The organism is Xanthobacter autotrophicus, assembly GCF_029991245.1.
Classification (GTDB): Bacteria; Pseudomonadota; Alphaproteobacteria; order Rhizobiales; family Xanthobacteraceae; genus Xanthobacter; species Xanthobacter autotrophicus_C.
In genome coordinates, this window is record NZ_JAIVFO010000013.1 from 1 (window position 1) to 49,114 (window position 49,114).

General features: G+C 68.1%; 38 protein-coding genes. 9 read left to right on the forward strand and 29 right to left on the reverse strand.

What is annotated here, in order from left to right:
* Positions 1-1,569 (reverse strand): GspE/PulE family protein (locus K9U41_RS04250; protein WP_282639614.1); only part of this gene is annotated, 1,569 nt, incomplete at its 3' end.
* Between the two features lie 447 nt (positions 1,570-2,016).
* Here K9U41_RS04250 and gspD point away from each other — a divergent pair.
* Genes gspD through K9U41_RS04265 form a run of 3 tightly spaced genes read left to right on the forward strand, consistent with a single transcriptional unit; the run spans position 2,017 to position 5,424 of the window.
* The gene (gene gspD / locus K9U41_RS04255; protein ID WP_282639615.1) at positions 2,017-4,269 is read left to right on the forward strand and encodes a type II secretion system secretin GspD; all 2,253 of its coding nucleotides are present in this window, start codon (positions 2,017-2,019) and stop codon (positions 4,267-4,269) included.
* Between the two features lie 13 nt (positions 4,270-4,282).
* Positions 4,283-4,870, forward strand: a complete 588-nt coding sequence (locus tag K9U41_RS04260; RefSeq protein WP_282639616.1) for an A24 family peptidase — start codon at positions 4,283-4,285, stop codon at positions 4,868-4,870.
* A gap of 20 nt (positions 4,871-4,890) precedes the next feature.
* A complete protein-coding gene (locus K9U41_RS04265) occupies positions 4,891-5,424 on the forward strand; it encodes a tetratricopeptide repeat protein (RefSeq protein ID WP_282639617.1) in 534 nt (177 codons plus the stop codon).
* A gap of 2 nt (positions 5,425-5,426) precedes the next feature.
* Here K9U41_RS04265 and K9U41_RS04270 read toward each other — a convergent pair whose 3' ends face one another.
* The 10 genes from K9U41_RS04270 to K9U41_RS04315 form a co-directional block, all read right to left on the reverse strand.
* Positions 5,427-6,314 carry an alpha/beta fold hydrolase gene (locus K9U41_RS04270; RefSeq protein WP_282639618.1) on the reverse strand — a complete coding sequence of 296 codons (888 nt, stop codon included), beginning with the start codon at positions 6,312-6,314 and terminating at the stop codon, positions 5,427-5,429.
* An 8-nt stretch (positions 6,315-6,322) separates the two neighbouring features.
* Positions 6,323-8,827, reverse strand: a complete 2,505-nt coding sequence (locus K9U41_RS04275; RefSeq protein WP_282639619.1) for an alpha/beta hydrolase — start codon at positions 8,825-8,827, stop codon at positions 6,323-6,325.
* A gap of 389 nt (positions 8,828-9,216) precedes the next feature.
* Positions 9,217-9,729: an NADH-quinone oxidoreductase subunit B family protein gene (locus tag K9U41_RS04280; protein WP_282639620.1), complete on the reverse strand. Its 513-nt coding sequence runs from the start codon at positions 9,727-9,729 to the stop codon at positions 9,217-9,219.
* An 8-nt stretch (positions 9,730-9,737) separates the two neighbouring features.
* Positions 9,738-11,243 (reverse strand): NADH-quinone oxidoreductase subunit C, encoded by a 1,506-nt coding sequence (locus K9U41_RS04285; protein ID WP_282639621.1) that lies wholly within the window; start codon positions 11,241-11,243, stop codon positions 9,738-9,740.
* A gap of 112 nt (positions 11,244-11,355) precedes the next feature.
* On the reverse strand, positions 11,356-12,813 hold the full coding sequence (locus K9U41_RS04290) for a hydrogenase 4 subunit F (protein WP_282639622.1): 1,458 nt from the start codon (positions 12,811-12,813) through the stop codon (positions 11,356-11,358).
* Positions 12,810-13,490: a hydrogenase-4 component E gene (locus K9U41_RS04295; RefSeq protein WP_282639623.1), complete on the reverse strand. Its 681-nt coding sequence runs from the start codon at positions 13,488-13,490 to the stop codon at positions 12,810-12,812. The genes K9U41_RS04290 and K9U41_RS04295 overlap by 4 nt, the downstream gene beginning before the upstream one ends.
* On the reverse strand, positions 13,490-14,443 hold the full coding sequence (locus K9U41_RS04300; RefSeq protein WP_282639624.1) for a respiratory chain complex I subunit 1 family protein: 954 nt from the start codon (positions 14,441-14,443) through the stop codon (positions 13,490-13,492). The genes K9U41_RS04295 and K9U41_RS04300 overlap by 1 nt, the downstream gene beginning before the upstream one ends.
* On the reverse strand, positions 14,434-16,479 hold the full coding sequence (gene hyfB / locus K9U41_RS04305; RefSeq protein WP_282639625.1) for a hydrogenase 4 subunit B: 2,046 nt from the start codon (positions 16,477-16,479) through the stop codon (positions 14,434-14,436). Before hyfB ends, K9U41_RS04300 begins: the two co-directional genes overlap by 10 nt.
* 4 nt (positions 16,480-16,483) lie before the next feature.
* Entirely contained in the window at positions 16,484-16,810 is a 327-nt protein-coding gene (locus K9U41_RS04310; protein ID WP_282639626.1) for a helix-turn-helix transcriptional regulator, read from the reverse strand.
* 191 nt (positions 16,811-17,001) lie between these two features.
* The gene (locus K9U41_RS04315) at positions 17,002-17,655 is read right to left on the reverse strand and encodes a PadR family transcriptional regulator (RefSeq protein ID WP_432715722.1); all 654 of its coding nucleotides are present in this window, start codon (positions 17,653-17,655) and stop codon (positions 17,002-17,004) included.
* Positions 17,656-17,812: 157 nt separating this feature from the next.
* On the opposite strand from K9U41_RS04315, the gene K9U41_RS04320 reads away from it, so the two are divergent.
* The 3 genes from K9U41_RS04320 to K9U41_RS04330 all read left to right on the forward strand — a co-directional run bounded on the left by K9U41_RS04320 (position 17,813) and on the right by K9U41_RS04330 (position 19,689).
* Positions 17,813-18,799 carry a tyrosine recombinase XerC gene (locus K9U41_RS04320; RefSeq protein ID WP_282639649.1) on the forward strand — a complete coding sequence of 329 codons (987 nt, stop codon included), beginning with the start codon at positions 17,813-17,815 and terminating at the stop codon, positions 18,797-18,799.
* A gap of 31 nt (positions 18,800-18,830) precedes the next feature.
* Positions 18,831-19,265 (forward strand): VOC family protein, encoded by a 435-nt coding sequence (locus K9U41_RS04325; RefSeq protein ID WP_282639627.1) that lies wholly within the window; start codon positions 18,831-18,833, stop codon positions 19,263-19,265.
* 262 nt (positions 19,266-19,527) lie between these two features.
* Positions 19,528-19,689, forward strand: coding sequence for a hypothetical protein (locus K9U41_RS04330; protein ID WP_282639628.1), 162 nt, complete (start codon positions 19,528-19,530; stop codon positions 19,687-19,689).
* A gap of 116 nt (positions 19,690-19,805) precedes the next feature.
* Here the strand turns inward: K9U41_RS04330 and lpdA are convergent, their stop codons facing one another.
* The 16 genes from lpdA to K9U41_RS04410 form a co-directional block, all read right to left on the reverse strand.
* The gene (gene lpdA, locus K9U41_RS04335; RefSeq protein ID WP_282639629.1) at positions 19,806-21,209 is read right to left on the reverse strand and encodes a dihydrolipoyl dehydrogenase; all 1,404 of its coding nucleotides are present in this window, start codon (positions 21,207-21,209) and stop codon (positions 19,806-19,808) included.
* A gap of 21 nt (positions 21,210-21,230) precedes the next feature.
* The gene (locus tag K9U41_RS04340; protein ID WP_282639630.1) at positions 21,231-21,521 is read right to left on the reverse strand and encodes a DUF2442 domain-containing protein; all 291 of its coding nucleotides are present in this window, start codon (positions 21,519-21,521) and stop codon (positions 21,231-21,233) included.
* A gap of 213 nt (positions 21,522-21,734) precedes the next feature.
* Positions 21,735-22,970 carry a 2-oxoglutarate dehydrogenase complex dihydrolipoyllysine-residue succinyltransferase gene (odhB, locus tag K9U41_RS04345; RefSeq protein ID WP_282639631.1) on the reverse strand — a complete coding sequence of 412 codons (1,236 nt, stop codon included), beginning with the start codon at positions 22,968-22,970 and terminating at the stop codon, positions 21,735-21,737.
* A 27-nt stretch (positions 22,971-22,997) separates the two neighbouring features.
* Complete coding sequence (locus tag K9U41_RS04350; protein WP_282639632.1) at positions 22,998-23,339, reverse strand: YciI family protein; 342 nt, start codon at positions 23,337-23,339, stop codon at positions 22,998-23,000.
* A gap of 9 nt (positions 23,340-23,348) precedes the next feature.
* Positions 23,349-26,303, reverse strand: a complete 2,955-nt coding sequence (locus K9U41_RS04355; protein ID WP_282639633.1) for a 2-oxoglutarate dehydrogenase E1 component — start codon at positions 26,301-26,303, stop codon at positions 23,349-23,351.
* A 368-nt stretch (positions 26,304-26,671) separates the two neighbouring features.
* Positions 26,672-27,556, reverse strand: coding sequence for a succinate--CoA ligase subunit alpha (gene sucD, locus K9U41_RS04360; RefSeq protein ID WP_282639634.1), 885 nt, complete (start codon positions 27,554-27,556; stop codon positions 26,672-26,674).
* A complete protein-coding gene (gene sucC, locus K9U41_RS04365; protein WP_282639635.1) occupies positions 27,556-28,758 on the reverse strand; it encodes an ADP-forming succinate--CoA ligase subunit beta in 1,203 nt (400 codons plus the stop codon). The genes sucD and sucC overlap by 1 nt, the downstream gene beginning before the upstream one ends.
* A 493-nt stretch (positions 28,759-29,251) precedes the next feature.
* On the reverse strand, positions 29,252-30,505 hold the full coding sequence (gene frc, locus K9U41_RS04370; protein WP_282639636.1) for a formyl-CoA transferase: 1,254 nt from the start codon (positions 30,503-30,505) through the stop codon (positions 29,252-29,254).
* 227 nt (positions 30,506-30,732) lie between these two features.
* Positions 30,733-31,194 (reverse strand): PAS domain-containing protein, encoded by a 462-nt coding sequence (locus K9U41_RS04375; RefSeq protein ID WP_282639637.1) that lies wholly within the window; start codon positions 31,192-31,194, stop codon positions 30,733-30,735.
* Positions 31,195-31,286: 92 nt separating this feature from the next.
* Positions 31,287-32,564 (reverse strand): formyl-CoA transferase, encoded by a 1,278-nt coding sequence (gene frc / locus K9U41_RS04380; protein WP_282639638.1) that lies wholly within the window; start codon positions 32,562-32,564, stop codon positions 31,287-31,289.
* 137 nt (positions 32,565-32,701) lie between these two features.
* The gene (gene oxc, locus K9U41_RS04385; RefSeq protein WP_282639639.1) at positions 32,702-34,456 is read right to left on the reverse strand and encodes an oxalyl-CoA decarboxylase; all 1,755 of its coding nucleotides are present in this window, start codon (positions 34,454-34,456) and stop codon (positions 32,702-32,704) included.
* Between the two features lie 46 nt (positions 34,457-34,502).
* Positions 34,503-35,138: a GntR family transcriptional regulator gene (locus K9U41_RS04390; RefSeq protein ID WP_282639650.1), complete on the reverse strand. Its 636-nt coding sequence runs from the start codon at positions 35,136-35,138 to the stop codon at positions 34,503-34,505.
* 344 nt (positions 35,139-35,482) lie between these two features.
* Entirely contained in the window at positions 35,483-36,949 is a 1,467-nt protein-coding gene (locus K9U41_RS04395) for a tripartite tricarboxylate transporter permease (protein WP_432715724.1), read from the reverse strand.
* Between the two features lie 499 nt (positions 36,950-37,448).
* The gene (locus K9U41_RS04400; protein WP_282639641.1) at positions 37,449-37,964 is read right to left on the reverse strand and encodes a tripartite tricarboxylate transporter TctB family protein; all 516 of its coding nucleotides are present in this window, start codon (positions 37,962-37,964) and stop codon (positions 37,449-37,451) included.
* 78 nt (positions 37,965-38,042) lie between these two features.
* Positions 38,043-39,056 (reverse strand): Bug family tripartite tricarboxylate transporter substrate binding protein, encoded by a 1,014-nt coding sequence (locus K9U41_RS04405; protein WP_282639642.1) that lies wholly within the window; start codon positions 39,054-39,056, stop codon positions 38,043-38,045.
* Positions 39,057-39,421: 365 nt separating this feature from the next.
* Positions 39,422-40,276, reverse strand: coding sequence for an IclR family transcriptional regulator (locus K9U41_RS04410; RefSeq protein ID WP_282639643.1), 855 nt, complete (start codon positions 40,274-40,276; stop codon positions 39,422-39,424).
* Between the two features lie 204 nt (positions 40,277-40,480).
* Between K9U41_RS04410 and K9U41_RS04415 the strand changes: the two genes are divergently transcribed.
* Positions 40,481-41,521 (forward strand): 2-dehydropantoate 2-reductase, encoded by a 1,041-nt coding sequence (locus K9U41_RS04415; protein ID WP_282639644.1) that lies wholly within the window; start codon positions 40,481-40,483, stop codon positions 41,519-41,521.
* 178 nt (positions 41,522-41,699) lie between these two features.
* On the opposite strand, the gene K9U41_RS04420 is transcribed toward K9U41_RS04415, so the two are convergent.
* On the reverse strand, positions 41,700-41,825 hold the full coding sequence (locus K9U41_RS04420; protein ID WP_269149852.1) for a hypothetical protein: 126 nt from the start codon (positions 41,823-41,825) through the stop codon (positions 41,700-41,702).
* Positions 41,826-42,268: 443 nt separating this feature from the next.
* Here K9U41_RS04420 and K9U41_RS04425 point away from each other — a divergent pair, with 443 nt between their 5' ends.
* Positions 42,269-42,850: a YqaA family protein gene (locus K9U41_RS04425; protein WP_282639645.1), complete on the forward strand. Its 582-nt coding sequence runs from the start codon at positions 42,269-42,271 to the stop codon at positions 42,848-42,850.
* Positions 42,851-42,914: 64 nt separating this feature from the next.
* Here the strand turns inward: K9U41_RS04425 and K9U41_RS04430 are convergent, their stop codons facing one another.
* Complete coding sequence (locus tag K9U41_RS04430) at positions 42,915-43,634, reverse strand: hypothetical protein (RefSeq protein WP_282639646.1); 720 nt, start codon at positions 43,632-43,634, stop codon at positions 42,915-42,917.
* 653 nt (positions 43,635-44,287) lie between these two features.
* Between K9U41_RS04430 and gltB the strand changes: the two genes are divergently transcribed.
* Complete coding sequence (gltB, locus tag K9U41_RS04435) at positions 44,288-48,991, forward strand: glutamate synthase large subunit (RefSeq protein WP_282639647.1); 4,704 nt, start codon at positions 44,288-44,290, stop codon at positions 48,989-48,991.
* Positions 48,992-49,114: the final 123 nt, after the last annotated feature.

The window sequence follows — 49,114 nt, forward strand, 5'->3', positions numbered from 1 at the left end:
GGTCAGGATCTCGAACACCCCCACCCGCCCGCGATAGCCCGCCCCGCCGCAGCGCTCGCAGCCCTTGGGCTCGTAGACGGTCTCCCCGGCCGCAAAGCCCAGCGCCGAGAAGCGCGGGTCATCGGCCACGTCCATCGCCGTGAGGGTGCGCGGGCGCTTGCAGCGGTCGCAGAGCTGGCGCACCAGCCGCTGGGCGATCACCGCCCGCAAGGTGGATTTCAGCAGGAAGCCCTCCACCCCCAGGTCCAGCAGGCGCGGCACCGAGGCCGCCGCCGTGTCGGTGTGGAGGGTGGTGAGCACCAGATGGCCGGTGAGCGCCGCATGAACCGCGATGTGCGCCGTCTCCGGATCGCGCACCTCGCCCACCATGATCACGTCCGGGTCGTGGCGCAGGAACGAGCGCAGGGCAGCGGCGAAGGTGAGGCCGATGGAGGGCTTCACCTGCGACTGGTAGACGCCCTTGATCTCGTATTCCACCGGGTCCTCGATGGTGAGGATCTTGCGCGTCGGCTCGTTCAGGATGGAGAGGATGGTGGCGAGCGTGGTGGTCTTGCCCGATCCCGTGGGGCCGGTGACCACCACCATGCCGTGGGGCAGCGCCAGCAGCCGCTTGAGGATTTCCGCATCGCCCGGCGACAGGCCGAGCTTGTCCATGTTCAACAGGCCCCGGTCGCGCGGCAAGAGGCGGATCACCGCCGCCTCGCCGTGCTGGGTGGGCATGAGTGCCACGCGCACGTCGATCTCCGAGCGCCCGAGCTTGAGGCGCGCCGCACCGTCCTGCGGCAGGCGGCGCTCGGCGATGTCGAGGCCGGCGAGGATCTTGATGCGCGAGATCACCGCCTGCGGCAGCACGTCGGCGGGCGCGGGCACCACCCGCAGCAGGCCGTCGATGCGCATGCGCACCTCGATGGTGCCCCGGAACGGGCCGATATGGATGTCGCTGGCGCGCAGCTCCATGGCCTTTTCCAGCAGGTCGTTGACCGCGCGCACCACCGGCGCGCCGCTGGCGAGATCGCGCAGGCTGTCGATATCGTCGTCGGCCCGCGCGCTGCCGGCCTCCGTGATCCCCGCCGCCGGCGCCTCATCCCCACCGAGCCGCTCGGTGAGCACGGTGGCGATGTCCTCGAAGGAGGCGACCACAAGCGCCACCTTTTCGCCCAAGGCGATCTCGGCGGCGCGGCGCACCGCTCCGTCGGTGGGATCGCCCACGGCGAGGCGGGCTGCGCCATCGGCGCCGCGATAGGGCAGCGCCGTCATCTCGCGCAGGAACCGCGGCGAGAAGTGCGACACCAGCGCAGATGCCGCCATCAACTCGGGCAGGCTTACCCGCGGCAGGTGATAGAAGGCGGCCACCGCATCGGCGAAATCGCCGGCCGCTAGCTCGGTGGATTCCCATAGCTTGCGCAGGGCCTTTGTGCCCTCCGACCCGGCCTGCGCGGGAGAGTGCGCGCTGGCGGGGGCCACCTCATCCAGACGCACCGGCACGGCGTCGCCCGGCCGCAGCAGCCCGCATCGCGCCAGATAGCCCATGAAATCGCCGACGAATTCGCCCGCGCCGTCGGCCGTCATCCCCGTCCCCGTCGCCCGAACGGCGCGCCGCCCCGTCTTGGCTCGCCCTGGCTCACCCGTCGCGCCTCACCTTGATTCATGCCGCCGGGCAGGGCTTGACCAAAGCCCGCGCGGGTGTCCCTCGGTGGACCCCGGTCGAACGCGGCGCAGCCCTGCCGCCCGATCGCGCTCTCGCCGGCGGGCGCATCATCGTGTCGCCCCATGAAGGTTTCGCGGCAACTTCGTGACAGTCCCGCAACAGTCCCGTCCCGCACCCCGTGCAAGGCCAGTCGTTCCGCAACTTCGGGTGCCCCTAATATTTCTGTCATACGGCATCGATACTAGGTGTCGTTCGTCCGGAGATCGGGGCCGTCCACCTCGAACGGCAGCTTGGTTCTATCGAGGCATCGGGTGGAAGTGCGGAAAGATCGGCCAAACCGGTTCGGCTCCCGACCGGGCACTCTGCTGTTGACGTGCGCGATCCTCATCGCCACGGCACTGGCCGCGTGCTCGCTGGTGCCCGACGACGTCAAGCCGCCGAGCGTGATGGACCAGGTCCGCGCCATCGACCTCCTGCCGCGCGAGACCAGGCCCGTCCCCGGCCCGCAGGATATTCCCGACGACCGCAAGGCCATCGAATATTTCGGCTCAAGCACCGCAGCGCCGGTCTCCGACCGCTCCGAGGTGGGGGTGGCCGGGCGGGGCGGCGTGAGCGGCGGCGCCGACGGCTATGACCTCAACTTCGACAACACCCCGGTCACCAGCGTCGCCAAGGTGGTGCTGGGCGACATCCTCGGCGTGGGCTACGTCATCGACCCGCGGGTGCAGGGCACGGTCACCCTCGCATCGGCCCGGCCGGTGCCGAAGACCGAGCTGCTCTACGTGCTCGAAACCGCGCTGAAGACCAACAACGTGGCCATGGTGCGCGAGGCCTCCGGCTATCGCCTCGTGCCCCTCACCGAGGCGGCGGGCGGCGGCAATGCCGACGTGGGCACCTCGCGGCCGGAGCCGGGCTACGGCCTCTCCGTGGTACCGCTGCGCTATGTCTCGGCCGAGGCGCTGATGCCGCTGCTCGACAGCTTCGCCACCAGGGCCGGCGCGGTGCGCGCCGATCCCGGCCGCAACCTGCTCATCATCCAGGGCACCGGGGCGGAGCGGCAATCGGCCATCAACACCGTGCTCTCGTTCGACGCCGACTGGATGCGCGGCCAGTCGGTGGGCATCTATCCGGTCCGCAACAGCGCGCCCGAGCCGCTGATCGCCGAGCTGGAAAGCGTGATGGACGCGGGCGACAGCGGGCTCAGCCACAAGATGGTGAAGTTCCAGGCCATCACCCGGCTCAACGCCATCATGGTGGTGGCGAAAAAGCCGGAGCTGCTGCAGACCGCCGCCACCTGGATCGGCCGCCTCGACCGCTCCGACACCACGGCGGGGGTGCGCGTCTATCGCCTGCGCTATGGCGATGCCAAGCAGATGGCGAAGGTGCTCAACGACCTGTTCTCGGGCGGATCGTCCAGCGGCCTCGATCAGGCCGCGAGCCAGATCGCGCCCGGCTCCGGCGCCTCGGTCTCGTCCGGCGGCGGGTCGGACGGCAATGGATCGGGGTCCGGATCGGGTCTCACGGTGCAGCAGCGGCTGGGCCAGTCCCCGCCCAAGCAGGACACCGGCGGGACGAGCGGCAAGGCCGCCGCCGTCGACAGCGAGGGCGCGCCGCTGGGCGGCTCCGGCGGGAGCGGCGGTGGAGGCGGCGCACTGCTGCCCGGCATCCGCATCACCGCGGACGCCGTCAACAACTCGCTGCTGATCTTCGCCAGCCAGGAGAATTACCGCATCATCGAGCGCACCCTGATGCAGCTCGACCAGCCGCAATTGCAGGTGGCCATCGAGGCCACCGTGGCCGAGGTGACGCTGAACGACACGCTGGCCTACGGCGTGCAATTCTATCTCACCAGCAAGGACCTCGGCCTCGGCCGCAACAACGGCTCGGTGCTGAACACCCTATCCGGCGAGATCACCGACCAGGCCATCAACCGCGTGCTGCCGGGCTTCAACCTCCTCATCGGCAAGGAAAACCAGCCCCGCGCCATCCTCGACGCCCTGCACACGGTCACCGACGTGAAGGTGCTCTCCAATCCCTCCGTGGTGGTGGTGGACAACCAGAAGGCGACGCTGCAGGTGGGTGACGAGGTGCCGGTCTCCACCGGCAGCGCCACCGTGCTGTCGTCGTCCAACACCGTGGTCAACACCATCGAGTACAAGAACACCGGCATCATCCTGCATGTGGTGCCGCGGGTGAACGTGAACGGGCAGGTGCGCCTGGAGATCGAGCAGGAGATCAGCAACGTCACCCAGTCGGAGACCACCTCCGGCGGGACCAGCAGCAACTCCACCGGCCTCACGCCCACCGTGTCCCAGCGCAAGGTGAAGAGCGTCATCGCGGTGACGAGCGGGCAGACGGTGCTGCTCGCCGGCCTCATCAGCGAGCGCCACAACGGCGTGCGCCAGGGCGTGCCCATCCTCGACCAGATCCCCGGCGTGGGCGACGCCTTCGCCCATACCACCGGCACGGTGAAGCGCACCGAGCTGATCATCTTCATCCGCCCCCAGATCATCCGCGACAATGTGGATGCCCACACGGTGGCGGAGGAGCTGCGCGCCAAGCTGCGCGGCACCGTCACCACCCTGCCCGGCGGCCCGCAGGCCCCGCTGGGCGCGCGGTGAGGCGGCCATGGTGATGTCCTCTCCAGCCGGTCAGCTTTCAGCCTCCGGCCCCGCCGGCAAGGCTGCCCTCGCGGCGGTGGTGGTGGCCGCCATGGCGGCAAGCCTTGCCGTCGAGCCGTCCATCGGCGGCCTGCTGGCGGCAGCGCTGGTGCCGGTCCTTGCCGCCATCGCCGTCATCGATGCACGGCACTTCATCATTCCCGATTCATTGAACGCGCTGGGAGCGCTGCTCGGCCTTGCGCATGCCGCTGCCACGGCACCGGAGCCGGCGGAGGGCCTCGTCGCGGCCATCCTCGGCGGGGCGGGGCTGGCCCTCGTCTTCCTGGCCATCCGCGTCGGCTATGGCGCGCTGCGCGGCCGCGACGGGCTGGGGCTGGGCGACGTGAAGCTCGCGGCCGTGGCGGGGGTCTGGCTCAGCGTCACCGCCATGCCGGTGGTGGTGGAGATCGCGGCGCTTGCGGGGCTCCTCGCCTATGGCATCACGCGGCTCGCCGGCCGCCGCGCCCCGCGCGTGCGGGACCGGCTGCCGTTCGGACTGTTCTTCGCGCCGGCCATCTGGATCGGCTGGCTCTTCGACCGCTGGGCGGTCGGGCTGACGTGAGGGAGGATCGGGAGGCGCCAATGAAGCTGACGGGTCCCTCTGCCCCGTGCCGGATGCTGGCCGCGCTCCTCGTCGCCGCCGTCCTCGGCCTGCCCGCGATGCCCGCCGGCGCGGGCGCGCCCTCCACCGGCCACGCCTTCGCGCTCTACGCCCGCGGCGACTACGAGGCCGCCGCCGCCGAGCTGACGCCGCTGGCGTGGGCCGGAGACTCCCGCGCCCAGGGCCTGCTCGGCTTCCTCTACGAATACGGCAAGGGCGTGCCGCAGAATTATGTGGCAGCGGCCAGCTGGTACGCTTGCGCGGCCGAGCAGGGCGAGGCCACGGCGCAATATCTGCTGGGCCTGCTCTACGACAAGGGCCACGGCGTGCCGCGCGATGTGGTGCTGTCGCAGAAGTGGCTCATCCTCGCCACCGCCCGGGCCTCCAAACGCGAGCGGGATGTCTACACCCGGCTGCGCAATGCGGTGGCCACCAAGATGAGTCCCGCCCAGCTCGCGGTGGCCCAGCGCCTCGCCATCGAATGGGCGCCGGCGCCGCGCCTGCCGGTGCCATAGGCTCAGCCCGCCAGCCCGCCGAACCACGCGCCGAAATAGCCGGCATAAAGCTCCGGCGCCTCCAGGTTCAGCGAATGGCCGATGCCGGGCACCGCGATGAGGCGGCAGTCGGGCATCACAGCCGCCATCTCCTTCAGGTCGCGCTCGGGGATCACGCCGTCATACAGGCCCCAGACCACCAGGTGGGGATGGGTGATGGCGCCCATGCGCGCCTTCAGCTCGCCGCTGTTGGCTTCCTTGGTCAGCGTGTCCGGCGTGCCGAACCAGATGCCGTCGGAGACCGCCATGGTCTGGTCCACGATGCGCTCGAACAGGCCGGCGCGTGGCCCCGCACCCGGCTTGAAGCGGGCCGGTCCCTGGGCAAGGCTTTCCGGCTCGAACAGGCTCATGGCGGTGGCCGCCAGGATCTGCCGCGTCAATTCCTTGCTCGCCTTCATCTGGCCGAAGAAGGCGGCCTGCTCGGGGCGGAAGGCAAGGCCCTGCGGCCCCACCGGGGAGAGCGAGAACACCCGGCCGAAGCGCTCCGGCTGCTTCAGGATCATCCGGGTGGAGATGATGCCGCCCGTGGAGTGGGTGGCCAGGTGGCAGAAGGAGACACCGAGCGCGTCCAACGCCGCCAGCATGTCGTCGGCATGCTGGGCGATGGAATAATTGGAGAAGTCGGCCAGCGGGGCCGGCTTGTCGCTGTCGCCGCAGCCGCGCCAGTCGATGGCGATGGTGCGTACCCCGCGCGGGAAGTGGGGCGCGGCCAGCTCGATCCACTCCTTGCTCGCGAGGTTGCCATGGATGAAGAGGACGACGGTGTCGCCCTCCCCCCATTCGCGCCAGGCGAGGTTTACCTCGCCCGCTTGAACCTTGCGGGTGACCTCGCCTGCTTTCAACATGGGCATGGCGGGTCCTATTTGTTGAGGCCGGTGGGCGCGGCGGCGGTGGCGGCCTGCGGCGCGGCATCCGCGGGCGCGCCGTGGACCAGCCGGTCGATGCTCGCCGGCGAGGCCGTGGGCACGCGGCCAGTCTCGATGAAGTCCACCACATCCTGCGCGAATGCCACCGGCTCGTCGGTGTGGATGAAGTGGGCGGTGCCCGGATAGACCTTCACCCGCACATCCCCGCCCGCCGCATCCATGCGCCGCACGAAGGGCAGGATGAGCTGGCGCGAAAGGTCGTTCAGCCCGTTGAAGGCATAGCCGGGGATGAACGGCTCCTTGTCGCCGAAGGCGAGGAAGATGGGGATCTTGATGTCCGTGAGCCTTTTGTAGAGGCTCGCCGGGTCCTTCTCCTGAAGTTCAGCCACCATGGCATAGATGTCGAAGATGAAGACATCCACCCATTGCTGCAATTCGCGCGGATCACCCTTGATCATGCCGATGCGCTGGGCGGTGTGCAGGCGGGCATATGCGCTGTCGCGCAGGAAATAGCCCGAGCGCTGCGGCTTCACCGCGCCGGTCACCGGATCGCGGCTGCGGAAGTGGAAGAAATCGTCGATCTGCTGGGCGGTGAGGTTCTTCTCCCGCTCGCGCAGGCCGGTCTTGTCCCAGGTGGCCTTCCACTTGTCGAAGTCGTGGGCATAGGCGGGATCGAACAGGTCCAGCTTCAGGCCCGGCGCCACCGTCACCTCGCGGGGATATTCCTCAAGCCCGGCGGGGGCTTCCAGGATCAGCTTGGTCACCGCGTCGGGCCAGGTGAGGGCATAGCCGAGCACGATCTGCCCGCCCATGGAATGGCCGAGATAGGCAGCCTTTGGCACCTTGAGCTGGTTCACCACCACCTCGTGCACCACCTCCCGCATCTCCTGCATGGTGCGGGCGGGGCTCTTGTCCAGGTTGCCGGGGCCGGACATGCCGTAGTGCGGCAGGTCCACGGCGATCACCCGCAGGCCGCGCTCCAGCGCGATGCGCATGATGTTGCCGTAGTGGCCGCTGAACGCGCCCTTGCCGTGGATGATCACCAGCACGTCCGGGTTGGGCGCGGTGCCGGCATATTCATCCATGTAGCCGACGTCCCACGCGATCCCGCGTGAGTCCTTGGCCGTGGTCTTCTTCACCGGGAAAGGATAGGTGACGAAAGTGTTCCAGAACGACTTGTCCGGCGTGATGTTCGCGGCCACCGAGGGGGTGCGGTAGGTCTTCGCCACCAGGTCGCGGTCGCGGGTGAGGCGCGAGACATCACTGAGGAAGCCGGCGACGGTGGGGTCGAATTCCCGGTTCTTCAGGATGGAGAACACGCCATAGTGCGCCACCGGGCTCTTCTCATGGACGAAGTCCGCCCCGGGCACGAGGTCCACCGTGCGCTTGGCCCGGTCGAAGGTGAGCCACTGGTCGTTGTCGATGTGCATCACCAGCGTGCGCGCGGTGATGCGCTTGAGCTGGTCATTGATATTGTATTGCTCGCCGGCGCGGTTGCGCCACAGCAGGTCCACCGCATCGAACAGCAGGGCGCGCTTGTTCACGCTGGCGCCGGCCTGGGGCGTGGGCGGGTTCCAGTAGAACACGTCCGGCTGCACCTTGGCCCAGTCCTGCTGGGAGCGGAACTGGAAGTCGAAGCCGGTGAGCAGCAGCACCGACCAGCCGAAGGCGACGCCCTGGTTGGGGTGCTTGTCCCTGGGCAGGTCATAGTAATTGCCGCCGGTGGCCCGCCATTGCGGATCGCTCTCGATGGCCGCCGACATGAGCTGGAAGGTCCAGTTGCCCACCGGGTCTGCGCCATCCGACTGGCTGGTGCCGCCGATGGGCATGAGGCCGTTCATGAAATCGGGATGCATGACGCCCCAGACATAGGTCTGCGTCGCCCCCATGGAGGCGCCGGTGACCAGTGCCGCGCGGGCGACCTTCAGGTGGTCGCGCAGCATGCGGTAATTGGCCTGCACCATGTCCTGGTAGCTGTATTGGGGAAACTTCTGCCCCAGCCCCTCCGACGGCTTGGAGGTGCCCCACAGGCCCAGCGCATCGAGGATGACCACATAATACTGGTTGGTGTCGATGGCCCGGCCCGGCCCGATCACCGATCCCCCCGACAGGGCGGTGCCCTCCACCCATTGGGCGTACATGTCGGTGGCGTCGCCCGAATAGAAGGAATTGATGACCACCGCATTGGTGATCTCCCCCGCCGCGTTGCGGATCGGGGTGCCCAGCGCGATGTAGGCGGTCTTCAGCGGACCGGCGCCCAGCGATTCGAGGGTGGTGCCGCCCTCCCCGCCATTGGCCCATTTTTCAGGGCTGGCGAGGTCGTAGGTGCCGCCGATCCTGAAGTTGCCGATGTCGTAGAAGGTCTTGAGATGGCAGAGCCGCTCCTGCGAGCAGGTGGGCGTGATCTTGCGCGGCTCCATCGCGGCCTGGGCCGAAGGGACCTGTGCCAGAGGGACCTGCGCCAGGAGCGCGAGGCCAAGGGCAAGGACGTATCTCATGGTGTCTCCCAGTGCCGGTCTTCGGTCGCCGGCTGGCGAGAGAACACCACGGCCGGGGGCACAAGGGAAGCGCCATCAACGCGAGGAAGCGTCGGCAGAGCATGGGGCCAGAGCTGCCGATCGCGGCTCATCTGCCGTCCTCCCGGCATCAACCACTGCGATCCACGAATACTTGGCCCACTTCAATCATTTCGGCCTGATCGAGTGGCGCTCGCACAACGCACCGGTGTTCAACGGCAACACCGCAGCATTCGCCACCGAAATCTTCGAGAACAGGGAGGTCTTCGAACCGCGCTCGGCCCACCGCGCCCCGCCCTGCTGCGCTCCTTCGACGCCGCCCGGCGCCGATGCCGAGGCGAAGGACGCCCAATGCTCCGGCCAGACGGCCCTCAGCCGCGGCCGGCCCGCAGCAGCGCGAGCAGGCCGGTCAGCAGCGCCACCGGCGTCGGCGGGCAGCCGGGAATGCGAAGGTCCACCGGAACGATGGCCTCCACGCCCCCGGCGCAGGCATAGCCGCCGGCGAAGACGCCGCCGTTGATGGCGCAGTCTCCCGCCGCCACCACCCATTTGGGCGCGGGCGTGGCGTCATAGGTGCGTTTCAGCGCCTCGGCCATGGTCTTGGCCACCGGCCCGGTCACCAGCAGCACGTCCGCATGGCGCGGCGAGGCGACCACATGCAGGCCGAAGCGCTCCAGATCATAGAAGGCGTTGCCCAGCGCATGGATTTCCAGCTCGCAGCCATTGCACGAGCCGGCATCCACCTCGCGGATGGAGAGGCTGCGCCCCAGCCGCGCGCGCGCCGCCGCATTCAGCTCGGCGGCGAGCTTGTCCACCGCCACATCTTCCGGGGCCGGCTCCGTGAGGGGGGCTTTCAACAGCCCTTGGAGGAGAAGCTTGCGCATGGCGGCTCCTAGAGATCCACGCCCGAATAGGAGCAGTTGAAGGATTTGTTGCAGAGGGGGAAGTCGGCGACGATGTTGCCCTCGATGGCGGTTTCCAGAAGCGGCCACTGGAACCAGGACGGGTCGCGCAGGTGCGCCCGCCGCACACGCCCGTCCGCCTCCAGCGCCACGAAGGCGAGCACGTCGCCGCGGAAGCCCTCCACCACCGCGAGGCCCTCCCCGGGACCCGGCGGGACTTCGGTCGCGACCGGCCCGGCCGGCAGGGTGTCGAGCAGCCGCACAATGAGGCCCAGGCTCTCCTCCACCTCGCGGATGCGCACCCACACCCGCGCATTCACGTCGCCCTCGGTCCGCACCACCACCTCGAACGGCAGGCGGTCATAGGGCGGATAGGCAAGGACCCGCCGCGCGTCGAAAGGACGGCCGGAGGCGCGGCCCACGAAGCCGCCGGCACCGAACTGGCGGACATAATCCGGCCGGGTGAAGCCGGTGCCCACGGTGCGGTCCTGCAACGAGGCGGTGTTGTCGTAAAGCTCCACCAGCGCCGGGAAGGCCGCGCGCACCTCGGACACCAGCACGCGGATAGACGAGACGCCCTCCCGCGCCAGATCCCCCGCCACCCCGCCGGGGATGACGCCATCCATCATCAGGCGATGGCCGAAGGCGCGGGCACAGACCCGCAGCACCTTCTCGCGCAGCACGCCGCAATGGGCCAGCATCAGCGCGAAGGCGGCGTCGTTGCAGATGGCGCCGATGTCGCCGAGATGGTTGGCGAGGCGCTCCAGCTCCGCCATCACCCCGCGCAGGGCATGGGCCCGCGCCGGCACGCTCACCCCCCGCGCCGCCTCCACCGCGCGGCAGAAGGCCAGCGCATAGGCCACCGTGCTGTCGCCGGACTGGCGCCCGGCAAGCCGCGCCGCCTGCGCCACGTCGGCGCCGGCCATGAGGCCCTCGATGCCCTTGTGGACGTAGCCGAGCCGCGCCTCCAGCCGCACCACTGTCTCGCCGTAGCAGGAGAAGCGGAAATGGCCGGGCTCGATGATGCCGGCATGGACCGGACCCACCGGGATCTGGTGCAGCCCCTCCCCTTCCGCCGCGAGGAAGGGATAAGCGTCGCCCTCAGGTTCCGCCGGCAGGTTCGCCCCCAGCGGATGGCGCACGCCCCAGCGGCCGTGATCGAGCCAGGGGCGATCGTCGGGCGCGCCCTCGGGCACGAGGCCGTAGAGGTCGCGCACCGTGCGCTCCAGCCGCGCCGCCGGCGGGTGATGGCGCGCCACCGAGGGGAAGGCACCGCCGACGCTGGCACAGGTGGCCACGGCCAGCCGGCCGGACGCCTCGTCCAGCAGCGCCATGTGCACCGCGCCCGCATCGCCCCACAGGCCCATGAGCACCAGGTCGCCCGCCGCCAGATGTTCGGCGAGGGTGGTCCACTGTTCCGCGCTCACCTGCGCGCGCGGAAAGGGCCGGCAGGGGCCGGCGCGGCCACTTTCCAGAAGCTGTGCGAAGGCTTGCATGGTGCGCCCCTAGAGCAATTTCAGCAAAAGCGGGAAACGGCTTTGCGTCCAAAATTGCGTTAAAACAACAAGCTAGAGCATATTTCGCAAACTTCAGTTCGCGAAATATGCTCTAGCCCAGAAGCCCGGCCACGTGCCGGAACCACGCCACCAGAGGCGGCGGCAGATAGAGCCCGGCCACCAGCACCAGGGCGAGATGCACTGTCATGGGCAGATGGCTCGCCTTCACCTTGTCGGTGCCGGGGCTGGGCGCGCCGAAGGCGATGCCGGAAAGCTTCACCATCAACGCGCCGAAGGCGAGGAGCAGTCCGGCCACCAGCGGCAGCGCGAGCCACGGCCGGTGCGCGAAGGCGGAGGTCACCAGCAGGAACTCGCTCATGAACACGCCGGCCGGCGGCAGGCCGGCGATGGCCGCCACCGCCACCACGAGGCCCCAGCCCAGCGCCGGATGGGAGGTGGTGAGCCCACGGATGTCGGCGAGCTTCTGCGTGCCCTTCACCTGGCACACATGGCCCACCGCGAAGAAGATGGCCGATTTGGTGAGGCTGTGCATGGTCATGTGCAGCAGCCCGGCGAAATTGGCCACAGGCCCGCCGAGCCCGAAGGCGAAGGCGATGAGGCCCATGTGCTCGATGGAGGAATAGGCGAACAGCCGCTTGATGTCCCGCCGCCGGTACAGCATGAAGCCGGCGAGCAGCAGCGAGGCGAGGCCCATGGCCATCATCAGCGGCCCCGGCGCCAGCGTGCCGGGATGGGCCGCCATCAAGAGCTTGAAGCGCAGCACCGCATAGAGCGCCACGTTGAGCAGCAGCCCCGAGAGAACCGCCGAGATGGGGGTGGGGCCTTCCGAATGGGCGTCGGGCAGCCAGGCATGGAGCGGGGCAAGGCCCACCTTGGTGCCGTAGCCCAGCAGCAGGAACACGAAGGCGACATTGAGCAGCGCCGGGTCGAAATTGCGCGCGTGCTGCATCAGCACGCTCCAGACCATGGCGTCCGGCCCCTCGCCCACCACCGGCTGGGCCACCATGTAGACCAGGATGGTGCCGAACAAGGCGAGCGCGATGCCCACCGAGCCCAGCATGAAATATTTCCACGCCGCCTCGATGGCCGCCTCGGTTCGATAAAGCCCCACCATCAGCACCGTGGTCAGTGTCGCCACCTCGATGGCCACCCACATGACGCCGAGATTGTTGGAGACGAGCGCCAGGGTCATGGCCGCCAGCAGTACCTGGTACATGGCGTGGTAGAAGCGCAAATGCAGCGGCGTGAGGCGCCCGGTCTCCAGTTCGTGGGCGATGTAGCTTGCCGAGAAGACGCTGGTGGTGAAGGCCACGAAGGTGTTCAGCACCACGAACACGATATTGAGGTCGTCCACGATGAGGAACGGCCCGGCGACGCGCGGCGCCACCAGCAGGGACAGGGCCGTGAGGAACGTGAGGGCGCAGGCGCCCACATTGAGCGCGGCCGAGACGCGATAGGACGGGATCAGCGCCAGCAGCACCGCCGCGACCGCCGGAATGGCGAGGATGACCGGCGCGGGATTGAACGGCAGCGTCGCGAGGACGGTCATGCGCGCCCTCCCCGGAAGCGGTCGAGGGCGTCCACGTCCACGGTGTCGAACCGCTCGCGGATGCGGAACAGGAAGATGCCGATGACGATGAAGGCGATGAGCACCGAGAAGGCCACCGAGATTTCCACCACCAGCGGCATGCCCTTGGCCCCCGTGGCGGCGAGGATCAGGCCGTTCTCCAGCGACATGAAGCCCACCACCTGGCTCACCGCGTTGCGGCGCGTGACCATCATCAGGAGGCCCAGCAGCACCACCGAGAGGGCGAAGGCGAGGTCCTCCCGCGCCAGCGCGTCGGCGGCGGGGGTGGCCTTGAGCATCACCACCATGGAGAGGGCGACGAGGGCGATGCCGGCCAGCATGGTGGGGCCGATGGACACCGCCGTCTCCACCTGCCGGTGGATGCCGAGCCGCGCCACCATGCGATGCAGCGCCACCGGGATCACCAGCGCCTTGAATACGAGGGCGATGCCCGCCGTCACGTACAGGTGCGGCGCATCCTGGGCATAGGCCTGCCACGCCACCGCGAGCGCCAGCGCCACCGCCTGCAGGGCGAAGACGTTCAGCAGCGCATAGAGCCGGTCCTGGTAGAGCATCAGGAAGGAGATGAGCACCAGCGCGCCCGCGAACATGTGGGCCACGTCGAAGACGAGGTTGGGGGTGATGGCGTGCTCGATCATCACAGGATCCCCGACACGAAGAGCAGCAGCGTGCCCAGCAGCCCGAGCATGAGCGCCGCGCCGAGGAAGTCCGGCACGCGGAACACCCGCATCTTGGCGATGGAGGTCTCGAACACGGCGACGAGCAGCGCGCCCACGGCGAGCTTGCCCCCATAGCTCACGAGGCCCAGCGCCATCCCGGGGACACCCGCCCCCACCGGGGCGAGGCCCCACGGCACGAACACGCAAGCGACCAGGGAGAGGAACAGCAGCAGCTTCAGCTGCGCCGCCAATTCGATCAACGCCAGATGGCGGCCGGAATATTCCAGCACCATGGCCTCGTGCACCATGGTCAGCTCCAGGTGGGTGGAGGGATTGTCCACCGGGATGCGGCCGTTTTCCGCCACCGCCACCATCAGCAGCGCCACCAGAGCCAGCGCCAGCGAGACCCGCAGGCCCACCCCCGCCAGCATCACCGAGGCGATGGTGGAGAGCTGGGTGGAATGGGCGACCAGGGCGAGGGCGAACACGATCATGATCATGGCCGGCTCGGCCAGCGAGGAGATCATCACCTCCCGGCTCGATCCGAGGCCGCCGAAGCTGGTGCCCACATCCATGCCGGCCAGCGCCAGGAAGAAGCGGGCCGAGCCGATCAGGGCGGTGATGGCGATGAGGTCCGCCGTCCAGGAGAAGATCAGCCCGGTGGCAAAGGTGGGCACCAGCGCCGCCGCCACCCAGGTGGCCGCGAACACCAGATAGGGCACCACCCGGAACAGCCAGGAGGCGTTCTGCGCCAGCACCACCTCCTTGCGCAGCAGCCGGACGAGGTCGCGATAGGGCTGGAGCACGCTGGCGCCCCGCCGGCGCTGGAGGCGCGCCTTGGCCTTGCGCACCAGCCCGGTGAGCAGCGGGGCGAGGGCGAGCACAAGCAGCATCTGCGTGCCCTGCACCAGGATGTGCGCCATCAGGTCCATAGGGCGAGCACCAGAAGCAGCAGCACCAGGGCCGAGAAGACGAGGCCCAGATACTGGCGGATGGTGAGGTATTGCAGCGTGTTCGCCCGCTCGGCCACATATCCCACCGCCGCCGTCAGCGGCAGGAACAGGAAGGCCCAGGCCGGGTCGCGCGCGCTGGAGGAGAAGCGGGCCGGGGTGAGCGCGCCGGGGGGCGGCATCTCCACCTTCTCGCGCGCCGCGAACAGGCCGCGGGCGAACACCCGGCGGATGGGCTGGGCGAACGAGGCGGCGGAATATTGCGCCAGCGGGCTGGCATTGGGGAAGCCGCAATCCCACGGCGGCGCCCGCCGCACCGCCCGCGAGGCGAAGCGGTGGATGGCGACCGCGGCCAGCAGCGCCGACAGCGCCGTGAAGGCAAACACCAGCAGCCCGTTATAGGAGCTGCGGCTCTCCGCCACCGGGATGATGGAGAGCCACGCCACGGAGCCCTGCGCCGGCATGGTCTCGCCCACGAGACCCCCCACCGCCGGCTGCAGCGCATCGATGACGAAGCCGGGCAGCAGGCCGGCGAGCACGCACGTTGCCGCAAGCGCGATCATGGCGGCGCGGGAGAAGGCGTCCACCTCTTGGGCCCCGGCGGCCATGGGGCTGCGCGGCCGGCCGAGGAAGGCGACGCCGTAGAGCCGCACGAAGCAGGCGGCGGCGAGCGCTGCGGCCAGCGCCATCAGCGCGCCCACGGCCGGCACCATCAGCTTCAGACCCCAGGCCGGCAGGTCCGGGCTCAGCAGCACCGCCTGGAACACCAGCCATTCGGAGGCGAAGCCGTTGAGCGGCGGCAGGGCCGAGATGGCGGCGCAGCCGATCAGCATCACCACGGCGGTAGCAGGCATGCGGTGGATGAGGCCGCCCAGTTCGTCCATCTGCCGGGTTCCGGTGGCGGTGAGCACCGCGCCTGCGCCGAAGAACAAGAGGCTCTTCATGGCCGCATGGTTGAGCACATGGAACAGGGCGGCGGTGAGCGCCAGCGCGGCGGCGGCGGGAAAGCCGTTGGCCGAGAAGGCGAGCGCCAGCCCGAGGCCAATGAAGATGAGGCCGATATTCTCGATAGTCGAGTAGGCCAGCACCCGCTTGGTATCTCCCTGCAACAGCGCCTGCAGCACGCCGATGACAGCCGCAATGCCTCCCGCCGCCAGCACCGGAATACCCCACCACCAGTCCGGCGGGCCGGACAGATCGAACACGATGCGGATGAAGCCGTAGACCGCCACCTTGGTCATCACCCCGCTCATGAGGGCGGAGACGTGGCTGGGCGCGGCGGGATGGGCCAAAGGCAGCCAGACATGCAGCGGCACGAGGCCCGCCTTGGAGCCGGCGCCCAGCATGGCAAGGGTCAGAACCAGCGCGGCGAAGGCCCCCACGGGGGGCGCCTCGCGCATGGCATCGAAGGCATAGCCGCCCCCGGAGCCGGCGGCGAGCAGGCCGAAGGCCAGCATCAGCGCCAGCGTGCCGAAGGACGCCATGAGGATATAGACGAGGCCGGCGCGCACATTGCCCGCCTCCTTGTCGTGGGCCACCACCAGCGCCCAGGACGCCAGCGACATGAATTCCCACGACAGGAGGAAGCTGTAGGCGTCGTCCGCCAGCAGCACCATGTTCATGCCGGCGAGGAAGGCCGGGAAGAACGGCAGCACCCGTTCCGGCGCATGATCGTGCCGGCCGTAGCCGAGGCCATAGAGGCTGGCCGCCGCGCCGCCGAGATTGATGACGGCGAGGAAGACCGCCGACAGCGCATCGAGCCGCAGGTGCGTGCCGATCCAGGGAATGCCCAAGGGCAGCACCATACCGGCAGCCGGCGCCGCAATGGCGGTGAGGGCCGAGAGGCCGGCCACCAGCGTCACCGCCAGCGCGCCGCCATAGATCAGGGGCCGGCCCGCAGGGCGGTGAGCGCTCGCCACACCGAGCGCGGCGAGGGCCAGCAGCGCCGCCACCGCGCCGAGGGCAACGAGGAGGTGTCCGCTCGGGGGAAGCTGCGCGGCGAAGGCGGCCTCGGGCATGGCCCTACTCCTCCCCCGGCAAGGGCCGGCTGGCAAGGGGCCCGGGAGAGGGTGCCGGAGAAGAGGGCGCCGGAGAAGAGGGCACTTGTGCCCGCAGCCGCACGCCCCGCCCTCCGGCCTCGCTGACGGCCCCTTCGCCGATAAGCTCGATGCCCGCCGCCTCCAGCCCGCCCACGAGCTTCATGAGCGAATCCACGTTGCCGCGGATGACGCCGTCGCTGGCTTCCATGCGCTGGATGGTGGGCAGGGACAGGCCGCTCAGGGCCGCGAGGGCGCGCTGATCGAGGCCGAGAATGGCACGGGCGGCGCGAAGCTGGGCGGCTGTGATCATGACGGCCAGGGTGGACGCGTGTGACAGGGTCTTTCCTGCTTACGCCTCCCACATTCACCGTTCAAGCATCATTTATGATGTGTGAAACATCATAAAGTCGAAGCCTCAGCCCCAGCGATGCGGGGGCCGCAGGCCCGGATGGCGCGGGCATGTTCGCGGCTCAACCCACCGCGAACATGCGGTCGCGGGGATCACGCCTCGCGGATGTCGTTGGCCACGCGGGCGAGGATCTCGACGATGCGTGTCTCGGCACCGCGATTGGCCTCCAGCTTCTGCTGGGCCACGTCCCGCAGGTTTTCGAGGGCGGCCTCCACCAGGCGGGGAAGTTCGGCGCCCTGGCTCGGGCCGTTCTCGCTCCAGCCCATCCACTTGCGCACCCGCCCCATCTTGAGGCCGATCTCCGACAGGCGCCCGATGATGGCATCGGCGAAGTCGCGGTTCTCGGCGAGATAGGCGCGGCCTTCCTCGGTGATGGCGTAGCGCTTCTTCGCCCCGTCGGGCTCGGAGGTCACGTAGCCCGCCTCTTCCAGGAAGGTGAGGGTGGGATAGACCACGCCGGGGCTCGGCGAATACCAGCCGGCGGTCTTCTCCTCGATCACCTTGATGATCTCGTAGCCGTGCCGCGGCTGCTCGGCGATGAGCGACAGGGCCAGCAGCTTCAGGTCGCCCTGCGCCAGCATCCGGCCGATGCGGAACATGTCGCCGCCGCCCCGTCCGCCACGCCCGCCACCGCGATGGCCGCCGAATTCGCCGCCGCGGCCGGGTCCAACCGCTTGGCGCACCTCTTCCCAGTCACCCCGGTTGCGATCGCCGCCATGGTGTCCGTCACGTTTGCATCCAAACATGATGCGTCTCCTAAGTTATGTCGTAAGATATAACGACACGACGTATATCGTTCGATATATCTGAAACGCAAGGGGCGCAACGGCGGTTCCGTTCAGGGTTTTTGAAGGCGGCACGTCCATAGAGGGAGGCACCGTCTTCCGGAGTGCTCCCATGGCCATGAGCGATGAGCAGAAAGCCGCCCGCGCCGCCCACGGCCTGCTTTCCGCCGTGACGCCGGACGTGGGCGCGGCCATCGAGGCCTGGCTCGCGCGCCTTGCCCACGAGCGGCGCCTGTCGCCCAAGACGCTGGAAGCCTATGCCCGTGACCTCTCTGTGGTGCTGATGCGCCTCACCGACCATCTCGGCGCACGCCCGGGCATCTCCGATCTCGCGGCGCTCACTCCCGCCGACGTGCGCGCGGTGCTCGCCGCCCGCCGGGCCGACGGGGTGGCGCCGCGCACGCTGGTGCGCCTGCTCGCCGCCGCGCGTTCCTTCGGCCGGCATCTGGAGCGCGAGGGGCTGGGCAAGGTGGGGGCGCTCACCGCCGTGCGCGCGCCCAAGGTGCCGCGCAGCCTGCCGAAGCCGGTCACAATCGCCGCCGCCCGCGCCTTGTCCGATCCTGCCACCCGCGCGGGGGAGGATCGCGAGCCCTGGGTGCTGGCGCGCGACGCGGCGGTCATCGCTTTGCTCTACGGGGCGGGGCTGCGCATCTCCGAGGCTCTCGGCCTCACCCCCCGCGACGTGCCGCCGGACGCCGAATCCATCACCGTCACCGGCAAGGGGCGCAAGACGCGCATGGTGCCGCTCATCGCGCCGGTGCGCCGGTCCATCGCCGAATACCGGGCCGTCTGCCCCCATGCCCTCGGGCCGGACGGGCCGCTGTTTCGTGGCACCCGGGGCGGTCCGCTGTCTCCGCGCATCGTGCAACTGGCGGTGGAGCGCATGCGCGGCGCCCTCGGCCTGCCGCAGAGCGCCACGCCCCACGCCCTGCGCCACGCCTTCGCCACGCACCTTTTGTCCCGGGGCGGGGAAATCCGCGCCATCCAGGAATTGCTGGGGCACGCCTCGCTCTCCACCACGCAGATCTATACGGAGGTGGACGCCACCGCGCTCATGGCTGCCTGGCGCGCCGCCCACCCGCGCTCCGGCGCGTCGGATACGTGATGCAGAGATGAGCCGCCTGAAAGGAGACCCCATGAGCTTCCCGCCCGTCCGCCCGGTCATCGAGCATCTGTCCATCACCACGGTGGACCTGCCGCGCGCGGTGCGCTTCTACGATGCGGTGCTGGCGCCGCTGGGTCTGGTGCGGGTGGCCGATTATGACGAGCCGGAGGGTGCCTCCGCCTGCTGGGGGCCGCCGGGCACAATCCCCGCCCCAGAAGGCGCCATCGGCGCCGCGCCGTTCTGGGTGCAGTTGCGTGACGGGCCGGTTTCCCCGCCGCCGGGCACCCACATCGCCTTTTGCGCGCCGGATGAGGCCGCCGTCGCCGCCTTCCATGCGGCGGGTCTTGCCGCCGGCGGGACGGACCACGGCGCACCGGGCCTGCGGCCCCACTACGGGCCGGGCTATTACGCCGCCTTCCTGAAGGACCCGGACGGCTGGCGCATCGAGGCGGTGACGTTCATCTGAGGGCTGCGCTCCTCAACGCGGAAGCGGCGCGGCGGCGTGGCGCGCCGGCATGGCGCACCGACGTGGCGCGTCGTCGTGGCGCGTCGTCGTGGCGCGCGTGACCGAAGGCGCGTTTCCAGCGCGTGCGAGCAGCGGCCCGGACAATAGCGACGCTCAAGGGTGCGCGAAATCGTGATCGGACCTCGGCCGACGAAGGGTTCGCGTGAAGGCCGCAGCGTGGCTTAATCGGAGCGTACCCCCCGACCGAGGCCAGGAGAAGAAGATGAAGCGGATTGCTTTCACCTTATGCGCCCTGACCGTTCTTGCCGGAACCGCGCCCGCTTTCGCCGGCGGCGCGGGATGTGCCGGCATGACCAACGCGTCGTCGCAAACCGGCGCACCGACCACGACGGCGAGCACGTCCACCGCCCAAAAGGGCGGCTGACGCGCTCGACAGATCTTCAAGGGACCTCCATTGCCCTCCGGCCCCAGGCCGGAGGGCTTTTTTCTGGAAGAGGCCGATGCGTCCAGCACACCGGCCAACTCACCGGCCTCGGCGCATCACATGTGGATGGCGCGCTTCTCCACGGCCATGGCCGCTTCCTTCACCGCTTCCGAGCGGGTGGGATGGGCGTGGCAGGTGCGGGCGAGGTCTTCCGACGAGCCGCCGAACTCCATGAGCACGGCGCATTCGTGGATCATCTCGCCGGCCTCGGGGCCGATGATGTGGGCGCCCAGCACCTTGTCGGTGGCGGCATCGGCGATGATCTTCACGAAGCCGTCCGTGGTGTTGTTCACCTTGGTGCGGCCGTTGGCGGTGAAGGGGAACTTGCCCACCTTGTAGGCCACGCCCGCCGCCTTCAGGTCGTCCTCGGACTTGCCGACCGACGCCACCTCCGGGAAGGTGTAGACCACGCCGGGGATCACGTCATAGTTCACGTGCCCGGCCTTGCCCGCCAGCAGCTCCGCCAGTGCCACGCCTTCATCCTCGGCCTTGTGGGCGAGCATGGGGCCGACGATCACGTCGCCGATGGCATAGATGCCCGGCACGTTGGTGGCGAAGTGGTGGTCGGTCACCACGCGGCCGCGTGCATCCTTGGCGACGCCCGCCTCGTCCAGGCCGAGGCCCGCGGTGTAGGGAATGCGGCCGATGGCCACCAGCACCACGTCCGCCTCGATCACCTCGGCCGCGCCGCCGGCCGCCGGCTCCACCGACACCTTCAGGGTCTTGCCCGAGGTATCGACGCCGGTGACCTTGGTGCCGAGCTTGAAGGCGAAGCCCTGCTTGTCGAGGATACGCTGGAAGCTCCTGGCCACGTCGCTGTCCATGCCGGGCAGGATGCGGTCGAGGAACTCCACCACGGTCACCTGCGCGCCGAGACGGCGCCACACCGAGCCCAACTCCAGGCCGATGACGCCGGCGCCCACCACCAGCAGCTTGCCCGGCACCTTGGGCAGCGACAGCGCGCCGGTGGAGGAGACGATGCGCTGCTCGTCGATGGTCACGCCCGGCAGGGGCGCCACGTCCGAGCCGGTGGCGATGACGATGTTCTTGGTCTCCAGGACCTCGACCTTGCCGTCGGCGTTCAGCGTCACCTCGACCTTGCCGGTGCCGAGGATCTTCCCGGCGCCCATGTAGACGTCGACCTTGTTCTTCTTCAGCAGGAACTCGACGCCCTTGACGTTGCCGTCCACGCCCTTGTCCTTGAAGGCGAGCATGGTCTTCAGGTCGAGCTTGGGGGCGGGGACGCCGATGCCCATCTCGCCGAACTTGTGGCCGGCTTCCTCAAACAGTTCGGAGGCGTAGAGCAGCGCCTTGGAGGGGATGCAGCCCACATTGAGGCAGGTGCCGCCATGGGTGCCGCGCTTCTCCACCACGGCCACCTTGAGGCCGAGCTGGGCCGCGCGAATGGCACACACATAGCCGCCGGGGCCGGTACCGATGATGGTGAGATCGTAGGACATGCGGATGTTGTGCTCCGTTGATCAGCTGGCCGCGAGCAGATGAAGCTGCGCCTGCTTCTCGCAGTCCTTGCGCAGCTGGTCGGCACCGAAATCGATCTCGTAGCCGTTCTCGTCGACCCAGAAAATGTGATGGCCGTATTCGTCCAGCTGCAGGCGGGCGAAATGCTCGGGCGTCTGCAGGTAAGTGAAGATCTGGCCGCGCGCTATGATCGGCCGCAAATCGACCACGCCTTCATAGCCGCCGGTGAAGACGAGCTTCACCACGCCGGGAATGACCGGTTCCGCGAGAGTGATGCGCAGCGCAGGCGTCATGGGATCCTCGTCGTGGGAAGGCCGGAGGTGGCGTTGGTCCACTGGAGAAATTCGTCATCGCCCCATCCGCCCCGATGGATCGCCTGCTGATCGAAAGGCCCGCCGTACCACCCGCTGAGCGCCGCGCAGACCATGCCCGCACAGGCGATCGGCCCGCACGGGCGATCAGAAGGATGGCCAGGCGTTCCAGTGCCTGGCCATCCCCTCAAATTCTCACAGATCCAGCACGAGCCGCGCGGGATCCTCCAGGGTCTCCTTGACGCGCACCAGGAAGGTCACGGCCTCGCGGCCGTCGACGATGCGGTGGTCGTAGGAGAGAGCGAGATACATCATGGGGCGGATCACCACCTGGCCCTTGATGGCCACCGGGCGCTCCTCGATGCGGTGCATGCCGAGGATGCCCGACTGCGGCGCATTCAGGATCGGGGTGGACATCAGCGAGCCGTAGATGCCGCCGTTGGTGATGGTGAAGGTGCCGCCCTGCATGTCCTCGATGCCGAGCTTGCCGTCACGCGCCTTGCGTCCATAGCCGGCGATGGCCTTCTCGATCTCCGCCACGGAGAGCAGGTCGGCGTCGCGCACCACCGGCACCACGAGGCCCTTCTCGGTGCCCACCGCGATACCGATGTTGTAGTAGTTCTTGTAGACGAGGTCCTGGCCGTCGATCTCGGCGTTCACCGCCGGCAGGTCCTTCAGGGCGGCGATGACCGCCTTGGTGAAGAAGCCCATGAAGCCGAGCTTGGTGCCGTGCTTCTTCTCGAACGCATCCTTGAACTGGGAGCGCAGGCTCATCACGGCGCTCATGTCCACGTCGTTGAACGTGGTGAGCATGGCCGCGGTGTTCTGCGCGTCCTTCAGGCGCCGCGCGATGGTCTGGCGCAGCTTGGTCATCTTGACCCGCTCCTCGCGCACCGCATCGGTGGGCGCCGAGGGGGCGCGGACCGCGACCGGGGCGGCGGCGGGAGCCGCAGCGGCGCCGGCGGCGATGGCGGCCAGCATGTCACCCTTGGTGACGCGGCCATCCTTGCCGGAGCCGGCGACGCCGGACGGATCCACACCGCTCTCGGCGGCGATGCGGCCCACGGCCGGGCCGTTGGCGCCGGACGCGGCAGCGGCGGCAGGCGCCGCAGCGGGAGCGGGAGCGGGAGCCGGCGCCGCGGCGGCGGGCGCCGGAGCGGCGGCAGCGGGAGCAGCCGCGGCGGCAGCGCCGGAACCGGCGCCGATGGAGCCGAGCAGGGCGCCGACGCCCACCGTGTCACCGTCCTTGGCGACGATCTCGGCCAGCACGCCGGCGGCGGGCGCAGGCACTTCGACCGTGACCTTGTCGGTCTCCAGTTCCACCAGCGGCTCGTCGGCGGCGACGGTATCACCGGGCTTCTTGAACCACTTGCCGATGGTCGCCTCGGTAACGGACTCGCCCAGGGTCGGTACGCGGATCTCGGTGGTCATTGCGTTCGCCCCAGTGCGGGGCCTCCCTCAACTATCGGCAGGTGAAGATGGGACAGGCACCGGGCCAGCCACCCGGCGCTGTATGAGCGACAGGATGGGCATCACCTCATAGGCGAAGCCCAGCCCTGCCGCGATGACGGGGTCCTGCGCGGCGAGAGCGTCCGCCGCGTCCTGATCTTGCGCTTCCACCAGCGCCATGCCCCAGATGCCCGAGGGGTCCGCCACCGGCCCGACGGCGAGGGCGACGCCGTGATCGGCCTCGCGCTGCCAGAAGGCGCCGTGGGCGGCCATGGCATCCATCTCCGCCGCAGTCGCGTCCGCCGGGAAGGCGGGACGCGGCGGGGAGAGGCGCAGGAGGAAGTGGGCCATGTCGCCGGCTCAGCCCAGGGCTTCGTCGAGGAAGGCCTTGAGCTGGGCCAGATGCTTGGACATGAGGCCCGTGGCGGTCGCCGCCGAGGCGGGACGACCGGCATAGCGCGGACGCTTCGCGGCGCCGCCCACCTGCTCCAGCACCCATTCGAGATAGGGCTGCACGAACGCCCAGGAGCCCTGGTTCTTGGGCTCTTCCTGGCACCAGGACACCTCGGCGTTCTTGAAGCGCGAGAGTTCCTGCACCAGGGTCTTGAGCGGGAACGGGTAGAGCTGCTCCACGCGCATCAGGTAGACATCCGACACGCCGCGCTTCTCGCGCTCCTCGAGCAGGTCGTAATAGACCTTGCCCGTGCACAGCACGACGCGACGGATCTTGTCGTCCGGCACCAGCTTGATGGCGTTCTCCTCCGGATGGGACTGGGCATCGTCCCAGAGCACCCGGTGGAAGGAGGTGCCGGTCACCATGTCGCTCAGCGAGGACACCGCCCGCTTGTGGCGCAGCAGCGACTTCGGCGTCATCAGGATCAGCGGCTTGCGGAACTCGCGCTTCATCTGGCGGCGCAGGATGTGGAAGTAGTTGGCCGGGGTGGAGCAGTTCGCCACCTGCATGTTGTCCTCGGCGCAGAGCTGCAGGTAGCGCTCGAGGCGGGCGGAGGAGTGCTCCGGACCCTGGCCCTCATAGCCATGCGGCAGCAGGCAGACGAGGCCGGACATGCGCAGCCACTTGCGCTCGCCCGAGGAGATGAACTGGTCGAACACCACCTGCGCGCCGTTGGCGAAGTCGCCGAACTGCGCTTCCCAGAGCACCAGGGTGTTGGGCTCGGAGAGGGTGTAGCCATACTCGAAGCCGAGCACCGCCTCTTCCGAGAGCATCGAGTTGATGACCTCGTACTTGGCCTGGGTCTCGGAGAGATGGTTGAAGGGCTTGAAGCGGGCCTCGGTCTCCTGGTCGGTCAGCACCGAATGGCGCTGGGAGAAGGTGCCACGCTCCACGTCCTGGCCGGAGAAGCGCACGGGATGGCCTTCCAGGAGCAGGGACGAGAGGGCCAGCGCCTCGCCCGTGGCCCAGTCGATGCCCTTGCCGTCCTCGATGGACTTGCGCCGGTTGTCCAGGAAGCGCTGGATGGTGCGGTGGAGCTGGAAGCCCTCCGGCACCCTGGTGATCTTCTCGCCGATGGCCTTCAGCGTATCCTCGGCGACGCCGGTGTTGCCGCGCCGCGGATCGTCGTCCTCATGGGTCGCCTTGAAGCCGGCCCAGCGGCCGTCGAGCCAGTCGGCCTTGTTGGGCTTGTAGGCCTGGCCGGCCTCGTGCTCGGCCTCCAGGCGCTCGCGCCACGCCGCGCGCATGGTGTCCACCTCGCCGGCAGTCACCACGCCCTCGGCTTCGAGCTTCTTGGTGTACAGCTCCAGCACGCTCGGATGCTGGCGGATCACCTTGTACATCTTCGGCTGGGTGAACGCCGGCTCGTCGCCCTCATTGTGGCCGAAGCGGCGGTAGCAGAACATGTCGATGACGACGGGCTTGTGGAAGCGCTGGCGGAATTCGGTCGCCACCTTGGCGCAGAACACCACCGATTCCGGATCGTCACCGTTGCAGTGGAAGATCGGCGCCTCGATCATCTTCGCCACGTCCGAGGGATAGGGCGAGGAGCGCGAATAGCGCGGATTGGTGGTGAAGCCGATCTGGTTGTTGATGATGACGTGGATCGACCCGCCGGTGCGGTGGCCCTTCAGACCAGAGAGGCCGAGGCACTCGGCCACCACGCCCTGGCCGGCGAAGGCGGCATCGCCGTGCAGCAGCAGCGGCAGCACCTGCACCCGCTCGGTGTCCTGCATCTGGTCCTGCTTGGCGCGGGCCTTGCCGAGCACCACCGGGTCCACGATCTCGAGATGCGACGGGTTGGCCGTCAGCGACAGGTGGACCTTGTTGTTGTCGAACTCGCGGTCGGACGAGGCACCGAGGTGGTACTTCACGTCGCCCGAGCCTTCCACGTCGTCGGGGGCCCAGGAGCCGCCCTTGAACTCGTGGAACAGGGCGCGGTGGGGCTTGCCCATCACCTGGGTGAGCACGTTCAGGCGGCCGCGATGGGCCATGCCGAACACGATGTCCTTCACGCCCAGGTTGCCGCCGCGCTTGATGATCTGTTCCAGCGCCGGGATCAGGCTCTCGCCGCCGTCGAGGCCGAAGCGCTTGGTGCCGGTGAACTTCACGTCGAGGAACTTCTCGAAGCCCTCGGCTTCCACCAGCTTGTTGAGGATGGCGCGCTTGCCCTCGCGGGTGAAGGTCACCTCCTTGTCGGGACCCTCGATGCGCTCCTGGATCCACGCCTTCTCCTCGGGCGAGGAGATGTGCATGAACTCGACGCCGATGCTGGCGCAATAGGTGCGGCGCAGGATCGTGACCATCTGCCGGACCGAGGCGAACTCGAGGCCCAGCACGTGGTCAATGAAGATCTTGCGGTCGAGATCGGCCTCATAGAAGCCGTAGGAGGCGGGATCCAGCTCCGGCGCCTCGCGCGGCGGGGTCAGGCCGAGCGGGTCGAGATTGGCATGCAGGTGGCCGCGCATGCGATAGGCGCGGATCATCATCAGCGCCTTGACGCTGTCGCGGGTGGCCTGCTGCACCTCGGTGGCGGAGAATTCGACGCCCACCTTCTGCGCCTTGGCCTTCACCTTGTCCGAGATGGCCTTTTCCACCTCGATCCACTGGCCGTCCAGGGCCGAGACCAGCTCGCCATTGGCGTGCACCGGCCAGTGCGGCTTCTTCCAGGATGCACCGCGGGCGTTCTGGATCACCGCGTTCGGATCGTCCTTCAGCGCCGCAAAGAAGCTCTGCCAGTCGGGGCTGACCGAATTCGGGTCGGCTTCGTAGCGGGCGTAGAGATCCTCGATCCAGGCGGCGTTGGCGCCATCAAGGAAGGAGGTGGAGAGGAAAACGTCGTTCTGTTCCGCGCGCGACATGGGCTTGTTCCCGGATGATCGAAGGCGCCTCGCATTGCTTCAGCGCATTTTGCGCTGAAAATGAAGCCCCAAAGACCGCTCGTCTGCCACAAATCCGGCGTCCGGCTCTCGCCGGGCGCCCTTTCACCCCTGCGAGGCTCGTGGCGGCCTTCAGCAGAGGTGCTCGACAACCTTTAGATGGGATGCGCCGCGACCGGCCGAAAGACCGTCGCGGCGCATCCCCCAAACCGCGCTCGCCAGTCGCCGAACTTCATGGCGATTGCGCGGCGTATCCGGCTTCACGGCGGCTGCCCCCTCCCTTTACGGAAGAGGGCGCCGGATCGCTCAGCCCAAGACACAGCCCAAGACACAACCCAAGAGAAGGTCGCTCAGCCCTTGAGCACTTCGACGAGGGTCTTGCCGAGACGGGCCGGGGACGGCGACACGCGGATGCCCGCCGCCTCCATGGCCGCGATCTTGTCCTCGGCGCCGCCCTTGCCGCCGGAGATGATGGCGCCCGCATGGCCCATGCGGCGACCGGGAGGCGCCGTGCGGCCGGCGATGAAGCCCACCATCGGCTTCTTGCGGCCCTTCTTCGCCTCGTCGGCGATGAACTGCGCCGCCTCTTCCTCCGCCGAGCCGCCGATCTCGCCGATCATGATGATCGACGTGGTCTTCGGATCGGCGAGGAACATCTCCAGCACGTCGATGAACTCGGTGCCCTTCACCGGGTCGCCGCCGATGCCCACCGCCGAGGTCTGGCCCAGGCCCTCCTGCGAGGTCTGGAACACCGCCTCATAGGTCAGCGTGCCCGAGCGCGACACCACGCCCACCGAGCCGGTCTTGAAGATGTTGGCCGGCATGATGCCGATCTTCGACTCGCCCGCCGTCACGATGCCGGGGCAGTTGGGGCCGATGAGCCGGGACTTCGAGCCCGACAGCGCCCGCTTCACCTTCACCATGTCCAGCACCGGGATGCCTTCGGTGATGCAGACGATGAGGGGGATCTCGGCGTCGATGGCCTCCAGGATCGCATCGGCGGCACCGGGCGGCGGCACGTAGATCACCGAGGCGTCGGCCCCGGTCTTCTCCTTCGCCTCGATCACGGTGTCGAACACCGGCAGGTTCAGGTGGGTGGTGCCGCCCTTGCCCGGCGAGGTGCCGCCGACCATCTTGGTGCCGTAGGCAATGGCCTGCTGGGCGTGGAAGGTGCCGTTCTTGCCGGTGAAGCCCTGGGTGATGACCTTGGTGTTGGCGTCGATAAGCACGGACATCACGCAGCTTCCTTCTTCACGGCCGCGACGATCTTCTGCGCCGCGTCATCGAGATCGTCCGCCGGGATCACGTTCAGACCCGACTCGCGGATGATCTTCTTCCCCTCTTCCACGTTGGTGCCGGCGAGGCGCACCACGAGGGGCACGTTCAGACCCATCTGGCGCACGGCGGCGATGACGCCCTCCGCGATCACGTCGCAGCGCATGATGCCGCCGAAGATGTTCACCAATATTCCCTCGACATTGGGATCCGCGGTGATGATCTTGAAGGCCGCCGTCACCTTCTCCTTGGTGGCGCCGCCGCCCACGTCGAGGAAGTTCGCCGGCTCGCGGCCGTAGAGCTTGATGATATCCATGGTGGCCATGGCGAGGCCCGCGCCATTGACCATGCAGCCGATGGTGCCGTCGAGGGCGATATAGGACAAATCGTAGCGCGAGGCCTCGATCTCCTTGAAGTCCTCCTCGCTCTCGTCGCGCAGCTGCACCACCTCGGGATGGCGGAACAGGGCATTGGCATCAAAGCCCACCTTGGCGTCGAGGCAGACGAGGCGATCGTCCCGCGTCAGCACCAGGGGGTTGATCTCCAGCAGGCTCATGTCCTTGTCGGTGAAGGCGCGATAGAGGTTTTCCGTCAGCGCCACCGCCTGCCTGGCGAGGTCGCCGGACAGCCCCAGCGCCTGCGCCACCTTGCGGCCGTGCAGGGGCTGCACGCCGGTGGCCGGGTCCACGGAGAAGGTGACGATGCGCTCGGGGGTGGAGTGGGCCACCTCCTCGATATCCATGCCGCCCTCGGTGGAGACCACGAAAGCGACGCGCGCGGTGGCGCGGTCCACCAGCATGGACAGGTAGAGTTCCTTGTCGATGGAGGCGCCTTCCTCAATATAGAGGCGGTTCACCTGCTTGCCGTCCGGGCCCGTCTGCGCGGTGACGAGGGTATTGCCAAGCATCTCGACGGCGTTCGCCTTCACGTCGGCGGGGGTCCTCACCACCCGCACGCCGCCCTTGGCGCCCTCGGGCAGTTCCTTGAAACGGCCCTTGCCGCGCCCGCCCGCATGAATCTGCGCCTTCACTACGAAGGCGATGCCGCCCAGCTTCGCGGCGGCCGCCTCCGCTTCCTCCGGCGTGAAAGCGGCGATGCCGCGCGACACCGGCACGCCGAATTCCTTGAGAAGGGCCTTGGCCTGATACTCGTGAATGTTCATGGGTTCCTCCCTCGTCGAGGGCCGCGCATGCGGCGACCTCGGGCGCGGCTCTTCCGGCTGCGTCCTGCATCCTCGGTCTTGCGACCAAAGTCGGAGTGTGCACGCATTCCGGGCCGCGCACCAATGCGACACGACGCCAGTTCTCGACGCCAAACGGGGCCGCAGGCGTGACGCGCTCGGCGGGGTTCCAGAGTGATTTGTGCGGCCCCTCAGGGGCGTGGCGGGACCGGCTGGAGCTCGCGTTGTCCAATCAGATTGAGCCAATCTGTTTGGATCGCGCTCTCAGGCGCTCAGCGCCGCAGGGTCCGGACGGGGCTTGGCAAACAATCGAACAAGATGTCATGCCCCGGCGTGTCCGGGGCATGATGGTGCGGAGACGTGCGGCGGCGGAGCGTTTCGGACCGCAGCCGTCGGGTGCCCCAACGCCTTTTCGTCGCGCGAACTTGCGTTCAGGTCGCTCGAAAACGCGTCGGACGCACAGGCCTGCGGTCGATCAGACCACGCGGCTCTCGTGCATGGACTTGATCTGGTCCGCCGAGTACCCAAGCTCGGAGAGGACCTCGTCAGTGTGCTCGCCGAGCAGCGGGGAGCCGGTGACTTCCACGCTCAGGTCGGAGAACTTGATGGGGCTGCCCACGGTGAGGTACTTGCCCCGCTCCTTGTGATCCACCTCGACGATGGTGCCGCTCTTGCGCAGCGACTCGTCCTCGGCGATCTCCTTCATGGTCAGCACCGGCGCGCAGGGGATGTCGAACTTGCGCAGGATGTCCACCGCCTCGAACTTGGTCTTGTCGGCGAGCCATTCCTCGATGGTGGCGAAGATGTCGAAGATCTTGTCCTGGCGGGCGCGGGCGGTGGAATAGGCCGGGTCGTTGATCCATTCCGGCTTGCCGATGGCCTCCGCCACCTTGCCCCAGGCCTGCTCCTGCACGGTGAAGTAGATGTAGGCGTTGGGATCGGTCTCCCAGCCCTTGCACTTCAGCACCCAGCCCGGCTGGCCGCCGCCGCCCGCATTGCCGCCGCGCGGCACCACGTCGGAGAAGGTGCCGTTGGGATACTGCGGGTATTCCTCAAGATAACCCACGCGGTCGAGGCGCTGCTGGTCGCGCAGCTTCACGCGGCACAGGTTGATCACGGCGTCCTGCATGGACACGGCCACCTTCTGGCCCTTGCCGGTCTTGTTGCGGGCGTGCAGCGCGGTGAGGATGCCGATGGCAAGGTGCATGCCGGTGTTCGAATCGCCGAGGGCGGCGGCCGACACGGTGGGCGGGCCATCCCAGAAGCCGGTGGTGGAGGCCGCGCCGCCGGCGCACTGGGCGACGTTCTCGTACACCTTCAGGTCTTCATAGTGGTGGCCGTCGGAGAAGCCCTTCACCGAGGCGACGATCAGGCCCGGGTTCAGCTCGTTGATGTGCTCCCAGGTGAAGCCCATGCGGTCGAGCGCGCCGGGTCCGAAATTCTCCACCAGCACGTCGCTCTCCTTGATGAGCTTCGTGAGCACTTCCTTGCCCGCGGGGGTCTTGGTGTCGAGGGTCAAGGAGCGCTTGTTGGAATTCAGCATGGTGAAGTAGAGCGCGTCGGCATTGGAGATGTCGCGCAGCTGGTTGCGCGTCACGTCGCCGGAGCCGGGGCGCTCCACCTTGATCACGTCCGCGCCGAACCAGGCGAGGAGCTGCGTGCAGGCGGGACCGGCCTGGACGTGCGTGAAGTCGATGATCTTGATGCCTTCCAATGGCTTGGTCGTCATGGTCGCGTTCCCTTGTCAAGCGTTGCCTTAAGACCGGGAGGAGAGCGGCAGTGGCGCCCCCTCGCCCCGAGAACCCTCCGGCCGCGGCGGCCGGGGGCCGCCATCGAACCGATCCGTGCCGGTTGACCCGGCTATTGTGCGAGAGCACGCGCCGATCAGCTTGTCCTGCAAGCTGATCGGTGAGCGCGTTCTCTTCTATGAGTTCAGAGACGGATTCACCGATCAGGTCATGACCTGATCGGATCCGGCTCTGGTTCCGTTGCCTTCAGCTTCGCCTCAAGCTCGGCGACGCGCTTCTGAAGGTTGCGTTCTTCTTTCCACCGCTCCGTCTCGTCGCGGATGACCGCGGCGACGTGCGTCGGCTTTCCATCGGCCGAGAGGACGAGGGCGACGGTGAAGGCGATGGACAGGGCGTGGCCGTCCTTGTGGACGGCCGGGACGCGCAGCAGGCTCGTCCCGTAGCGGGTGACGCCCGTACGCATGGTCACGTCGTAGCCGTCCCAGTGCCGCTTGCGCTGGCGCTCCGGGATGATGATGTCGAGCGACTGGCCCAGGGCCTCGGTGGGCGCAAAGCCGAACATGCGCTCGGCGCCCGTGTTCCAGAGCGTGATGGCGCCGGCCTGGTCGCAGACGACGATGGCGTCTCCGACGGCATCTAGCAGCTGAGCAAGATCTAGGGCCGCAGTCATGAATCCTTATCCTCTTCCTGCCCTTTGCTCCCCGCCGGCGCGGGGCCGGCGGCAAGGGGCGGCCCCTCAGGGTGCCGCCCGGAGGCGATGCCCTATTCCGCCGCCATCCGCCGCGGCGCGCCGAGCGCGCCCGACTGGCGCAGGTCGTCGATGCGGTCGGGCGTGAGGCCCAGCACCTGGGAGAGCACCTCGTCCGTGTGCTCCCCGAGCAGCGGCGAGCGCTCCACGTCCACCTGGTTGTCCGAAAGCTTGATGGGGTTGCCCACGGTCAGGTAGGTGCCGCGCACCGGGTGCTCCACCTCCACCAGCGTGCCGGTGGCGTAGAGCGAGCGGTCCTCGGCGATCTCCTTCATGGACAGGATCGGCCCGCAGGGAATGTCGTACTGGTTGAGGATCTCCATGGCCTCGAACTTGGTGTGGGCCATGGTCCACGCCTCGATGCGGGTGAAGATCTCGTTGAGGTGCGGCAGGCGGGCGGCCGGGCTCGCATAGTCCGGCTTGGTCTTCCATTCCGGCTCGCCGATGACGTCGCAGATCTTCGCCCACACCGGACCCTGGGTGATGAAGTAGATGTAGGCGTTGGGGTCCTGCTCCCAGCCCTTGCAGCGCAGGATGCGCCCAGGCTGGCCGCCGCCGGAATCGTTGCCGGCGCGCGGCACGGTCTCGCCGAAGGGCACGCCCTCGCCATACTGGCTGTATTCCCTGAGCGGGCCCGAGGCGAGGCGCTGCTGGTCGCGCAGCTTCACCCGGCACAGGTTCAGCACCGCGTCCTGCATGGCGCACAGCACCTTCTGGCCGCGGCCGGTATGCTCGCGCTGGAACAGCGCCGTGACGATGCCCAGCGCCAGATGCAGGCCGGTGCCGCTGTCGCCGATCTGGGCCGCGCTCACCACGGGCGGGCCGTCGCGGAAGCCGGTGGTGGAGGCGGCGCCGCCCGCGCACTGGGCCACATTCTCATAGACCTTGCAGTCCTCGAACGGGCCGGGGCCGAAGCCCTTCACCGAGGCGAGGATGAGGCGCGGGTTGATGGAGGACAGGCGCTCCCACGTCAGCCCCATGCGATCCAGCGCGCCGGGAGCGAAATTCTCCACCAGCACGTCGCAGCGCCGCACCAAGTCCTCGAGCACGGCCTTGCCGTCGGCGGTCTTGGTGTCCAGGGTGATGGAGCGCTTGTTGGAGTTGAGCATGGTGAAGTAGAGGCTGTCCGCGTCGCCGACATCGCGCAGCTGGCCGCGCGTCACGTCGCCTTCGCCCGGCCGCTCCACCTTGATCACGTCGGCGCCGAACCACGCGAGCAGCTGGGTGCAGCTCGGTCCGGATTGAACGTGGGTGAAGTCCAGGATGCGGACCCCCTCTAGTGCCTTGCCCATCTTGTCCTCGCTCCGGCTGGTCTTGCGACGCTGCGCCGCTTTCGTGTCTCGTTCCCGGATGACTGCTTATTGTTTTTGGTCTTCGGGTTTGGCAGGCGGAATTTCTCCCGCCCGCCGGATTCATGGGGTCAAAAAGCTCACTTCTTCTTTTTGACCACGCTCTGCGGGTTGAGCGAGCCGATGTTGCCGCTCTCGGAGCCGGCCGCCGGATCGATCACCGCGTTGATCAAGGTCGGCTTGCCGCTGTCCATGGCGGCGCTCACCGCGCGATAGAGTTCGTCGGGGGAGGTGACATGCACGCCCACGCCGCCGAAGGCTTCCATCATCTTGTCGTAGCGGGCGCCGGGCACGAACACCGTGGTGCCGGGATCACGCCCGGTGGGGTCGGTGTCGGTGCCGCGATAGATGCCGTTGTTGTTGAAGATGACGATGGTGACCGGCAGGCCGTAGCGGCAGATGGTCTCCACCTCCATGCCGGAGAAGCCGAAGGCGCTGTCGCCTTCCACCGCGAGCACCGGCTTGCCGGTCTCCACGGCCGCGCCCACCGCGAAGCCCATGCCGATGCCCATCACGCCCCAGGTGCCCACATCCAGGCGCTTGCGCGGCTGGTGCATGTCGATGATGCCGCGGGCAAGATCGAGGGTGTTAGCGCCCTCGTTGACGAGGATGGCGTCGGGCCGCTCCTTGATCACATTCTTCAGCGCGCCGAGCGCCGAGTGGAAGTCCATGGGCACCGAATTCTTGAGCAGCTTCGGCGCCATCTTGGCGATGTTGGCGTCCTTCTTGGAGCGGATGGTCTCCACCCACTCGGCGGGCGGGGCCTGCCAGCTGCCGTCGATGCGGGCGTTGAGCGCCGCGATGACGGAGCCGATGTCGCCCACCAGCGGCGCCGCGATCTCCACGTTGGAGTCCATCTCCTTGGGCTCGATGTCCACCTGGATGAACTGCTTGGGCTTGTCGCCCCAGGTCTTGCCCTTGCCGTGGGACAGCAGCCAGTTGAGGCGGGCGCCGACCAGCAGCACCACGTCGGCATCCTTCAGCGCGGTGGAGCGCGCGGCGCCGGCGGACTGGGGATGGGTGTCGGGCAGAAGGCCCTTGGCCATGCTCATGGGCAGGAAGGGGATGCCGCTGTTCTCGACGAAGGCGCGGATCTCTTCATCGGCCTGGGCATAGGCGGCGCCCTTGCCGAGGATGACGAGGGGCTTTTTGGCGCCCTTCAAAAGCTCGATGGCGCGGTCCACGGCTGCGGGCGAGGGAAGCTGCGCCGGGGCCGGGTCAATCACCTTCACCAGCGATTTGGCGCCGGCTTCGGCATCCATCGCCTGCGAGAACAGCTTGGCGGGCAGGTCGAGATAGACGCCGCCGGGACGGCCCGACACCGCCGCGCGGATGGCGCGCGCCACGCCGATGCCGATGTCCGCCGCGTGCAGCACGCGGAAGGCCGCCTTGCACAAGGGCTTGGCGATGGCGAGCTGGTCCATCTCCTCATAGTCGCCCTGCTGGAGGTCGACGATCTCGCGCTCGGACGAGCCGGAGATGAGGATCATCGGGAAGCAGTTGGTGGTGGCGTTGGCGAGCGCGGTGAGGCCGTTGAGGAAGCCCGGCGCGGAGACGGTGAGGCACACGCCCGGCTTCTTGGTGAGGAAGCCGGCGATGGCCGCCGCGTTGCCGGCATTCTGCTCGTGACGGAAGGAAATGACCCGGATCCCCTCCTCCTGGGCCATGCGGCCGAGGTCGGTGATCGGAATGCCGGGGACGCCGTAGATGGTCTCGATACCGTTGAGCTTCAGGGCATCGATGACGAGGTGGAAGCCGTCGGTAAGCTCCTGCTCGGCCGCCGGATCGAGATGCACCACGTTGTCTTCAATCTTGGTCTTTTCCGCCGTTGCCATGAGGCGTCTCCTTACATGTGCCGTTCCGGTTCAGCCTGTGATCGGCCTATTCGGGGAAGACACCGTGCCGCTCCACATGGGCCGCAAGGCCCATGGTGTGTTCCCGCACCAGGCGCTCGGCGAGATCTGGGTCCCTTTGCTCGAGCGCGTCGATGATCGCCATGTGTTCCCGCATGGAGATTTCGAACCGGTTCTCCTGCCGCACCGACACCGCGCGGATGGCGCGCATGTGCAGGAACAGGTTCCCGGTCATGTCCACGATCAGGCGGCAGCCCCCCATGCGGATGACCGCCTGGTGGAAGGCGATGTTCGCCTGCGAATATTCATGCATGGGGCCCGCCGGCGGCGTGGCCTCGAATTCGTTGAACAGCCGGCGCAGGCTGGCGATCTCGTCGTCGGAGGCGCTCGTCGCGGCAAGCCGCGCCGCCATGCCCTCCAGCGCCGCCCAGACCACGATGAGGTCCAGGATCTCGCGCTTGGTCTTGCGCACCACGAAGATGCCCCGGCGGGGCACCGAGCGCACGAAGCCCTCCTGCTCCAGAACCGTCATGGCCTCGCGGATCGGCGTGCGCGACACCCCGAGCGTCTCGGAGAGTTGGCGCTCGTCGAGTCGGAACTCGGCGGCGCTGCCGTAGATATCCATCTGGGTGATGGCGCGCTTGAGCGCGTCGTAGGCCAGCATGCGCAGGCTCGAGGCAGCCTCCAGCGGCTCGACGTTGAGCTTCGGAGCATCCGCGACCGGCGCGGGGGTCTGATGCACAGGCAATTGATGCACGACCTTGGCTTCCTCTCCCTGGATCGGCAGCCTTCTGACGAGGCGGTCCGACACCGTGAAATACTGTATACGGTCTTCATAACGCCAACGCAATCCCGCCGCCCGGAGTTTCGATGGCGCACCGCAGCATGGCTGGGCTTGCGCGGGATCGGGACAAGCGCCCGGAGGCGTCGGCGGAGACTTTTGTGCGGCAATACCGGAGGCGGGGCGACGACCCGATGCCGCCCCGCCCTGTTTCGCTCAGGCCCCGCTCACTCGGCGGCGGCGGGCTTCGAGCCGTGCGGCTTGAAGCGGGCGAGGATCATGGCGATCAGCGGCCAGATCAGCATGACCAGGGCCAGCGTCACGATGGAACCCACCAGCGGGTTGGACCAGAAGATGGAAAGATGGCCCTGGGACACCAGCATGGCCTGCCGGAAGGAGCTTTCCGCCATGTCGCCCAGCACCAGGGCCAGCACCAGCGGCGCCAGCGGATACTGCAGCTTCTTGAACAGGTAGCCGATGACGCCGAACACCAGCATCACGGCGATGTCGAGCCCCGCATTGTGCACCGTGTAGGCCCCCACCGCGCAGATCACGAGGATGATGGGCGCGATGACGCTGAAGGGAATGCGCAGGATGGCCGCGAAGATCGGCACCGTGGTGAGCACCACGATCAGCCCGGCGATGTTGCCGAGGTAGATCGAGGCGATGAGGCCCCACACGAAGTCCTTCTGCTCCACGAACAGCAGCGGCCCGGGCTGGAGGCCCCAGATCAGCAGGCCGCCCAGGAGCACCGCCGCCGTGGGCGAGCCGGGGATGCCCAGCGTCAGCATGGGCAGCAGCGCCGACGTGCCGGCCGCACGGGCCGCCACCTCCGGCATCACCACCCCTTCCAGCTCGCCCTTGCCGAAGTTGCGGCCGTTCTTGGAGAATTTCTTGGCGAGGCCGTAGCTCATGAAGGAGGCCGGCGTGGCGCCGCCGGGGGTGACGCCCATCCAGCAGCCGACGATGGCCGAGCGCAGGCAGCCCACCCAGTATTGCGGCAGCTTCTTCCAGGTTTCGAACACCACCCGCGCGTTGATGGCGGCGCTTTTGCCCTTGAAGGCGAGGCCCTCTTCCATGGTGAGCAGGATTTCGCCCACGCCGAACAGGCCGATGACCGCTACCAGGAAGTCGAAGCCGCGCAGCAGCTCCACCGAGCCGAAGGTCATGCGCAGCTGGCCCGTCACCGTGTCGATGCCCACCGCGGCCAGGGCAAAGCCCAGCATCATGGCCGCGATCACCTTGGCTGCCGGCTCCCGCCCCATGCCCACGAAGGCGCAGAAGGTGAGGAGATAGACCGCGAAGAATTCCGCCGGCCCGAACTGCAGCGCGAACTTCGCGATGACCGGCGCGAGGAAGGTGATGAGCAGCACCGCGAAGAAGGCGCCGATGAAGGAGCCGGTGAAGGCTCCGGTCAGGGCTTCTCCGGCTTTTCCCTTCTGGGCCATGGGGTGCCCGTCGAAGGTGGTGGCGACACTCCAGGGCTCGCCGGGAATGTTGAACAGGATGGAGGTGATGGCGCCGCCGAACAAGGCCCCCCAATAGATGGAGGACAGCATGATGATGGCGGAGACCGGCGTCATGGAGAAGGTCAGCGGCAGCAGGATGGCGACGCCGTTCGCGCCCCCCAGCCCCGGCAGCACCCCGATGAGCACGCCGAGCATGATGCCGACAAACATGTAGACGATGTTCATGGGGTCGGCGAGGACACCGAACCCTCCGATGAGTGAGGTGAGCGCTTCCACGGGGTCCTCCGTTGCGCCGCCTCGACCGCATCTGACGGCGGCATGGAGGGGCGGGCGCGTTGTTTTTTCAGGGTTGGGCCGTGTTCAGGCATCGCGGCTGAGCCGGCGCGCCGGGCTTGTCTTTCGCGGGGCGCCCAAAGCCCCTGTCCACCGGACGAGGCGATGCGGGCGCAGCGCACGGTGCGCGGGCCTTGCCCTGGCGCACCTCGATCATTTTCGTGTTGTCCTAAACAGTAAAAACGATCGAACTGCCTTGTCCGGCCCGCCGTCTTCGTGCGAGCCGGCATCCGCTTCACTTGAAAACGCTCTGCCGGTCACCGTCGGACCGACGGCTCGGGCTGCGTCCGCCCGGGCGGAGCCGGTCTTTGAGCCGTGCCGAGAGGGCTTCGCTCAAGCCCCGCTCGGGCTTGCGCCAGTGGCCGGGAGTTCAACTCATCGGCCGTTGGCGTCAGTAGCCGAGCGCGGTTTCCAGCGGACCCTTGGGCAGGGGAACAAGGAACCAGACCTCGAACATCACGAAGAGCGCAAGCGGCACGCCCACCGCGACGGGGATGATCTTCGCCGGCGGATACTTGCCCAGCCACCACATGAAGAAGGCGATGAAGATGGCGGAGGCAACATAGATCCCCAGAAGGAAGATCAGCCCCACATAGGCCACCGTCGGTATCAGCACCTGCATCACCGAGACGAGCTGCGTGCGATCGACGAAATTGGTGAGGTCGGGATGGCGCGTGACCATGTTCTGCACCAGCGTCACGGCGCTGGCGATGAACATGATCAACCCCACGTAGAACGGGAAGTAGCCCGCCTGCGGCCCGTCCGCCGCCCAGCTCGCGCCGACGCGCCAGCTGTCGCTCATCACCAGCGCCGAAACCCCCATGAAGACAAGGGCCACCACCATGTCCATGGTGCGGTTGGTGACGGTTTTCTCATTCTGGCCGGTCTGGCCGGTTTCGCTGCTCATGACCCATTCTCCCGTTGACGAAGACATGACCGCCGCGTCGGGACGGGCTCCGCCGGAGGCCCAGCGGAGCCCCGCCCGCTATTTCGCGACGAAGCCGGCCTTCTCCATCAGGTCCTTGTGGGTCGCCTCGGCCTTGGTGAGCCAGGCGGCATAGTCGGTGCCGGTCAGGGCGGTGGTGTTGAACGCGCCCTTCTGCATGAAGTCCTGCCACTCGGGGGTGGCGCGCACCCGCTTGAACAGATCGACGAAATACTCGACCTGCTCCTTCGAGGCGCCCGGCGGCATGAAGATGCCGCGCAGCATCAGGTATTCGATGTCGAGCCCGGCTTCCTTGCAGGTGGGAATATCCGCCCACGACTTGCCGTTGGCGATGGGCTCCTTGTAGGGCAGCCGCTTGTCGTCGAACACGCACAGCGGCTTCAGCTCGCCCGCGCGCCACTGGGAGACCGCCTCGATGGGATTGTTCACCGAAGAGGTGACATGGCCGCCGACGAGCTGCGCCGCCACGTCGCCGCCGCCCTTGTAGGGCACGTAGATGAACTTGGCGCCGGTCTTCTGCTCGATGGCGGCGGTGATGATCTGGTCTTCCTGCTTGGACCCGGTGCCGCCCATCTTGAAGACCTGGTCGCCCGACGCCGCCTTCAGCGCATCGAGATAGCCCTTCACGTCGCTATAGGGCGCCTTCGCGTTCACCCACAGGACGAACTCGTCGAGGGCCAGCATGGACACCGGCGTCATGTCCTTCCAGGAGAAGGGCACGCCGGTGGCGATGGGTGTGGTGAAGAGGTTGGACAGGGAAATGATGATCTTGTGGGGGTTCCGATTGGAGCCCTTCACGTCGAGGAAGCCTTCGGCACCTGCGCCGCCGGACTTGTTGATGACGACGAGGGACTGAGTCATCAGGTTGTTCTTCTGAACAATGCCCTGAATCATGCGCGCCATCTGGTCGGCGCCCCCGCCCGTGCCCGCCGGCACGATGAATTCCACGGTCTTGGTCGGTTCCCAGGCGTGTGCCGCCAAGGGGGAAAAGGCAGCTGCGACGGCGAGCGCCGCTGCACCTCGCCGGATGGTTCTGGCGATAGCCGAATGCATGATGGTCTTCCTCCCGGATCGTCCGCGTTTTTATTTTGCGGATCGAGACTTATGCCGAACGCGACTGATGCCGATCGAGATATGGAGCTGCATTCGCACGGGCTGGCCGGCCCGCACGCAGGATCCGTCCCTCGATTACGGAGAGAGACCGCTTGACCGGCTGGATGACGATGGGATCGGGCCGAAGCGGACTCTCGCGTCTTGTTTTCTCTGGCGTTCTATTGAGGCGTCTGCGCCGCTTACGTTAGGGCGGCTTCCAAAGAGTATAATGCACTTGCCTTGTGTCAATTGGAATTTTCAATTCCGCATGCGGTACTCCGTATTCCAATATTTAGAATATTGTATGCCAAGTCGGTCAGCAGACTTTACCGATACGCGGCATAGTCCTGCGAAAGGCTTTCATCGACGCCGGAATAAAGGCGCGTCATCTGCTCGGCCGCGGATGCCACCCGCCGCCCGAGGCGCAGGATGCGGTCCTCGCTCATGCGCACGGCGGGCGCGGAGACCGAGACCGCACCGATGGGATCGCGCCATTCGTTGAGGATGGCGGCGGCCACCGCCCGCATGCCGGGCGCATGCTCCTCCCGGTCCACCGCGAATCCGCGCTCCAGGATTTCGCCTACGTCATCCATCAACGCCCGCTCCTCGCGATGGGTGGCGGTGGTGAAGGGCTCGTAGCGGATCTGGCCAAGGCAGGCACCGCGGAACGCGGGCGTGGCGGCGGCGAGCACCGCCTTGCCCGCCGCCGTGGCATGCAGCGGCAGCCGCGCCCCGAGCCGGAAGAAGGCGCGCACCGGCGCATGGGCCTCCGCCTGGGCCACCACCACCAGCTCCATGGCGTCGAACATGGCGAGGTTCACGGTCTCGTCGGTCTCGTGCAGCAGCCGGCGGATCACCGGACGGCCGATGTCCGGCAGCTTGCGGATGCGCAGGTAGGCCGAGCCGATGCGGAACAGGCCGAGCCCCACGGTCCACAGCCCGGTGGACAGGTCGTGGTTCACCAGCTGGCGCTTCTCCAGCGTCGTCAGCAGGCGGTGCACGGTGGACACCGGCAGTTCCGCCCGGCGGGCGATCTCGGCCAGCGCCATGCCGTCCTGGTCCGCCACCACCCGAAGCAGGGCGATGGCGCGATCCAGCGACTGGACCTCGGCCCCACCCTCGGCGGCGGTCCCCGATGCGGGGCGACCCCGGCGGCGCGGGGCGACCTCGGTCTCCGGCATCCCTATACTCCTTACCTACATGGTCACGGCTCTGCGTCGGCCCCAAGTTAGCCAGACCGCAGCCCGCGTCCACCCTGTGACAAATTTTCCATCTTCCGGAATTAATTTCCACTGCTATCGTGGCGTCGATGGTTGCCAAGGGCAGATCATGCGCCCTAATCTGGCATACATAATACGTAATGACCGTATCGGGAGGAATCTGCCATGAAGGTGTGCATCTACGGCGCCGGAGCCATTGGTGGATATCTGGGCGCCCAGCTCGCGGGAGCCGGAGCCGAAGTGAGCCTGGTGGCGCGCGGTGCCCATCTCGAAGCCATGCAGACCAACGGCCTGAAGCTGCTGATCAATGGCGAGGAGCGCGTGAACCGGGTCCGCGCCACCGACGACCCCCGCGAGCTGGGCCCGCAGGACTATGTGATCATCGCCCTCAAGGGCCATTCGGTGCCGGGCGTGGTGGAGCGGATGCGCCCCCTCATCGGCAACGACACCTCCATCGTTACCGCCGTGAACGGCGTGCCCTACTGGTATTTCTACAAGCACGGCGGGGCGCTGGAGAATCGCACGCTGGCCACCATCGATCCCGGCGCCCGCCAGTGGGAGGTGCTGCGACCCGAGCGCGCGCTCGGCTGCATCGTCTATCCGGCCACCGAGGTGGTGGCGCCGGGCGTGATCCAGCACATCTACGGCGACAAGTTCCCCCTCGGCGAGCCCTCGGGCGAGATCACGCCGCGCGTCACCGCGCTCAGCCAGATGATGGAGAAGGGCGGCCTGCGCGCGCCGGTGATGACCAACATCCGCGACGAACTGTGGCTGAAGCTGTGGGGCAACCTCTGCTTCAATCCCATCAGCGCCCTGACCCACGCCACCCTCGACATCATCGCCGCCGATCCCGGCACCCGCGCCGTGGCCCGGTCCATGATGCTGGAGGCCCAGGCCGTCGCCGAGAAGCTGGGCATCACCTTCCGCGTGGACGTGGAACGGCGCATCAACGGCGCCGGCGCGGTGGGCGCGCACAAGACATCCATGCTGCAGGACCTCGAGCGCGACCGCCCCATGGAGATCGACCCGCTGGTGAGCGCCGTCCAGGAGATGGCGCAGATGCTCGATCTGCCCACCCCCACCCTCGACGTGGTGCTGGCCCTAGTGCGCCAGCGCGCCGCCATGGCGGGCCTTGGCGACATCCTCGCCGTGCCGCCGGTCACCGCCGCCGATCTCGTGCCGGCGCAGAAGGCGGCCGCGCACTGAGCCGGACGGGGCGGCCGGTGCCGGCAGCGCCCCGGAGCCCCCCTGCCCCCAGGTCAGGAGCCAGCAAAAGAAAAGGCCGGGACATGCCCGGCCTGTTTCGTTTCAGTGACGCCATGTCCGGATCAGGTCCGGCCTCGCACGCCGCGCCGGCACGGGGCCGGCGGCGCGGGGGACGCGATCACTCGCTCTCCGTCATCGGCGCGGCGAGGGGCGTGCCCGGGTTCGGCTGGCTGGCGTTCAACGCCATTCCCGTCAGGACGTAGCCCAGCACGAGAGCGGCAAACACGGCGATTCGCTTGAACATCCTCATCCCTCAACTTGGTCGCGGCCAGACCGAGCCGAATTGTGCATCGCCCCGACGTCGCATGCTTCTAATCGCCATGCGCCGCACAAGAGCTGAACGCTTAAGTCAGCAGCGGTTCATAAAGCCTGAACAGGCTGGTCCCACTTGAGTTCCAGGTCCTCTCCCGGACAGCAGCACCACGCCGATCGGCACCGAAACCGGGGCTCGCCCCGCGCGACTCAGGTTTCGGTGCCTGTGGTCATACACCGCACGAAACGCCCTGTCTGTGTCCGGCCGGTCACAGCCCGCCGTCGCGTGGAGATCACAGTAAAGCAATGGTTTACGCGTCGTGCGGGGGGCTGGCGGGATGTCGCGGGGACCTTTCACAGCCTCCCGGCGCTTTACTCGACCGGTGGGACGCTCTAAGCCGAGAGACCTTTTATACCGCACTGCACAAGGCGCCCATGCTCCGCAAGCTCTACGACTGGATCATCGCCTATTCCGCGAAGCCGTCGGCGCCCTGGGCGCTCGCTTTGGTTGCATTTGCGGAAAGCTCCGTCTTCCCGGTGCCGCCGGACGTGCTGCAGGTGCCCATGACCCTGGCGCGCCCCGACCGCGCCTGGCGCTATGCGCTCATCGCCACCGTGGCGTCGGTGCTCGGGGGCCTGGTGGGCTATGCCATCGGCGCGCTGCTGTATGACAGCGTCGGCAAGTTCCTGATCGACCTGTATGGCTACGGCTCGAAGGTGGACCAGTTCCGCGCCGCCTACGCCCATTACGGCCACTGGGTGATCCTGCTGAAGGGGCTGACGCCGATCCCCTTCAAGCTCGTGACCATCACCTCGGGCTTCGCCGACTACAATCTGTTCTGGTTCGTGCTGCTCTCAATCATCACCCGCGGCGCGCGCTTCTTCATCCTGGCGGCAATCCTGCACCATTTCGGGGCGGCGGCCCGGGAGTTCATCGAGAAGCGGCTCGGCCTCGTCACCCTCGGCTTCCTGGCCGTCCTGGTGATCGGCCTGGTGGCGGCGGCCTACTTCGCCTGACGCATCCCGCCGCATCGCGACCGAAGACCAGCGGCCGGTGAGCCTTCCTCACCGGCCGTTTTCGTTACTGCGCCTTCGGGCGCGACAGGACCGATGCGGAACCTGCGGTGGCCGTGTCGGTGGTTGCGGTGCCCGCTCCCGCCTTGCGCCGCTGCGGTGCCGCCGGCGCCGATTGCGCCGCCGATCGTCCCGCCTCCGGGTTCGCGGAGGTCGCGCCCGGATCAGCCGGCGCGGCTTGCGGAACCGCGGCTTGCGCGGGGATTGATTGCGGCGAAGCGGTATTGGCCGCATCCGGTGCCGGAGCAGGCCGGGGCGCGGGTGTCACCGTGGCGACCGCCGGCTCCGGAGGACGCGACGGCGGCAGGGGCCTGGCCGGCGACACCGGCGCCGCAGCCACCGGCGGCGAGACCGGAGCCGGCGCACGCGGCGGCGGCGGGGTGCGACGGGGGCCCGGCCCGGGCGGCGTCGGCACGGCGATGGTCGGGCCGCCATAGACGCTGCGCGCGCTCACCACCCGGCCGGTGAAGGCATCGAGCCGCAAGACCGCCGGGCCGTCCTCGTCCACTCCGGTCACCACATAGGTGCGCCCGGCCAGGCGCGGCCGTGACACCTGCCGATAGCCCATGCCGACCACGATGGCGCGCACCTCGCCCGGCGGCAGCATGCCATAGCCGCGCGGCGGCGGCGCGGGCACATAGCCACGGGGCGGCGGCCCGTAGGGTCGCTCATAGCCATAGGGCCCCTCATAGAGCAGCACCTGTGCCGCTACGGGGGCAGATGGCATGATCGCAGCGCTCAAAATTAAGGCACCGATCCCGAAGCGCAGGGGACCTGTGAGGGTTCGCGGCATGGCGCACCTCTCCATTCTTGAACCTCATTTGTCCCGACACGCCGGCCGGCGCGCCGAAGCCTGAACACCAGCCCTGCCGACGGACGGTCCGGGCACATGAATCCCGTGGAACTTAAGGCGCCCAATGCGGCAGCCTTTGGACGCGCCCGCGGTGTCACGGTGACAGCCATGGAGGGGCCGCCTGAAACTCCGTTGCGTCGCGGCGCCGCGCGCCGTACCGTTCTTTCGTCCTGACGGTATTGAGCGCAACTTTTCGCCGATCCGACTGCTTTTGCGCCATTGAGGCGCTTGTAGGCGTGCCGCTTTTCTGGCATGTTCCACGAGATAGGGAAACCATGCTTCCCTATCTCCCGTGTCGATGGCTCAGATTGTCTCAAGCTCGCGTTCATACGAACGGGGGGCCTTCTGTGTGGCGCGGCAGTGGTGCAAAAGTTGCAGCGTGGCCGTAGGACGTCATCGGGCCGGCCCGGCCCCGATGAGGGCTGCGGCCCGATCCGCGGGAAACCCGGATCGCGGCGCAAGGGCAAGAGATGGGGAAGGACGGCGGGGCGCATCTGCCCGGCCGCCAGCACAGAAGGAACGACGAGATGGCAGCGACGGATCGCACGGATGGCTTGAACGGAAGCGTGGCTCGGACGGCCGCCGCCGTGAAAGACACGTCGATCGTCGGCCGTCCGGAACCCTTCGGCCTGTTCGACCCGGCCCATGAGAAGGATGCCTGCGGCGTCGGCTTCATCGCCGACATCAAGGGCCGCAAGTCCCACCGCATCATCCAGGACGGCATCAACATCCTGCTCAACCTGGAGCACCGCGGCGCCGTGGGCGCCGACCCGCGCGCCGGCGACGGCGCGGGCATGCTGGTGCAGATCCCCCACAAGTTCTTCCTGAAGGAAGCGGCGCGGCTTGGCTTCTCCCTGCCGGAGCCCGGCCTTTATGCGGTCGGCCACATCTTCCTGCCCCGCGATGCCGAGGGCGAGCAGATCGTGCGCGCCACCTATGAGCGGGCGGTGGCGGAGGAAGGGCTCGTCATCCTCGGCTGGCGCGACGTGCCCACCGACAATTCCTCCCTCGGCTGGAGCGTGCTGCCCACCGAGCCCAAGCACGCCCAGGTGTTCATCGGCCGTGGCGAGTTCGCCGGCGACGAGGACGGCTTCGAGCGCCGCCTGTTCGTGCTGCGCAAGGTGATCTCCAACACCGTCTACGGCGCCAAGGACCCGCGCACCGCCGGCTATTACCCGGTGTCGCTGTCCTGCCGGACCCTGGTCTACAAGGGCATGTTCCTGGCCGACCAGCTGGGCGCCTATTATGCCGACCTGCACGACCCGGACTTCGAGAGCGCGCTCGCCCTGGTGCACCAGCGCTTCTCCACCAACACCTTCCCGGCCTGGCCTTTGGCCCACCCCTACCGGATGGTGGCCCACAACGGCGAGATCAACACCCTGCGCGGCAACGTCAACTGGATGGCGGCGCGTCAGGCTTCCGTGGACACCGAGCTGTTCGGCGCCGACATCTCCAAGCTGTGGCCCATCTCCTATGAGGGCCAGTCGGACACCGCCTGCTTCGACAACGCGCTCGAATTCCTGACCCAGGGCGGCTATTCCCTGCCCCACGCGGCCATGATGCTGGTGCCCGAGGCCTGGGCCGGCAATCCGCTCATGGACGAGGAGCGCCGCGCCTTCTACGAATACCACGCCGCCCTCATGGAGCCGTGGGACGGCCCGGCCGCCATCGTCGCCACCGACGGCCGCCAGATCGTCGCGACCCTCGACCGCAACGGCCTGCGCCCCGCCCGCTACATGGTGACGAGCGACGACACCATCGTGCTCGCCTCCGAAATGGGCGTCTTGACCCTGCCCGAGGAAAAGATCGTCACGAAGTGGCGCCTCCAGCCCGGCAAGATGCTGCTGGTGGACCTCGTGGAAGGCCGCCTCGTCCCCGACGAGGAGATCAAGACCCAGCTCGCCCGCGCCAATCCCTACAAGGAGTGGCTGAGGCACACCCAGCTGGTGCTGGAGGACCTGCGCCCCGTGGAGGCGCGCGAGGTGCGCACCGACGTGGCCCTGCTCGATCGCCAGCAGGCGTTCGGCTACACCCAGGAGGACCTCAAGCTCCTCATGGCGCCCATGGCCATCACCGGCCAGGAGGCGGTGGGTTCCATGGGCACCGACACGCCCATCTCCGTGCTCTCCAACAAGTCGAAGCTGCTCTACACCTACTTCCAGCAGAACTTCGCCCAGGTGACCAACCCGCCCATCGACCCGATCCGCGAGGAGCTGGTGATGAGCCTTGTCTCCTTCATCGGGCCGCGGCCGAACATCTTCGACCTGGAAGGCACCGCCCGCCGCAAGCGGCTGGAAGTGCGCCAGCCCATCCTCACCAATGAGGACCTGGAGAAGATCCGCTCCATCGGCTTCATGGAGGAGCGGTTCGACACCCGCACCCTCGACATCACCTACCCGTCCGACAAGGGCGCGGCGGGCATGAGCGACGCGGTGGAGCGGCTGTGCGAGCGCGCCGAGGCAGCGGTCCACGGCGGCTACAACATCATCATCCTGTCCGACCGCCTGGTCGGCCCGGACCGCATCCCGATCCCGGCGCTGCTGGCCACCGCCGCCGTGCACCACCACCTGATCCGCCAGGGCCTGCGCACCTCCGTGGGCCTGGTGGTGGAGACCGGTGAGGCGCGCGAGGTGCACCATTTCGCCTGCCTCGCCGGCTATGGCGCCGAGGCCATCAACCCCTATCTCGCCTTCGAGACCCTGCTCTCCATGAAGGACGAGATCCCGGAGGAGGTGGACGACAAGGAGATCGTCAAGCGCTTCATCAAGTCGGTGGACAAGGGGCTCTTGAAGGTGATGTCCAAGATGGGCATCTCCACCTACCAGTCCTATTGCGGCGCGCAGATCTTCGACGCGGTGGGCCTCTCCTCCGAGCTGGTGAACAAGTATTTCTTCGGCACCGCCACCACCATCGAGGGCGTGGGCCTCGCCGAGATCGCCGAGGAGACCGAGCGCCGGCACACCCTCGCCTTCTCCGACGCCCCGATCTTCCGCATGGCGCTGGATGTGGGCGGCGAGTACGCCTACCGCATGCGCGGCGAGGACCATGCATGGTCGCCGGAATCGGTGGCCGAGCTGCAGCACGCCGTGCGCGGCAATGCGCGGGACAAGTTCCGCGCCTTCTCCACCATGATCAACGACCATGATTCGCGCCTGCTCACCGTGCGCTCCCTGTTCCGCATCAAGAGCGCGGAAGAGCTGGGCCAGGCGCCGGTGGAGCTGTCGGAGGTGGAACCCGCCGCCGACATCGTGAAGCGCTTCGTCACCGGGGCCATGTCGTTCGGCTCCATCTCCCGCGAGGCCCACACCACCCTCGCCATCGCCATGAACCGGATCGGCGGCAAGTCGAACACCGGCGAGGGCGGCGAGGAGCCCGAGCGCTTCAAGCCCCTGCCCAACGGCGACAGCATGCGCTCCGCCATCAAGCAGGTGGCCTCCGGCCGCTTCGGCGTGACCGCGGAATATCTCGTCAATTCCGACGTGATGCAGATCAAGGTGGCCCAGGGCGCCAAGCCCGGCGAGGGCGGACAATTGCCCGGCCACAAGGTCGACGCGGTGATCGCCAAGGTGCGCCACTCCACCCCCGGCGTCGGCCTCATCTCGCCGCCGCCGCACCACGACATCTATTCCATCGAGGATCTCGCCCAGCTCATCTATGACCTCAAGAACGTGAATCCCGACGCGGACGTGTCGGTGAAGCTCGTGTCCGAGGTGGGCGTGGGCACGGTGGCGGCGGGCGTCGCCAAGGCGCGCGCCGACCACATCACCATCTCCGGCTTCGAGGGCGGTACGGGCGCCTCCCCGCTCACCTCCATCAAGCATGCCGGCTCGCCGTGGGAGATGGGCCTCGCCGAGACCCAGCAGACCCTGGTGGCCAACCGCCTGCGCTCGCGCGTCGCGCTTCAGGTGGACGGCGGCCTGCGCACCGGCCGCGACGTGATCATCGGCGCCCTGCTGGGGGCCGACGAGTTCGCCTTCTCCACCGCGCCGCTCATCGCGGCGGGCTGCATCATGATGCGCAAGTGCCACCTGAACACCTGCCCGGTGGGCGTGGCCACCCAGGACCCGGTGCTGCGCAAGCGCTTCAAGGGCACGCCCGAGCACGTGATCAACTACTTCTTCTTCGTCGCCGAGGAAGTGCGGGAGATCATGGCCTCCCTCGGCTTCCGCACGATGGACGAGATGGTGGGCCGCTCCGAGGTGCTCGACCAGAACGCCGCCATCAACCACTGGAAGGCGAAGGGCCTCGACTTCTCGCGCATCTTCGCCAAGCCCGACATGCCGCCCGAGGTGGGCATCCGCCACACCGAGCGCCAGCACCATCCCATCGAGAAGGTGCTGGACCGCACCCTCATCGCCAAGGCCGCTCCGGCCCTGGAAAAGGGCGAGCGCGTCGAGATCAAGACGCCGATCCGGTCGGTGGACCGCTCGGCCGGCGCCATGCTCTCCGGCGCCGTGGCCAAGGCCTATGGCGGCCACGGCCTGCCGGACGACACCATCCACGTGGAGCTGAGCGGCACCGCGGGCCAGGCGTTCGCAGCGTTTCTCGCCGCCGGCGTCACCTTCGACCTCATCGGCGAGGCCAACGACTATGTGGGCAAGGGCCTGTCGGGCGGGCGCATCATCGTCCGGCCGCCGGATAATGCGGCCATCGTGCCGGAGGAATCCATCATCGTCGGCAACACGGTGATGTACGGCGCCACCGAGGGCGAATGCTACTTCCGCGGCATCGCCGGCGAGCGCTTCGCGGTGCGCAATTCCGGTGCAATCGCCGTCGTTGAAGGCACCGGCGACCATGGCTGCGAGTATATGACCGGCGGCATCGTGGTGGTGATCGGCCAGACCGGGCGCAACTTCGCGGCCGGCATGTCCGGCGGCGTCGCCTATGTGCTGGACGAGGACAAGAGCTTCGCCAAGCGGTGCAACCTCTCCATGGTGGACCTCGAACCGGTGGAGGAGGAGGAGGACCTGCTGGAACGCCTCCACCACCACGGCGGCGACCTGGAGTTCAAGGGCCGCATCGACGTGCAGGGCGACATGTCCCGCCACGACGAGGAACGCCTGCACCAGCTCATCGCCAAGCACCTGCATTACACCGGCTCGGCGCGGGCGCAGGCGATCCTGGACAACTGGGCCGAGTACCGCTCCAAGTTCGTCAAGGTGATGCCGGTGGAATACCGCCGCGCCCTGCGCGACATGGAGAAGCGGCGCGGCCTCGCGGCGGCGGAATAGCGAAGAGAACCAGTCTCTTCTCATCCGCTCGCGCTTGCGGGGGCGGATCGGGGAGCGCCGCCCCGGCGGCTCACCATCGCCGGATGCCGGCGCTCAACGGAAAGGGTCAGCCCCCTCCCACCC

Bases quoted from the DNA above. Each gene is read 5' to 3' on its own strand.
- K9U41_RS04260 (WP_282639616.1), top strand. From the start codon at position 4,283: ATGTCCTCTCCAGCCGGTCAGCTTTCAGCCTCCGGCCCCGCCGGCAAG.
- K9U41_RS04265 (WP_282639617.1), top strand. From the start codon at position 4,891: ATGAAGCTGACGGGTCCCTCTGCCCCGTGCCGGATGCTGGCCGCGCTC.
- K9U41_RS04270 (WP_282639618.1), bottom strand. From the start codon at position 6,314: ATGCCCATGTTGAAAGCAGGCGAGGTCACCCGCAAGGTTCAAGCGGGC.
- K9U41_RS04275 (WP_282639619.1), bottom strand. From the start codon at position 8,827: ATGAGATACGTCCTTGCCCTTGGCCTCGCGCTCCTGGCGCAGGTCCCT.
- K9U41_RS04280 (WP_282639620.1), bottom strand. From the start codon at position 9,729: ATGCGCAAGCTTCTCCTCCAAGGGCTGTTGAAAGCCCCCCTCACGGAG.
- K9U41_RS04285 (WP_282639621.1), bottom strand. From the start codon at position 11,243: ATGCAAGCCTTCGCACAGCTTCTGGAAAGTGGCCGCGCCGGCCCCTGC.
- K9U41_RS04290 (WP_282639622.1), bottom strand. From the start codon at position 12,813: ATGACCGTCCTCGCGACGCTGCCGTTCAATCCCGCGCCGGTCATCCTC.
- K9U41_RS04295 (WP_282639623.1), bottom strand. From the start codon at position 13,490: ATGATCGAGCACGCCATCACCCCCAACCTCGTCTTCGACGTGGCCCAC.
- K9U41_RS04300 (WP_282639624.1), bottom strand. From the start codon at position 14,443: ATGGACCTGATGGCGCACATCCTGGTGCAGGGCACGCAGATGCTGCTT.
- hyfB (WP_282639625.1), bottom strand. From the start codon at position 16,479: ATGCCCGAGGCCGCCTTCGCCGCGCAGCTTCCCCCGAGCGGACACCTC.
- K9U41_RS04310 (WP_282639626.1), bottom strand. From the start codon at position 16,810: ATGATCACAGCCGCCCAGCTTCGCGCCGCCCGTGCCATTCTCGGCCTC.
- K9U41_RS04315 (WP_432715722.1), bottom strand. From the start codon at position 17,655: ATGTTTGGATGCAAACGTGACGGACACCATGGCGGCGATCGCAACCGG.
- K9U41_RS04320 (WP_282639649.1), top strand. From the start codon at position 17,813: ATGAGCGATGAGCAGAAAGCCGCCCGCGCCGCCCACGGCCTGCTTTCC.
- K9U41_RS04325 (WP_282639627.1), top strand. From the start codon at position 18,831: ATGAGCTTCCCGCCCGTCCGCCCGGTCATCGAGCATCTGTCCATCACC.
- K9U41_RS04330 (WP_282639628.1), top strand. From the start codon at position 19,528: ATGAAGCGGATTGCTTTCACCTTATGCGCCCTGACCGTTCTTGCCGGA.
- lpdA (WP_282639629.1), bottom strand. From the start codon at position 21,209: ATGTCCTACGATCTCACCATCATCGGTACCGGCCCCGGCGGCTATGTG.
- K9U41_RS04340 (WP_282639630.1), bottom strand. From the start codon at position 21,521: ATGACGCCTGCGCTGCGCATCACTCTCGCGGAACCGGTCATTCCCGGC.
- odhB (WP_282639631.1), bottom strand. From the start codon at position 22,970: ATGACCACCGAGATCCGCGTACCGACCCTGGGCGAGTCCGTTACCGAG.
- K9U41_RS04350 (WP_282639632.1), bottom strand. From the start codon at position 23,339: ATGGCCCACTTCCTCCTGCGCCTCTCCCCGCCGCGTCCCGCCTTCCCG.
- K9U41_RS04355 (WP_282639633.1), bottom strand. From the start codon at position 26,303: ATGTCGCGCGCGGAACAGAACGACGTTTTCCTCTCCACCTCCTTCCTT.
- sucD (WP_282639634.1), bottom strand. From the start codon at position 27,556: ATGTCCGTGCTTATCGACGCCAACACCAAGGTCATCACCCAGGGCTTC.
- sucC (WP_282639635.1), bottom strand. From the start codon at position 28,758: ATGAACATTCACGAGTATCAGGCCAAGGCCCTTCTCAAGGAATTCGGC.
- frc (WP_282639636.1), bottom strand. From the start codon at position 30,505: ATGACGACCAAGCCATTGGAAGGCATCAAGATCATCGACTTCACGCAC.
- K9U41_RS04375 (WP_282639637.1), bottom strand. From the start codon at position 31,194: ATGACTGCGGCCCTAGATCTTGCTCAGCTGCTAGATGCCGTCGGAGAC.
- frc (WP_282639638.1), bottom strand. From the start codon at position 32,564: ATGGGCAAGGCACTAGAGGGGGTCCGCATCCTGGACTTCACCCACGTT.
- oxc (WP_282639639.1), bottom strand. From the start codon at position 34,456: ATGGCAACGGCGGAAAAGACCAAGATTGAAGACAACGTGGTGCATCTC.
- K9U41_RS04390 (WP_282639650.1), bottom strand. From the start codon at position 35,138: ATGCTGGCCTACGACGCGCTCAAGCGCGCCATCACCCAGATGGATATC.
- K9U41_RS04395 (WP_432715724.1), bottom strand. From the start codon at position 36,949: ATGAACATCGTCTACATGTTTGTCGGCATCATGCTCGGCGTGCTCATC.
- K9U41_RS04400 (WP_282639641.1), bottom strand. From the start codon at position 37,964: ATGAGCAGCGAAACCGGCCAGACCGGCCAGAATGAGAAAACCGTCACC.
- K9U41_RS04405 (WP_282639642.1), bottom strand. From the start codon at position 39,056: ATGCATTCGGCTATCGCCAGAACCATCCGGCGAGGTGCAGCGGCGCTC.
- K9U41_RS04410 (WP_282639643.1), bottom strand. From the start codon at position 40,276: ATGCCGGAGACCGAGGTCGCCCCGCGCCGCCGGGGTCGCCCCGCATCG.
- K9U41_RS04415 (WP_282639644.1), top strand. From the start codon at position 40,481: ATGAAGGTGTGCATCTACGGCGCCGGAGCCATTGGTGGATATCTGGGC.
- K9U41_RS04420 (WP_269149852.1), bottom strand. From the start codon at position 41,825: ATGTTCAAGCGAATCGCCGTGTTTGCCGCTCTCGTGCTGGGCTACGTC.
- K9U41_RS04425 (WP_282639645.1), top strand. From the start codon at position 42,269: ATGCTCCGCAAGCTCTACGACTGGATCATCGCCTATTCCGCGAAGCCG.
- K9U41_RS04430 (WP_282639646.1), bottom strand. From the start codon at position 43,634: ATGCCATCTGCCCCCGTAGCGGCACAGGTGCTGCTCTATGAGGGGCCC.
- gltB (WP_282639647.1), top strand. From the start codon at position 44,288: ATGGCAGCGACGGATCGCACGGATGGCTTGAACGGAAGCGTGGCTCGG.